The sequence below is a fragment of the Streptomyces sp. DSM 106670 genome (assembly GCF_055792845.1).
In genome coordinates, this window is sequence record NZ_CM147704.1 from 5,456,813 (window position 1) to 5,514,483 (window position 57,671).

Annotated in this window: 36 protein-coding genes and 1 pseudogene (1 of these 37 cut by a window edge); 12 read left to right on the forward strand and 25 right to left on the reverse strand. The window is 71.8% G+C overall.

The window, feature by feature from the left end:
- Positions 1 to 212: 212 nt before the first annotated feature.
- Positions 213 to 2,444, forward strand: coding sequence for a transglycosylase domain-containing protein (locus tag ACSMXR_RS24370; protein WP_364886674.1), 2,232 nt, complete (start codon positions 213 to 215; stop codon positions 2,442 to 2,444).
- 67 nt (positions 2,445 to 2,511) lie between these two features.
- On the opposite strand, the gene ACSMXR_RS24375 is transcribed toward ACSMXR_RS24370, so the two are convergent.
- The 3 genes from ACSMXR_RS24375 to ACSMXR_RS24385 form a co-directional block, all read right to left on the reverse strand.
- Entirely contained in the window at positions 2,512 to 4,419 is a 1,908-nt protein-coding gene (locus ACSMXR_RS24375; protein ID WP_218524917.1) for a SpoIIE family protein phosphatase, read from the reverse strand.
- 387 nt (positions 4,420 to 4,806) lie between these two features.
- The gene (gene fomD / locus ACSMXR_RS24380) at positions 4,807 to 5,493 is read right to left on the reverse strand and encodes a cytidylyl-2-hydroxypropylphosphonate hydrolase (protein WP_137231946.1); all 687 of its coding nucleotides are present in this window, start codon (positions 5,491 to 5,493) and stop codon (positions 4,807 to 4,809) included.
- 79 nt (positions 5,494 to 5,572) lie between these two features.
- Positions 5,573 to 6,988 carry a class II fumarate hydratase gene (locus ACSMXR_RS24385; RefSeq protein WP_381789999.1) on the reverse strand — a complete coding sequence of 472 codons (1,416 nt, stop codon included), beginning with the start codon at positions 6,986 to 6,988 and terminating at the stop codon, positions 5,573 to 5,575.
- Between the two features lie 106 nt (positions 6,989 to 7,094).
- Between ACSMXR_RS24385 and ACSMXR_RS24390 the strand changes: the two genes are divergently transcribed.
- Positions 7,095 to 8,648, forward strand: coding sequence for a ricin-type beta-trefoil lectin domain protein (locus tag ACSMXR_RS24390; protein WP_218524916.1), 1,554 nt, complete (start codon positions 7,095 to 7,097; stop codon positions 8,646 to 8,648).
- 49 nt (positions 8,649 to 8,697) lie between these two features.
- Here ACSMXR_RS24390 and ACSMXR_RS24395 read toward each other — a convergent pair whose 3' ends face one another.
- Genes ACSMXR_RS24395 through ACSMXR_RS24425 form a run of 7 tightly spaced genes read right to left on the reverse strand, consistent with a single transcriptional unit; the run spans position 8,698 to position 24,688 of the window.
- On the reverse strand, positions 8,698 to 11,313 hold the full coding sequence (locus ACSMXR_RS24395; RefSeq protein ID WP_473169910.1) for an amino acid adenylation domain-containing protein: 2,616 nt from the start codon (positions 11,311 to 11,313) through the stop codon (positions 8,698 to 8,700).
- Between the two features lie 37 nt (positions 11,314 to 11,350).
- Entirely contained in the window at positions 11,351 to 12,223 is an 873-nt protein-coding gene (locus ACSMXR_RS24400) for an SDR family oxidoreductase (protein WP_473169911.1), read from the reverse strand.
- A gap of 44 nt (positions 12,224 to 12,267) precedes the next feature.
- Complete coding sequence (locus tag ACSMXR_RS24405; RefSeq protein ID WP_473169912.1) at positions 12,268 to 13,011, reverse strand: thioesterase II family protein; 744 nt, start codon at positions 13,009 to 13,011, stop codon at positions 12,268 to 12,270.
- A gap of 38 nt (positions 13,012 to 13,049) precedes the next feature.
- On the reverse strand, positions 13,050 to 14,351 hold the full coding sequence (locus ACSMXR_RS24410; protein WP_473169913.1) for a M18 family aminopeptidase: 1,302 nt from the start codon (positions 14,349 to 14,351) through the stop codon (positions 13,050 to 13,052).
- A complete protein-coding gene (locus ACSMXR_RS24415) occupies positions 14,348 to 20,029 on the reverse strand; it encodes a MupA/Atu3671 family FMN-dependent luciferase-like monooxygenase (protein ID WP_473169914.1) in 5,682 nt (1,893 codons plus the stop codon). The genes ACSMXR_RS24410 and ACSMXR_RS24415 overlap by 4 nt, the downstream gene beginning before the upstream one ends.
- Positions 20,026 to 23,316 (reverse strand): type I polyketide synthase, encoded by a 3,291-nt coding sequence (locus tag ACSMXR_RS24420; protein ID WP_473169915.1) that lies wholly within the window; start codon positions 23,314 to 23,316, stop codon positions 20,026 to 20,028. The genes ACSMXR_RS24415 and ACSMXR_RS24420 overlap by 4 nt, the downstream gene beginning before the upstream one ends.
- On the reverse strand, positions 23,261 to 24,688 hold the full coding sequence (locus ACSMXR_RS24425; protein WP_473172438.1) for an MFS transporter: 1,428 nt from the start codon (positions 24,686 to 24,688) through the stop codon (positions 23,261 to 23,263). Before ACSMXR_RS24425 ends, ACSMXR_RS24420 begins: the two co-directional genes overlap by 56 nt.
- A gap of 82 nt (positions 24,689 to 24,770) precedes the next feature.
- On the opposite strand from ACSMXR_RS24425, the gene ACSMXR_RS24430 reads away from it, so the two are divergent.
- Positions 24,771 to 25,772 carry a LuxR C-terminal-related transcriptional regulator gene (locus ACSMXR_RS24430; protein WP_218524909.1) on the forward strand — a complete coding sequence of 334 codons (1,002 nt, stop codon included), beginning with the start codon at positions 24,771 to 24,773 and terminating at the stop codon, positions 25,770 to 25,772.
- A gap of 65 nt (positions 25,773 to 25,837) precedes the next feature.
- On the opposite strand, the gene ACSMXR_RS24435 is transcribed toward ACSMXR_RS24430, so the two are convergent.
- A complete protein-coding gene (locus ACSMXR_RS24435; protein WP_137231937.1) occupies positions 25,838 to 27,508 on the reverse strand; it encodes a fumarate hydratase in 1,671 nt (556 codons plus the stop codon).
- Positions 27,509 to 27,702: 194 nt separating this feature from the next.
- Here ACSMXR_RS24435 and ACSMXR_RS24440 point away from each other — a divergent pair, with 194 nt between their 5' ends.
- A complete protein-coding gene (locus tag ACSMXR_RS24440) occupies positions 27,703 to 28,398 on the forward strand; it encodes a DUF1707 SHOCT-like domain-containing protein (protein WP_137231936.1) in 696 nt (231 codons plus the stop codon).
- 185 nt (positions 28,399 to 28,583) lie between these two features.
- The gene (locus ACSMXR_RS24445) at positions 28,584 to 28,955 is read left to right on the forward strand and encodes a WhiB family transcriptional regulator (RefSeq protein WP_096627193.1); all 372 of its coding nucleotides are present in this window, start codon (positions 28,584 to 28,586) and stop codon (positions 28,953 to 28,955) included.
- A 152-nt stretch (positions 28,956 to 29,107) separates the two neighbouring features.
- Here the strand turns inward: ACSMXR_RS24445 and glpX are convergent, their stop codons facing one another.
- A complete protein-coding gene (gene glpX / locus ACSMXR_RS24450; RefSeq protein ID WP_137231935.1) occupies positions 29,108 to 30,139 on the reverse strand; it encodes a class II fructose-bisphosphatase in 1,032 nt (343 codons plus the stop codon).
- A gap of 157 nt (positions 30,140 to 30,296) precedes the next feature.
- Here glpX and ACSMXR_RS24455 point away from each other — a divergent pair, with 157 nt between their 5' ends.
- Positions 30,297 to 30,848 (forward strand): DUF4245 domain-containing protein, encoded by a 552-nt coding sequence (locus ACSMXR_RS24455; RefSeq protein ID WP_137231934.1) that lies wholly within the window; start codon positions 30,297 to 30,299, stop codon positions 30,846 to 30,848.
- A gap of 87 nt (positions 30,849 to 30,935) precedes the next feature.
- Here ACSMXR_RS24455 and ACSMXR_RS24460 read toward each other — a convergent pair whose 3' ends face one another.
- From ACSMXR_RS24460 to ACSMXR_RS24475, 4 genes are all read right to left on the reverse strand, one after another.
- Positions 30,936 to 31,526, reverse strand: coding sequence for a malonic semialdehyde reductase (locus ACSMXR_RS24460; RefSeq protein ID WP_218524908.1), 591 nt, complete (start codon positions 31,524 to 31,526; stop codon positions 30,936 to 30,938).
- A 157-nt stretch (positions 31,527 to 31,683) separates the two neighbouring features.
- Complete coding sequence (locus ACSMXR_RS24465) at positions 31,684 to 31,929, reverse strand: exodeoxyribonuclease VII small subunit (protein WP_137231933.1); 246 nt, start codon at positions 31,927 to 31,929, stop codon at positions 31,684 to 31,686.
- 66 nt (positions 31,930 to 31,995) lie between these two features.
- Positions 31,996 to 33,219 carry an exodeoxyribonuclease VII large subunit gene (gene xseA, locus ACSMXR_RS24470; protein WP_473169916.1) on the reverse strand — a complete coding sequence of 408 codons (1,224 nt, stop codon included), beginning with the start codon at positions 33,217 to 33,219 and terminating at the stop codon, positions 31,996 to 31,998.
- 69 nt (positions 33,220 to 33,288) lie between these two features.
- Positions 33,289 to 34,791 (reverse strand): APC family permease, encoded by a 1,503-nt coding sequence (locus ACSMXR_RS24475; RefSeq protein WP_473169917.1) that lies wholly within the window; start codon positions 34,789 to 34,791, stop codon positions 33,289 to 33,291.
- Between the two features lie 93 nt (positions 34,792 to 34,884).
- Here ACSMXR_RS24475 and ACSMXR_RS24480 point away from each other — a divergent pair, with 93 nt between their 5' ends.
- Together ACSMXR_RS24480 and ppgK are read left to right on the forward strand one after the other, a co-directional pair.
- On the forward strand, positions 34,885 to 35,874 hold the full coding sequence (locus ACSMXR_RS24480; protein WP_218524906.1) for a 4-hydroxy-3-methylbut-2-enyl diphosphate reductase: 990 nt from the start codon (positions 34,885 to 34,887) through the stop codon (positions 35,872 to 35,874).
- Positions 35,875 to 35,912: 38 nt separating this feature from the next.
- A complete protein-coding gene (gene ppgK / locus ACSMXR_RS24485) occupies positions 35,913 to 36,665 on the forward strand; it encodes a polyphosphate--glucose phosphotransferase (protein WP_137231930.1) in 753 nt (250 codons plus the stop codon).
- A 20-nt stretch (positions 36,666 to 36,685) separates the two neighbouring features.
- On the opposite strand, the gene ACSMXR_RS24490 is transcribed toward ppgK, so the two are convergent.
- On the reverse strand, positions 36,686 to 37,279 hold the full coding sequence (locus ACSMXR_RS24490) for a DUF6542 domain-containing protein (protein WP_473172439.1): 594 nt from the start codon (positions 37,277 to 37,279) through the stop codon (positions 36,686 to 36,688).
- Between the two features lie 300 nt (positions 37,280 to 37,579).
- Here ACSMXR_RS24490 and ACSMXR_RS24495 point away from each other — a divergent pair, with 300 nt between their 5' ends.
- A complete protein-coding gene (locus ACSMXR_RS24495) occupies positions 37,580 to 38,503 on the forward strand; it encodes a carbohydrate kinase family protein (protein WP_473169918.1) in 924 nt (307 codons plus the stop codon).
- Positions 38,504 to 38,743: 240 nt separating this feature from the next.
- On the forward strand, positions 38,744 to 39,832 hold the full coding sequence (ychF, locus tag ACSMXR_RS24500) for a redox-regulated ATPase YchF (protein ID WP_364886648.1): 1,089 nt from the start codon (positions 38,744 to 38,746) through the stop codon (positions 39,830 to 39,832).
- A gap of 194 nt (positions 39,833 to 40,026) precedes the next feature.
- On the opposite strand, the gene ACSMXR_RS24505 is transcribed toward ychF, so the two are convergent.
- Genes ACSMXR_RS24505 through ACSMXR_RS24525 form a run of 5 tightly spaced genes read right to left on the reverse strand, consistent with a single transcriptional unit; the run spans position 40,027 to position 50,948 of the window.
- Positions 40,027 to 42,201: a DEAD/DEAH box helicase gene (locus ACSMXR_RS24505; RefSeq protein WP_473169919.1), complete on the reverse strand. Its 2,175-nt coding sequence runs from the start codon at positions 42,199 to 42,201 to the stop codon at positions 40,027 to 40,029.
- Positions 42,198 to 43,565, reverse strand: a complete 1,368-nt coding sequence (gene brxD, locus ACSMXR_RS24510) for a BREX system ATP-binding protein BrxD (protein WP_473169920.1) — start codon at positions 43,563 to 43,565, stop codon at positions 42,198 to 42,200. Before brxD ends, ACSMXR_RS24505 begins: the two co-directional genes overlap by 4 nt.
- Positions 43,562 to 46,348, reverse strand: coding sequence for a BREX-2 system phosphatase PglZ (gene pglZ, locus ACSMXR_RS24515; protein WP_473169921.1), 2,787 nt, complete (start codon positions 46,346 to 46,348; stop codon positions 43,562 to 43,564). Before pglZ ends, brxD begins: the two co-directional genes overlap by 4 nt.
- Entirely contained in the window at positions 46,345 to 50,262 is a 3,918-nt protein-coding gene (locus ACSMXR_RS24520; protein WP_473169922.1) for a BREX-2 system ATPase PglY family protein, read from the reverse strand. The genes pglZ and ACSMXR_RS24520 overlap by 4 nt, the downstream gene beginning before the upstream one ends.
- The gene (locus tag ACSMXR_RS24525) at positions 50,262 to 50,948 is read right to left on the reverse strand and encodes an ATP-binding protein (RefSeq protein ID WP_473169923.1); all 687 of its coding nucleotides are present in this window, start codon (positions 50,946 to 50,948) and stop codon (positions 50,262 to 50,264) included. Before ACSMXR_RS24525 ends, ACSMXR_RS24520 begins: the two co-directional genes overlap by 1 nt.
- On the opposite strand from ACSMXR_RS24525, the pseudogene ACSMXR_RS24530 reads away from it, so the two are divergent.
- Both ACSMXR_RS24530 and ACSMXR_RS24535 read left to right on the forward strand, forming a co-directional pair.
- Positions 50,899 to 51,389 (forward strand): annotated as a pseudogene (locus ACSMXR_RS24530) (DUF5753 domain-containing protein). The gene ACSMXR_RS24525 and the pseudogene ACSMXR_RS24530 sit on opposite strands and share 50 nt — an antisense overlap.
- A gap of 94 nt (positions 51,390 to 51,483) precedes the next feature.
- A complete protein-coding gene (locus ACSMXR_RS24535; RefSeq protein ID WP_473172440.1) occupies positions 51,484 to 51,591 on the forward strand; it encodes a DUF397 domain-containing protein in 108 nt (35 codons plus the stop codon).
- Between the two features lie 63 nt (positions 51,592 to 51,654).
- Here the strand turns inward: ACSMXR_RS24535 and pglX are convergent, their stop codons facing one another.
- From pglX to ACSMXR_RS24550, 3 genes are all read right to left on the reverse strand, one after another.
- Positions 51,655 to 55,431, reverse strand: a complete 3,777-nt coding sequence (gene pglX, locus ACSMXR_RS24540) for a BREX-2 system adenine-specific DNA-methyltransferase PglX (protein ID WP_473172441.1) — start codon at positions 55,429 to 55,431, stop codon at positions 51,655 to 51,657.
- Positions 55,432 to 55,593: 162 nt separating this feature from the next.
- Positions 55,594 to 57,093, reverse strand: a complete 1,500-nt coding sequence (locus ACSMXR_RS24545) for a hypothetical protein (RefSeq protein WP_473169924.1) — start codon at positions 57,091 to 57,093, stop codon at positions 55,594 to 55,596.
- Positions 57,090 to 57,671, reverse strand: the 3' portion of a protein-coding gene (locus ACSMXR_RS24550) for a KGGVGR-motif variant AAA ATPase (protein ID WP_473169925.1). It continues 825 nt past the right edge of the window; only the last 582 of its 1,407 coding nucleotides appear in the window; the start codon falls outside the window, past its right edge — the gene reads right to left on this strand; the stop codon is at positions 57,090 to 57,092. The genes ACSMXR_RS24545 and ACSMXR_RS24550 overlap by 4 nt, the downstream gene beginning before the upstream one ends.

Genomic DNA, 57,671 nt, shown 5'->3' on the forward strand with positions numbered 1-57,671 from the left:
ACCGCGCTAGCAATGTGATTACACATTAATGGTTTTCGCAACCTTGTCCACCCCTGGGGAGTCGGTTCCTAGGGAACGGGTGCTGATTCTCACGTCCGTAAAAGGCCGGATCGCTTGTCTTTTGTCCCTGCCGTCGGTGTTAGCTGGCAGGTCTGAACGGACTGAGGAAACCGAGCGAGCCGGTCGAGCAGAGAAGCGGGAGCAACACACCAATGGGTCGAGCGGATGCGCGACGAGCCCAGGCGCAGGAGTCGCGCCGGGCCGCGAAGAGCGGCGGCATACGCAGACTCTTCACGTGGAAGAAACTGCTGGGCACGTTCTTCGGGATCGTCCTGCTGGGCATGGGCGCCTTCGGCGCGCTCTACCTGTACGTCGACGTCCCCGCCGCCAACGCCATGGCCGAGCGGCAGAGCAACGTCTACAAGTACAGCGACGGCACGGTCCTCGCCCGGACCGGCAAGGGCGTCAACCGCCAGATCGTCGACCTGGCCGAGGTGCCGAAGAACGTTCAGCACGCCTTCGTCGCCGCCGAGAACAAGACCTTCTACAAGGACCAGGGCGTCGACCTCAAGGGCACCACCCGCGGTCTCCTCAACACCCTCAGCGGCAAGGGCAAGCAGGGTGGCTCGACCATCACCCAGCAGTACGTGAAGAACTACTACCTGACGCAGGACCCCACCGTGAGCCGCAAGCTCAAGGAACTGGTGATCTCGCTCAAGGTCGACCAGCAGGAGTCCAAGGAGACGATCCTCGCCGGGTACATCAACACCGCCTACTACGGACGCGGCGCGAGCGGCATCCAGGCGGCGGCCCAGGCGTACTACGGCATCGACGCCAAGGACCTGAACGTCTCCCAGGGCGCCTACCTCGCCTCCCTGCTCCAGGCCCCCAGCCAGTACGACTGGGCCACCGCCAGCGACACCGGCAAGAAGCTGGTCAAGGAGCGCTGGGCCTACACGCTGCGGAACATGGTCGAGATGGGCTGGCTCACGGACGCCGAGCGCACCCAGCAGAAGTTCCCCTACCCGGACAAGCCCAAGGCCGCCCCGGGCATGGAGGGCCAGACCGGCTATCTCGTCGAGGCGGCCAACAAGGAGCTGGAGAAGCAGGGCGTCTCCGCCGCGGACCGTGAGGCCGGCGGCTGGACGTTCACGCTCACCATCGACAAGAAGCGCCAGAAGGCGCTGGAGAAGTCGGTGGACGACCAGCTGGAGTCCAAGCTCGACCGCGAGGGCAACAAGGTCGACGCCACCGTCCAGGCCGGCGCCACCTCCGTCGACCCGAAGACCGGCAAGGTCGTCGCCCTGTACGGCGGCGAGGACTACGTCAAGCACTACATCAGCAACGCCACCCGCCAGGACTACCAGCCCGCCTCCACCTTCAAGCCGCTGGTGCTCGCCTCCGCCCTGGAGAACGAGTCGAAGACCCAGGACGGCCGGCTGATCGGGCTCAACACCGTCTACGACGGCACCAGCAAGCGGCCCGTCGTCGGCAGCGACACCCCGTTCAACCCGCAGAACGAGGACGGCCGGGACTACGGGCCGATCTCCGTCCAGAAGGCCATGAACAGCTCGGTCAACTCCGTGTTCGCGCAGATGATCGTGGACGTGACGCCCGCCAAGGCCAAGGAGACCGCGCTCGCGCTCGGCGTACCGGACAAGGAGTTCCCCGAGCGCCCCGCCGTCTCGCTCGGCACCATGAACGCCTCGACCTGGGACATGGCGGGCGCGTACGCCACGCTCGACAACCACGGCCAGAAGGTCACCCCGCACATCCTCCAGTCCGCCGAGCACCGCGACCGCACGGTGACCCCCGAGAAGCCCAAGCGGGAGCAGGCCATCAGCCGCGCCTCGGCCGACACCGTGACCAAGGCCCTCACCGGGGTCGTCGACGCCGGGTCCGGCAGCGCGGCCAACACCTCCGCCTACGACGCGGCGGGCAAGACCGGCACCTCCGAGGACAACAAGTCGGCCTGGTTCGCCGGGTACACCCCGGAGCTGACCACGGTCGTGGCCCTCTTCGGCGAGGGCGACGGCGGCCGCAAGCAGGTCTCCCTGACCGGTACGGCCAACGCCGGCCGCGCCAACGGCGGCGGCTTCCCGGCCCGGATCTGGGCCGACTACACCCTCGGCGCCCTCGGCGGCGGCTCCGGCAAGACGTTCGACCTCCAGGACGTGGAGCGCGGCGAGGCCCCCGCCCCGCCGACCCCGTCGGACACCCCGTCGGACGACCCCACCCCGTCCGAGGAGCCGACCCCGTCGGACACGCCTTCCGACACGCCGAGCGAGACGCCCAGCGAGACCCCGACCACGCCGGCCCCGCCCACCAGCAGCAGCCCGCCCGTCACCCCGCCCCCCACCAGCCCGGAGATCCCGCCGCTGCCCGGGGACGGCGACGGGCAGCCGGGCGAACGGCCCGGCGGCAACGGACAGGCCGCACAGTGAGGGCCTGAGAGAACGAGCAGAGGGGCGGACCCGAAGACGGGTCCGCCCCTCTGCTCCCGTTCTCCGCCTACTGCGCCCGGGTCGCCATCTCGAACCAGACGACCTTGCCCGTCGACAGACGCGTCGCACCCCACCGCCGGGCCAGCCGGTTGACCAGGAACAGCCCGCGGCCGCCCTCGTCCGTCTCCCGCGCCCGGCGCTGCCTCGGCAGCTGCGGGGAGTCGTCGCCGACCTCGCAGCGCAGGATGTCGGTCCGCAGCAGCCGCAGCGTCACCGGCCGCTCCGCATACCGCACGGCATTGGTGACGACCTCGCTGACCAGCAGCTCCACCTCGTCGGCCAGATCGTCCAGACCCCAGCGGCTCAGCGCCCGCCGGGCCAGCCGGCGGGCCCGGCGCGGGGCCGCGTCCTCCGGTTCCAGATACCAGTACGCCACATCGCTCGGGGCGATCCCGTCGAAGCGGGCGGCCAGCAGCGCGATGTCGTCGTCCCGGTCACCCGGGCCGAGCATGTCCAGCACATCGTCGCAGAGCGCTTCCAGCGGCGGTGAGTGATCGTCACCGGTGAGCTGCGCGGTCGCCGCGAGCCGCTCCCGCAGCTGCTCGATGCCCGTCCACACGTCCCGCAGCCGCGACTCCACCAGACCGTCGGTGTAGAGGAGCAGCGTGGCACCGGCCGGGGCGTCCAGCTCGACCGCCTCGAAGTCGACGCCGCCCACCCCGATCGGGGCGCCCGGCGGCACCCGCAGCACCTCGGCCCGCCCGCCCAGATGCAGCAGCACGGGCGGCGGGTGGCCGGCGTTGGCGATGGTGATCCGGTGCGCGACCGGGTCGTACACCGCGTACAGGCAGGTCGCCATCCGGTCGCTGCCCAGCCGCTGTGCCTGCTCGTCCAGGTGGTGCAGCACCTCCTGCGGCGGCAGATCGAGCTGCGCCAGGGTCTGCGCCGTCGTCCGGAGCTGGCCCATGATCGCCGCCGAGGTCATGGAATGGCCCATCACATCGCCGACGACCAGCGCGACCCGGCTGCCGGGCAGCGGGATCGCGTCGTACCAGTCGCCGCCGACCCGGGCGGTCTCGGCCGCCGGGAGATAGCGCGAGGCGAGCCGGACGCCGGTGGGCTGGGGCAGCGAGTCGGGCAGCATCGTGCGCTGCAGCTCGTCGGCGATATAGGCCTCGCGCCCGTACAGCACGGCCTTGTCGATGCCGAGCGCGGTGTGCGTCGCCAGCTGCGCCGCGACCAGCAGGTCGCTGGCCTCGAACGGGGAGCGCTCGGTGCCGCGTACGAAGACCGCCGCGCCGATCACTCGGCGGCGGCCGCGCAGCGGGGCCAGGATCGCCCGGTGCCCGGTGGGCACCGACCGGCCGGGGCCGAGCAGCTCCGGCAGCGCCGCCCGCGCCGCGGCGGAGTCGCCGAACACCGGCCGCACCCCGCGCAGCACCTCGGCCAGCGCACCGCCCGCCCGCACCTCGCACAGCTCGGCGGCGGGCATCAGATCGGCCTGCGGGTCCAGCACCACCGGACGCAGCCGCTCCGTCTCGGAACCGGCCGCCTCGGCGCCCTCCTCGTCGCTGACGCGCAGCCTGTCGCTGCGCCGCAGCCGCAGGACGAACGGGCTCACCGGCCGCTCGTCGCCCACCGGCAGCGGATCGCGGAGATAGACGAGGATCGCGTCGGAGAACGTCGGCACGCTGGCCCGGCACAGACCGAGGACGATCTCGTCCAGGTCTATGCCCCGGGCGATCCGCCGGGTCGCCGCGCCGACGAAGCGCAGCCGGTCGCCCTCGCGGCGGGTGGCCGCCTGGGCGTCGGCGACGGCGGCCGCTCCTGGACCCGGGTTCGGCGCGGCGGCCGGAGCCGGTACCGCGGCAGCGGTGGCCGCGGCCGCGGCGTCCTGCTGCCGGGGCCGGGTGCGCTCCTGCTGCCGGGCCGCCAGAGGCTGCCGGCCTTCGTGGGAGGTGGGGTGCTCCGTCACGCGTGGGATTCCGTCCGTCCGGGCCGGTTGTATGAGGCAGTCACCTCGTGTTGGGGCGCTACTGTGCCCCGGCAAGCGCGGGAAGAACAACGGCTGTCACCGGATGCCCCCGATGAAGGGGCCGAAACCGAGCGCCGCGGAGATGGCCGACAGGCGATCCCTCCGGCGGCGGACGCGGCGAGCGGGCAGCGGACAGCGTGCACGTCTCCACCCCCTCGTAGTGGCTCCCGCGACCGTGCGGAACGTCCGGGTCCGTGGCCCGTCGCTCCGTACGACCGGTGTGATGACTTGTGGTCAGTTCCGGTGTGGTGCCCGCTGGTTGCGGCGATCAGCCCTCCGTGCGACCGGACCTGCCGACCGGACCGTCCGAAGGGTCTCTCCAGGGTCTCACGACGGCATCCGGGCAGGGGTGCGGTCCCAGTCATCCGGCAGCGGCGGCACCTGCCACCGCGGATCGGGCCGCCAGTGCTCCCAGCCGTCCCGGAACGGCGGCCCCCAGCCGGTGATCACCTCGACCGCGTCCAGACCCGCCCGCCGGACCCGTCGGGCGGTCTCCCGGTCCATCAGGCCGACGTGCTGCGCCTGCGCGAACTCGTCCTCGTCGAGCCATTTCCAGCTCCGGTCGGGGTTCACGGAGATGTCGAGAAAGTGATCCTCGGAATCCACCCCTCCGGACCACCGGGTGAGGGGCTCCTCCAGGTTCACGTACCAGTTGCGGAACATCCAGCCCCGGTCCCAGAACAGCCACACCGACCACGGATCACCCGGCCGGGCCAGCTTCAGCACCCCGGAGCCGAACCACGTCGAGCGGGCGGTGGTGCGCGGCGCGGTGTAGCGGGTGGCCAGCGGCTCGGCGTGCACCTGGGTGCCGTCGGCCAGCACCGGCCGCACGCATTCGGTGCCGGGCGCCATCCAGACGGCGAGCAGCTCGTCGGTGTCCTGGACGACGGTCACCGGACGGCAGATGTGCACGGGCGGGGCGCCGGCCGTCCGGTGGGCCCGGCCGTTGTCGCGGTAGCGCCAGAGGATCCGGTCCCCCGGCGCCCAGCGTGCGTGATCTCCCGTACCTGTCATGGAGAGATCTTACGGAGCGCTCCCACCGGCCCGCTGCGACTCAGGTCACCCGGTTCTCAGCAGGCGCCCCGCCCGGTGCTCACGGACGCGTCATCCGCAGCACGTCCAGCGCCTCGTCCAGCTGCTCCAGCGTCAGATCGCCGCGCTCCACATAGCCCGAGGCCAGGACCGTCTCGCGGATCGTGGTGCCGTCCTTCAGCGACTTCTTGGCGACCTTCGCCGCCTCCTCGTAGCCGATGTACTTGTTCAGCGGGGTCACCACGGACGGCGAGGACTCGGCGTAGGCGCGGGCCCGCTCCACGTCGGCGGTGATGCCGTCGACCGTACGGTCCGCGAGCAGCCGGGAGGCGTTGGCCAGCAGCCGCACGGACTCCAGCAGGTTCTTCGCGATGACCGGGAGCATCACGTTCAGCTCGAAGTTGCCCGCCGCGCCGGCCGTGGCGACGGTCGCGTCATTGCCGGTGACCTGGGCCGCGACCATCAGGACCGCCTCCGGGATCACCGGGTTGACCTTGCCCGGCATGATCGACGAGCCGGGCTGGAGGTCGGGCAGCGCGATCTCGGCGAGACCGGTGCGCGGGCCCGAGGCCATCCACCGCAGATCGTTGGAGATCTTGGTCAGCGAGACGGCGATGGTGCGCAGCTGGCCGGAGGTCTCCACCAGACCGTCCCGTGCGCCCTGCGCCTCGAAGTGGTCGCGGGCCTCGGTCAGCGGCAGCCCGGTGGCCTCCGCGACCTCCGCGATCACGGCCGCGGAGAAGCCGGGCGGGGTGTTGATGCCGGTGCCCACCGCCGTTCCGCCCAGGGGCAGTTCGGCGAGCCGGGGCAGCGAGGCGCGCAGCCGCTCCACGCCGTAGCGGATCTGCGCCGCGTAGCCGCCGAACTCCTGGCCGAGGGTGACCGGGGTGGCGTCCATCAGATGCGTACGGCCGGACTTCACGACGTCCGCGAATTCGGCTGATTTCCGCCCCAGGGAATCGGCCAGGTGATCGAGCGCCGGGATCAGATCGGCGGTCACGGCGGCGGTGGCCGCGATATGGATGGAGGACGGGAAGACGTCGTTGGACGACTGCGAGGCGTTCACATGGTCGTTGGGGTGGACCTCGCGGCCGAGGTGCTCGGTGGCGAGGGTGGCGATCACCTCGTTGGTGTTCATGTTCGACGAGGTGCCCGACCCCGTCTGGAACACGTCGACCGGGAAGTGCTCGTCCCAGCGGCCCGACGCCACCTCGGCGGCGGCCTCCTGGATCGCGGCGGCGATGTCCGGATCCAGCACCTTCAGCTCGGCGTTGACCTTGGCGGCCGCGCCCTTGATCCGGGCCAGCGCCTCGATGTGCGCGCGCTCCAGACGCTGCCCGCTGACGGGGAAGTTCTCCACCGCCCGCTGGGTCTGCGCGCGCCACTTGGCGTGCGCGGGAACCCGCACCTCACCCATCGAGTCGTGCTCGATCCGGAACCCGCTACCGCCCGACGTGGCACCTGATGTGTCGCCCATGGTGTTTAAACCTCCTGAAAAAGATGAGCACGTGTCTTGTTCTACGTATTCCCAAGTCGCCTACCGGCCAGTAAATACCGGGGGTAACCACTTACCGGGAGGCGCAATGAGGCGCACCAGCACCAGACTTCGAGGGCTCCGAAGCCTTCGCCGGCTCCGCTGTACGGTCGCCGTCACCGTCGCTCTCGCGGCAGCCGTCGGCGGAATGGCCGCCGCCGGACCCGCGGGCGCGACGGAGTCGGGTACCAGCTCTATCGCATCCACCCCTCTCCCGCCCGCACTGGAAGCCGTCCGGGCCGCCGAGGCCACCCAGCTGTACGGGAGCCCCGCCGAGCGGCCGATCGGCGACCGCAAGACCGGGCTGATCTCGCTCGGCGACAGCGAGATCTCCGGCGAGGGCGTCGGCACCTACGACCCCGGAACGAACGGGCCGGACAACTGGTGCCACCGCTCACCGGACGCCGCCATCCACCGCACCGGCATCGCGGCGGACGTCACGTACAACGTCTCGTGCTCCGGCGCCTATACCGGGAACATCAAGATCGGCGGAAACAAGCAGTACGCCGATGAGCTCGTGCAGAGCGACAGCCTCGCGATCAAGGCCCGCAACACCCGGATCAAGATGATCGTCCTGGTCGCCGGGGCCAACGACGACCTCCAGTTCGGCCCGGTCATGACGGACTGCGTGGTCCGCTACCTCACGCTCCAGGGCCCCTGCGAGCCGAAGTACGCGGGCGGCTGGCAGGCCCGGGTCGACGCGCTGGTCCCCAAGGTCGAGGCGACGGTCCGCGACCTGCGCACCGTCATGACGGACGCCGGATACGCGAACGACGACTACAAGCTCGTCCTGATGGGCTACCCGAGCCCGATCGGCCCGGACTTCTACGACAACCCGAAGTTCCCGGGCAAGCTGATCTGCGGCGGACTCGGCTACGACTCCGACACCGTCTGGGGCCGCAACACCGCCGTGCCCGCCTTCCAGGTCGGCATGCGCAAGGCCGCCGCCGCCACCGGCGCCACCTACCTCGACAACTCGCGGCTCTTCCACGGCCACGAGGTCTGCACCGAGAGCGCCTGGGCCCGCGGCCTCTACATCGACCTGAGCAAGCCCGGCCTGCCCGACGAGAACTCGGTCCGGCAGTCCTTCCACCCCAACGCGGCCGGCCACCGGGCCTTCGCCTCCTGCCTCACCCAGCTGTACGACTCCGGGCTGCGCGAGGCGAGCTGCGCCGACCCGGCGAGCACGGGGAACCCGGTGCTGACGGGCACGGCCTGGGACGATCTGTTCACCCCGCTGAAGAACGAGGCGACCGGCTCCTGTGTGGACGTGCCCGCCTCGGTCACCCGTAACGGCACGGCCATCGGCGGCTGGGACTGCCACGGCGGGCGCAACCAGAACTGGTGGTACGACGCCGGTACGCAGACCGCCCGCACCGCGCTCAGCCACGACCGCTGCCTGGATGTGTCCGGCGCCAAGTACAACCCGGGCGCCACACTCATCGTGTGGGACTGCTCGGGCGCGGCCAACCAGAAGTTCGTCCGGCAGGCGGGCACCATCCGCCCGGCCGCCGCGACCGGCCTGTGCCTGACGCTGGCGGGGGCCAAGGACCCGCTCAAGCTCCAGACGTGCGACGGCGGCGCCAACCAGCGCTTCGTGTAGGCACGGTGTACGAGGGGGCGGCCGGGCCGACTCCCGGGCCGCCCCCTCGTCAGCTCTCCAGGGCCAGCGCTTCGGACAGCGCCCCCAGCGTCGGGGTCAGATACAGCTGGCGCAGCGGAACCGCGGGCAGCCCGCGCTCGCGGGCGAGCGTGCCGATCCGGATCGCGTACAGCGAATTGCCGCCCAGGTCCCAGAAGTCGTCGTCCGGGCCGACCGCGTCGACGCCGAGCACATCACGCCAGATCGCGGCGAGCGCGGCGGCCGGACCGGCCTCGCGGGACGCCGCGTGCGGCGCCGAAGCCGGGGCGGGGGCGGGAGCCGGCACCGGATCGCGCCGCGTCCCCGGTGCGGGCAGCCGGGCCGGGTCCAGCTTTCCGTTCGCGGTGAGCGGGAGCGCCGGCAGGAAGGTCACCGTCGCGGGCACCATGTGCGCGGGCAGCAGCCGCGCCGCCCGCTCCCGTACGGGGCCGGGGTCCGGGTCCTCACCCGCGCCCGGGGCCGGAACGGCGTACGCGTCGATCCGCACGGCCGCCGCGTCCCCGTCCTCGCCGCCGGTCACGGTGACCGCCGCCGCCGACACCGCCGGGTCCTCCAGCAGGACGTGCCGGATCTCGCCCGGCTCGATCCGGAAGCCCCGCACCTTCACCTGGTCGTCGATCCGGCCCAGGTGTTCCAGCGTTCCGTCGGGCAGCAGCCGCCCCAGATCGCCGCTGCGGTAGAGCCGCCGCCCCGTTGGGTCCAGCACGTCCGGGACGAAGCGTTCGGCGGTCAGGGCGGGCCGGTTCAGATAGCCGAGCGCCACCCCCGCCCCGCCCACATGGATCTCCCCGGGCACCCCCGGCGGCACCGGCCGCCCGTACGCGTCCAGCACCCGGACCGACCAGCCGGGCAGCGCCCGCCCCACCGACCGCGATCCGGCGAGCGCCTCGCGGCGGGTCACCGTGGCCGCCGTGACATGGACGGTGGTCTCGGTGATCCCGTACATGTTGACCAGCCGGCAGCGGTCCTCCGGGTGCCGGTCGAACCAGTCCAGCAGCGGGCGGGCGTCCAGGGGTTCGCCGCCGAGCACCACCAGCCGGAGGTCCACCGCGTCCTGTGCGAGACGGTCGGCCGCCGCGAGCTGCGTGAACGCCGACGGGGTCTGGCTCAGCACGCTCACCCGCTCCCGCACCAGCAGGGCGTGGAAGTCCTCCGGCGAGCGCGTCGTCCAGTGGTCCACGACCACCAGCCGGCCGCCCGTCAGCAGCGCACCCCAGATCTCCCACACCGAGAAGTCGAACGCCGCCGAGTGGAAGCACGTCCAGGTGTCGTCGGGCGACAGCCCGAAGTCGTCCTGGACGGCGTCGACCAGGGCCGTGACATTGGCGTGCGGCACGAGGACCCCTTTGGGGCGGCCGGTCGAGCCCGAGGTGTGGATGACGTAGGCCGGGGCGTCGGCCGCCTTCCGCCGCTGTAGGGCCGGCCGGGGCGGGTGGCCGATGAGGCGGGCCGGGTCCTCGACCGTCAGCCGGACCCCCGCGTCCCGCGCGGTGCGCTCGCGCCGGTCCGCCGGATGCTCCGGATCCAGCGGTACGTGGACCGCGTCGGCCTTCAGCACGGCGAGCATCGCCGCCACCAGGTCGGCCGAGCGGGGCAGGCAGAGGCCGACGAGATCGCCGGGGCGGACCCCATGGGCGTACAGCCCGTCGGCCAACACCTCGGCCCGGGCGTCGAGTTCGGCGTACGAGAGGGCGGCTGCTCCGGCGGTGAGCGCGGGCGCGTCCGGGCGGGCGGCGACCTGCGCGGCGAAGACCTCGTCGATACGGAGCGGGGCCGGGGCCTTCGGCGTCGCCCCCAGGGCCAGTTGCTCCGCCGACTCGGCCTCGGTGAGGGGATCCAGGTGCTGCAGCGGGGTGTTGGGCGGGCTGTCCAGCAACTGCCGCCGTACGTGCTCCACTTGACGTGCCGGTACGGGGAGGGCGTCCGGGCCGGTCGGCAGGGTTGCGGGCCCGGCCCCGGTGCCCGCCGTCAGCTCCAGCGCGGGTGGCTCCTCCTCCTCGGCCGGGGCGACCGGCTCGGTGGCCAGCAGCTCCGCGACCGTACGGCCGGGCGACAGGTCCGCCGCGAACACCGCGTATCCGTCGAGCGCCCCCAGCGCGTACGGCGGCCGGTCCAGGGCCGGTACGGGGGCGGCGACGCGCACCGAGGACGCGCCCGTGTACCGGCCGACGGTGACCGCGAGCGCCGCGGCGAGCCGCCGGGTCTCCTCGTCCAGGCGCAGGTCCGGGGCGAGCGGCTTGTCCAGGGGCGTCACCGCGTCCGCCGCGAGCTCGCCCCGCAGCACCCGGGCGACGAGCCGCAGCGAGCGGGCGTCCAGCGCGGACGCGTCGGCGGTCAGGACGAGGTCGGGATCCGTGCCGGCGGCCTCTTCCCGCCGCCCGTCCGCGTACCGCAGCAGCACCGCGCGCAACCGGTGGCCGGGGGCGACCGGGCGGCGGGCCTCGGCCGCGCGCAGCCGGGCGGCCGCGTCGGACCCGGCCGGGGCGGGCACCCGCTCCGACCACAGCCGGGGGTGGCGGCCCCCGGGCCACCACAGCTCCGCCGCCGTCGCGAGGGCGGCGGCGAGCGCGGTGTCGGTGACGGTCGGCGGCACACTCACCGTCAGGGTGTGCTGGGCAGGCGGCACGTACGCAACTCCTCGTACAGGAAAGGGAAAACGGCTGTCAGCGGGCGGTGAAGCCGCCGTCCACGGTGACCACGCTGCCGGTCACCTGCCGGGAGGCGTCCGAGGCCAGCCAGAGCACCGCCTCCGCCACATCGCCCGGCTCCACCAGCGCGTTCATCGGCTGGTCCCGCAGGAAGGCCGTCTCGTGCTCGGCGACCGGCACCTCCAGCGAGCGGGCGATCTCCGCCAGCATCCGGCCCTCCATCGCCTCGTCGTCCCGCACCGAGCCCGGACACACCGCGTTGACCCGGACCCGGCGCGGCGCGTAGTCCAGGGCCACCGCCTTGGTGAGGCCCACCAGACCGTGCTTGGCCGCGACGTACCCCGCGAAGTGCCGGTAGCCCACCAGACCCGCCGTCGAGGCGATGTTGACGATCGAACCGGACCCCTGAGCGACCATCCGGCCGCCCACCGCACGGATCGCCCGCCACGCACCGCCCAGGTCCACATCGATCATCAGCTGCCACTCGGCCTCGGTGATCTCGTGCGCCGGACGGCCCGAAGGGGCGGCGATCCCCGCGTTGTTGACCAGGACATCGATCCGGCCGAAGCGCTCCTCGGCCGCGTCCGCCGCCGACTCCAGCGCCGCCAGGTCCCGGACGTCGGCCTGCCGGGTCAGCACGGCGGACCCGGCCTCCCGGCAGAGGCGCGCGGTGTGCGCGAGCTGCGAGGCCGAGCCGAGCGGATACGGCACCCCGGGCAGCTCGCCCGCCACATCCAGCAGCACCAGGTCCGCACCCTCACTGGCGAGGGCCAGCGCACAGGCCCGGCCGAGACCGCGCGCAGCCCCCGTGACCAGCGCGGTCCGCCCGACGAGCTTTCCCCCGCCGCCCGCGTTTCCGCCGGTCACCGGATCCGTACCGTCCGCCACGGGGCCCGCGCCTTCGCCCGGCACCGGCCCTGCGCCTCCGCCCGTCACCGGCTTCTCGCCGCGCGGACCTCGGCGGCCACCAGTTCCAGCAGCTCGCCCGGCCGCTCGGTGAGATACATGTGCCCGCCGGCCGGCTCGGCCACCGTCAGCTTCTTCGTCGTCGCCCGGCCCCACTCGGCCGCCCCCGCCGCCCCGACCAGGGTGTCCTCCCGCCCCCGGACCGAGATCACCGGCACGCTCAGCGGCCGGTCCGTGGACGGGGTGTACGACTCGTGGAGCCGGACGTCCGCCCGGAGCGTCGGCAGCAGCAGCTCCCGCATCTCCGGGTCCGCCAGCGCCGGGTGGTCGTACCCGGCGAACGCCCGGACCCGGGCGGCGAACTCCTCGTCCGGCAGCCCGTCCGCCCGGTCCGTGCGCGGCGTCCAGGGGCCGGGCGCGCCGCTGACGACGAGCGCGGCCAGCGGGATCGCCCCGCCGGCCCCGCCCGACTGCTCGATCCGGTGCGCCAGTTCGTACGCGAGCACCGCACCCATGCTGTGCCCGAACAGCACGACCGGGCCGCCGCCCCCGCCCTCCGCACCCAGCGCCGCCGTCACCTGCGCGTACGCGTCGTCGACGGCCGGGGCCGCCGCGGTGTACGCCGGCTCGGGGAACCGCTTCTCGCGGCCCGGCAGGGACACCGGGAGGATCCGCAGACCCTCCGGCGCCACTTTCTGCCAGGGCGTGAAGAAGGAGGGGCCCGCCCCGGCGAAGGGCAGGCAGATGAGGACGGTCTCTTCGTCGGCCACGGTCGTTCCTGTTCTCTTTCTCTGCTACCGGAGTTCGGTCAGTCCCCGACCATGATCGTGGTGAGGACGGCGGCGAGATAGCCCGGGTCGCGCACCCCGCACAGCTCGCGCGCCGAGTGCATGGAAAGCCCCGGCACCCCGACGTCCACCGTGGTGACGCCGAGGCGGGCGGCCGTGAGCGGGCCGATCGACGTACCGCAGGGCATCGCGTTGTTGGAGACGAACGGCTGCCAGGGCGCCCCGGCCCGCTCGGCGGCCGCCGTGAACATCGCGATGCCGGTGGAGTCGGTGGCGTACCGCTGGTTGACGTTGACCTTGACCGTCGGGCCGTCGTTGGGCAGCGGGCGGTGGTCGGGGTCGTGCCGCTCGGAGTAGTTGGGGTGCACCGCGTGCGCCATGTCGGCGGAGACGCAGAACGCGCCCGCCAGCGCCCGCGACCAGTCCTCGTCGCTGCCGCCGCGCGCCGACACCGACCGCGACAGGATCCGCTCCAGCAGCGGGCTCTGCGCACCCGTCTCGGAACCGCTGCCGACCTCCTCGTGGTCGAAGGCGGCCAGCACCGGGACGAAGGACGGCTGCGTGGCCCCTGTCGCCGCGTCCACCAGCGCGGTCACCCCCGCGTGCACGGAGACCTGGTTGTCCAGCCGGGAGGCGACCACGAACTCCCGGTCCACGCCCAGGTATCCGGGCGGCTGGATGTCGTGCAGCATCAGGTCCCAGCCGAGCACATCCGCCGGGTCCTCCCCGGCGGCCGCCGCGACCCGGCGCAGCAGCTCGCCCTCCCGCGGGTCGCCCAGCGCCCAGATCGGGGCGATGTGCCGCTGCCGGTCCAGCGCCACGCCCTCGTTCACCGCACGGTCCAGATGGATCGCCAACTGCGGTACCCGCAGCAGGGGTTCGTCGATCTGGACGAGGCGGCCGCGCGGGGTGCCGCCGGGGCCGCGCAGGGCGAGCCGGCCGGAGATGCCCAGATCGCGGTCGAGCCAGGTGTTCAGCGGAACCCCGCCGTAGATCTCCACCCCGATCTGCCGCCAGCCCGAAGTCCCGGTGTCCGGTGCGGGTTTGATCCGCAGGTTCGGCGAGTCGGTGTGGGTGCCGACGATCCGGAACGGAGTGTGGGCGGGCGCGCCCTCGGGGACGTACCAGGCGATCAGCGCCCCGGCACGGCTGACGAAGCAGCCGCCGGTCGCACCCGTCCAGTCGTCCGTGCCGCGCAGTTCGCGGAACCCGGCCTTCTCCAGACGCTGGGCCGCACTGGCCACCACATGGTAGGGGGAGGGGCTGGCGGCGATGAAGGCGAGCAGGTCGTCGGTGTGGCTGCGGTGGGGGGCCGGAGTCATACGGCGTCCGCCTTTCCGGTGTTCGGCAGTGACTGAGAGGGGGGCTCCGCGAGGAGCTCCCGCACCGGCCGGTCGGGCCGGGCGCAGAACTCCGCGAGCAGATCGGTGTACGACGCGAGAAGGGCGTGGGCGGTCGCGTGGTCCCACAGGTCGGTGGAGAATTCCAGGAACGTTCGATAACCCTTCGCGGCGTCACGTCGCGGCGCAAGCCCGAAGCACAGCTCGCTGCGGGAAAGCGGCGGTGCCAGATCGGCCACCTCCACCCGGAGCCCGGGTATCTCGATGTCCGTGTCGACGGAGTTCTGGAACGCCAGGACGTGCGGCACCCGGTCGGGGACGCTGACAGCGCCCGCGTCCCGCATCGCCTGCATGATGCGGGCGGTGGGCAGCACATGCGCCATGGCGCCGAGCGCACCCGTGCCCGTACGGACCGCAAGCTCCGCACAACTCTCGTCAAGATTGGCTGAATCCAGTCGTACGCGGACCATCACCGCGGTGGACGTCATCGCCACGAGCGACTCCGACGCGGTGCCCTCCCGGTTCGCGTACGGCACGCTCAGCAAGGTGTCCTCCTCACCCGACAGCCGGGTCAGGAACACCCCGAGAGCCGCCGCCGCGACCGCGAACGGAGTGGTGCGCCGCTCGGCCGCCAGCTCCTCCACCGCCTTGCGCACCGCACCCGACGCGACCCCGCGCACCGTGTCCCCGTGCCCGCTCAGCTTCTGCGGACGCGGCCGGTCCGTCGGTACGGGCACGGCGGCCGGCACCCCGTCCAGATAGCGCGCGCAGAACGCGGCCCGCTCCGCCTCGGCCCCGGGATCGTGGTGCTCCCGCTGCCACCGGGCGTATCCGGGCGCCTGCATCGCCGGATCGGGCAGACCGTGCGGGACGCCCGCGGCGGCCGCGGTGTACAGTGCCGCGATCTCCGCGAGCAGTACGGACAGCGACCAGCCGTCGGCGCACACATGGTGCAGGACGAACATCAGCTCCCAGCGGTCCTCCTCGACCCGCAGCAGCCGCAGCCGGGGTCGCAGCGACCGGTCCAGGTCGAAGGGGGCCGCCGCGTCCGCCCGGCACAGGGCGTCCGCCCGGGGGCGCCGCTCGGCGGCCGGCAGCCCGGTCAGGTCCTCCACCGGCAGGGCCACCGGCTCCGCCGCCAGCACCTCCTGCCACCACGGCCCGTCCGGCGCCCCCTCCTGCGTGAACCGGGTCCGCAGCGCGTCGTGCCGGGCGATCACCTCGGAGACGGCGGACCGCAGGGCCGCCGGATCCAGCGCCCCGGTGAACGTGATCCGCGTCGGTACGTTCCACACGGCGGGGTCGGGCATCATGTGGTGCCCGGCGATCATCCGGGCCTGCTGGTCGCTGACGGGGGCGCGGTCGACGACGACGGCCGCTTCCGCCGCCGGGGGATCCTCGCCCGCCAGCTGCTCGGTCATGGCCCGCAAGGTGGCGTCGGCGAAGAAGTCCGCCAGCGGGTAGTCGACGCCGAGCGTGTCCCGGACCCGGTTCACGAGGCGGATCGCGGCGATCGAATTGCCGCCCAGGTCGAAGAAGTTGCCGTCGGCCGGAGCGTCGCGCACATCGAGGACGGACTCCCAGACCTCACGGAGGAGGGCGGCGGTGGTGGCCCCGGCCTGCTGCTCTGTGCCCGGAGCCGCCGCGACCTGCTGCTCCGTGCCCGGGTCCACCGGCACGTCCGCCCGCACGTCCGCCCGCGGGTCCGTCAGCGCGTCCAACTGCTCGTCCAGCTCCGCGAGATACCCCTCCGCCGTCGCCGCGTCGAACAGGTCCGCGTCGTGGCGCAGCCGCAGCCGCAGGCTCCCGTCACGGCGCTGGGTGGCCATCAGCGCCAGCTCCAGCGGCGCCGACTCCGTTCCGGCCGCCACCTCCTCCGTACGCAGCCCGGGCAGTTCGATTCCGGCCAGCGCCGCGCGGTCCAGATCGACCGAAACCGTCACCAGCGGCCGCGGATTCCCCGGGTCCGGACGGACGGCGGCCAGCAGCGCGTCCAGGTCCACCCCGCTGTGCTCGTCCGCCGCGAACAGCGCCCGGCCGGTGTTCCGTACGGCCTCCGCCGGCGAGGTCGCGTCCGTGGCGGCCAGCGGCAACGGCAGCAGCGCCACATGGAAGCCGACCGCGTCAGCCGTCTCCGGCCGCCGCCGCCCGAACGTCGTGCCCAGCAGAAACGCGTCCTGCCCCGACCGCCGCCGCAGCACCAGCTGCCAGGCCGTGCACAGCGTGGCGAACAGGGTCACCCCCTGCTCGCCGCTCCACTCCCGCAGCCTCTCCGTCCGCTCCCGGCCCACCGTCCGGGCCACCGCCCCGCCGCGCCCCGCCACCCGGCGGCCGCGCGGCCGGTCCGTCGGCAGGGCCGGCACCGGCGGGCCCTCGGCCAGCAGCTCGCGCCACCAGGTCAGGTCGGCCGGGTCGTACGCGGGCTCGGGGGCCCCGACGGTCGTCCCGGCGGGCCGCTCGAAGACCGGCGGGCGTCCGGCGCGGGCCGCCGTGTACAGCTCCCGGAGGTCACCGGCGACCAGCGCCGCCGAGTGCGCGTCCGTGATGATGTGGTGCATGCCCAGGACCAGGACATGGTCGTCCTCGGCCAGCCGGAGCAGCCGGGGGGTGAACAGCGGCCCCTCGGCCAGGTCGTAGGCCCGGCCGCTCTCCTCGGAGAGCAGCGCCCCGATCGCCCGCCCGGCGTCCTGCCCGCCGGCGTCGGTGACCGTCAGCGGGATCCGGAGCCCTTCCCGGACGACCTGGACGACGCCTGCCTCCGCCTCGCCCCGGAACACCGTCCGGAGCCCCGCGTGCCGCTCCACCAGCCCGTCGACCGCCGCCCGCAGCGCCGGCACGTCCAGCGGCCCGCGCAGCCGTACGGCCTGGGTCTCGTTGTACGCCGCCGGGTTGGCCATCAACTGCGCGGCCAGCCACAGCCGCCGCTGCGCCGAGGTGGCGGGCGCGACGGTGTCCCGGGCCTCAGGCCCCCGCGCGTCCCGCTCCCGGGCCTCAGGCCCCGGCGCGTCCCGCTCCTGCGTCCGGCGGCGCAGCAGGTCCAGGTGTTCCAGCCCCGACCGCAGCCGCTCGCGGTCCATCCCGAAGTCGACCAGCGCGGCGATCTCGTCCACGCCCGCCCCGTGCAGCGCGTCGACGAACGGCGCGACGCTCTCGGGCGTACCGATCAGGGCCCGCTGGTCGCAGTAGCGGTCGTAGGCCCGGCGGAACAGATAGTCCAGGTCCTCCTCGCTCGCCGCCGCCACGTCCTCGCGCCGCTGCCCCGCCGCCGTGGCCGCCGAACGCATCAGCAGCGAGGACCGCAGATAGCGCACCATCGGCTCCAGCGCCTCGGCCCGCGCGGTGGCGTGGTCGTCGCCGAGATACGTGTGCACCAGCACCGTCACCCGCCCGGCCGCCGGGTCGAGCCCGCACGCCGCCCGCGTACGCCGGTAGTGCGCGATGTTCGCGGCCAGTTCGTCCACGCTCTGGCTCATGAGGTTGGTGACGACGCCGAGGCCGCGCCGGGCCGCGTCCTCGTACGACGCGCGCTGCCCGGAGGTGGCCAGGAAGAACGGCGGCTCCTCCTGCACCGGACGCGGGCGGATCCGGATCTCCGCCTCCGCGCCCTCGCCCGTGCGCCGCCGCACCGCCTCCCCGCGCCACAGCCGGCGCACCTCGTCGAGGTGGTCGAAGGCGATCCGCCGCCGGTCCGCGAACCGGTCCGGGTGCAGGGCGAAGTCCCGGGCGTGCCAGCCGGTGGCGCAGCCGATGCCGACCCGGCCGCCGGAGAGGTTGTCGACCACCGACCACTCCTCGGCGACCCGCACCGGATCGTGCAGCGGGAGGACGACCGAGCCCGCGTTGATCCGGACGCGTCCGGTCTCCCGGGCCACGGCGGCGGCGAGCACGGACGGGTTCGGGAAGATCCCGCCGAAGGAGTCGAAGTGCCGCTCGGGCAGCCAGAGCGAGGAGAAGCCGTGCTCGTCGGCGAAGCGCGCGGTCTCGAAGAGGGTGTCGTACGCCTCCGGGGCGCCGCTCCCGTCGGCCTCGGCGGTCTCCGGGTAGTCACCGAAGAAGTAGAGGCCGAAGTCGGGTGCGGGGCGCGGCACTTCGGGCCGCTGTACGGCCGTGGGGCGGGCGGACCGGGGGAAGAACCCGCCGTCGCGCAGCTCCCGCAGCGAGCCCTCCACCGCCTCCGCGACCCGGTTCACGTCCTCCTCCGTATGGGCGGTGGAGAGATAGAAGCTGCGCCACTCCCATACGTACACACCGCGCAGTTGGAGGTGGTGGTAGAGCAACTCCAGGTCGGCGCGGTGCTTGAAGCGGAACATCGACCCGAAGTGGGTGAGTTCCAGCGGGAATTCCTCGTCGCGGAAGAAGGCGTTGAGCCGGTCCGCGAGAGCCTGCGTGCGGGCGTTCAGTCCGCTCTGGAGCCCGGGCCCCTGCTCGGTGAGGTGGGTGAGGACCGCGCGGGCCGCCGCCATCGACAGTGGATGCTGCATGTACGTGCCGCCGATGAACGTGGTCTCGCGCGAGGGCCCGCCCGGCTCCCCGTACCGCCAGAACCCGCCGTCCACCCCGTCGAGCAGATCCGCCCGCCCCGCCACCGCGCCGATCGGGAAGCCCGAGCCGAGCGCCTTGCCGTACGTGGCGAGGTCCGGCACCACGCCGAAGTGCTCCTGGGCGCCCCGCTGATGGGGGCGGAGCCCGGTCAGCATCTCGTCGAAGAGCAGCACGATGCCCCGGCGGGCGGTGAGTTCACGCAGCGAACGCACGAACTCCACCGGCCGCAGGCCCGGGTTGCGGCACTGCACGGGCTCGACGAGCACGGCGGCGATCGTGTCCCCGAGGGCGTTGATCGTCTCCAGGGCCTCCGCGCTCCCGTACTCCAGCACGATCAGCTCCGCCACCGCGCTGTCCGGGATGCCCCGGGACACGGGCACGGCGTGCTGCCCGGGACCGCCGGGGCGGCCGAGGACGGAGTCGATGTGCCCGTGGTACGAGCCCCGGAACATGACGACCTTGTCGCGCCCGGTCGCGGCCCGCGCCAGCCGGATCGCCGCCGAGTTCGCCTCCGTACCGGACGAGGCGAAGGCGACCCGTTCCATGCCGGTCAGCGAGGCGAGCAGGGCCGCCGCCTCGCCGGTGTCGGGGGACCGGGGGCCGAAGCGCAGCCCGTCGGCGAGATGGCGGCGCACGGCCTCGGTGACGGGCTCCGCCTCATGGCCGAGGAGCAGCGCGCCGAAGCCCATGGTGATGTCGGTGTACGGGTTGCCGTCCACGTCGACCAGTCGGGAGCCGTGCGCGGAGCGGGCCGCGACCGGGTACAGCATCTCCTTGGTGGCGTCCCGGAACCCCACGACGGCCCGGCTGTCGGCCAGCACCGAACGGTGCTTCTGGGCCAGCTCCTTGGAGGTGCGGGTGCGCTCGGTGAACCGGCGGATCAGGGAGGCGGTGTGGGCCCGCTGCGCCGCGTCGGCCCCCGCCCCGGCCATTCCGCCCGCCGCGTCGACGACAAGCCGGGGGCCGTGCGCGGTCTCGGCGGCGACGGCCGGTTCGGGCTCTTCCGCCGGGGCCCGGCCCCGGGCCGCCGCGAGCTGGTCGGTGAGCCTGCGGGACAGCTCCGCCGCTCTGGCCACGGCGTCGGCGGACGCACGCATGGTCGCGCTCGTCGCGCTCATCGTGTCTCCGTCCCGGTGCGGGCGGTCAGCAGCGCGACGGCCTCGGAGAGCTGGGTGAGCATCGCGGCCTGGGTCAGGGCCAGTTGACGTATCTGCTCGGAGAGCGCGGCGACCTCGGCCCGGGTGGCGTACACGGGCTCCTCGGGCGCGGGCTCGGAGGCGGGCGCTTGCACCTGGGTGACAGGCACCGGCACAGGCGCGGGCGTCGGTATGTCTGCGGCAGGCACCGGCTCCGCGGACGCGGATATCGCGGGAGCCCTCCGCCCGGCTATCAGCTCGGCCGTCAGCCGGGGCGTGCCCGCCTCCTCCAGGATCTCCCGCATGCTGATCTCCGTGCCGAACTCGGCCTCCAACTGCCGCACCATCCCGATGAGCTGGAGCGAGTCCGCGCCGAGGCCGACGAAGGTGCGGTCGGCGGCCACCTCGTCGGGCCGGTGCCCGAGATGGCGCGCGGTCAGCTCCAGCACCCTGTCCAGTACGGCCTGTTCGGTCATGCGGTCCTCCGTGTGCGGTGTACGAGGTGTGGTGCGAGGTGTGCGTGGCGCGGCGGGCGCCGGGGGTGTGTACGGGGCCGGGCCCCTCCAGTGGGAGCGGCGTCGGAAGGGGTACGTGGGCAGCCGGACGCGCCGGCCGCCGCAGCCGTCGAGCAGCGCGGCCCAGTCCACCCCGGCCCCGGCGCAGTGCAGTGCGGCCACCGCCCGCTCCCACTGCCGTGTCGGTACGCAGACCGCGTCCGGCAGCGACCGGCGGACCATCCCCGTCAGCACGGCGGACGGGCCCAGCTCCAGCAGCGGCGCGGCTCCAGGCGAGGAGGATCCGTCCGACGGGGGTTCGTCCGACGGCGGTCCGGCCAGCCGGTCCAGGACGGCGGCGAAGTCGGCCGTGCGGCGGGCCTGCGCGACCAGGTACGCGGCATCCGGCCGCCACCCGGCGGGGCGGACCGTGCCGTCGATACCGTCGACGAACTCCGTGTGCAGCGGCCGGAGTTCCGCCTTGTCGGCCAGCACCCGGAACTCCTCCAGCGCCGGGTCGAGCAGCGCCGTGTGGAACGCCCGGTCCACCGCCAGCACCTCGTACGCCTCAGCCCGGGCCGCCAGCAGGACCTTCGCCGCTTCCACCGCTCCCGGAGGGCCGCCCAGCACATGGTGGCCCGCGCCGTTGACCACGGCGAGCTCAAGACCGGGGACGGCGGCCAGCAGCTCCCGCACCCGGCTCCGGGGGACGAAGGCGGAGACCATCGCGCCCGGGGCCGACCGCTCCTGCATCAGCCGCCCGCGCCCGCACACCAGCCGCATCGCGTCCTCGGTGTCCAGCGCCCCGGCCACGCACAGCGCCGCGTACGCGCCGACGCTGTGCCCGGCCACCCGGGCCGCGGTGATCCCGAGCCGTTCCCACATCCGGGCCTGGGCGATCTGGAGGGCGAACAGGGCGGGCTGCGCGAAGGCGGTGTCCCACCGCTCGGGCCCCTGCCCGCCGACGATCCGGTCCAGGAAGTCGTCCCGCCCGGTCTCCTCCGCGTACACCCGGGCGCAGCTCTCCAGCACCTCGGCCACCACCGGGAAACGCGCGGCGAGTTCCGCGCCCATGCCCGGGCGTCCGCCGCCCTGGCCGCTGAACAGGAACACCGGCCGCCGTACGGAACCGGCGACACCCGTCGTGTACGCCTCGCCCGCCGGCGCCCCGGTCAGAAACGCGTCGAGCCCGGCCACCGGGTCCTCGGCCGTGACGACCAGCCGGTGCGGCAGCAGCCGCCGCCCGAGCGCGGCCGTGGTCAGCAGATCGGCGGGGGAGGGGCGGGCCCCGCCCGCCAGGTGGTCCCGCAGGGCGACGGCGTACGCCCGCAGCGCGTCCCCGTCCGCGGCCGAGAGCGGCAGCAGCGCGGGCACGGGCACGGGAGCCGCCGTCGGCGCGGCGGACACGGGCTCGGCCTCCGGCGCCTGTTCCAGGATCACATGGGCGTTCGTACCGCCCATGCCGATGGAGTGCACACCGGCTCGCCGCACTCCCGCCAGCGGCCAGGCCCGCTCCCGTACCGGCAGCAGGAATGGGCTGTCGTCCAGCGCCAGCGCCGGGTTGGGCCGGGAGTGGTTCACCAGCGGCGGGACCACCCCGTGCCGCAGCACCTCCACCGCCTTGATCAGTCCGGCGAGTCCGGCCGCGCTGTCCAGATGGCCGATGGCGGGCTTGGTCGAGCCGAGGGCGCAGAAGCCGGTCCGGTCGGTGTGCGCGCGGAACGCCTCGGTCAGCGCGGCGAACTCGATCGGGTCGCCCTTCAGCGTGCCTGTGCCGTGCGCCTCCACATAGCCGATCGACGCCGCGTCCACGTCCGCCGCGCGCAGCGCCCCGAGCACCGCGTCCCGCTGCCCGGCGACCCCGGGCGCGGCGAACCCCCCTTTGTCCGCGCCGTCGTTGGTGACCGCCGAGCCCAGGATCACCGCGTGCACGGTGTCGCCGTCCGCCAGCGCCCGCTCCAGCGGCTTCAGGAGGACGGCGGCCGCCCCGTTCCCGCCGACCGTGCCGTCCGCGCCCGCGTCGAACGCCCGGACCGTGCCGGTGGGCGAGAGCGTGGAGCCCTTCACCGGGACATGGCCGCTGACCTGCGGCAGATGCAGGGCGGCGGAGCCCACCAGCATCAGGTCCGCGTCCCCGGCGCGCAGCGCCTGGCAGGCCAGGTGGACCGAGACCAGGGCGCTGGAACAGGCCGTCGACACGGTGAGCGCCGGACCCGTCAGACCGAGCCGGAAGGCGGCCCGGGTGGCGGTGAAATCGGGGTAGTTGCCGACCTGGACCTGCTTGGCGGTCATCCAGTCGCCCGAGCCGGCCTCCGCCGCCAGGTTCGCCGCCAGATAACTGTGCAGCGAGTACAGGCGGTAGCCGGAGCTGCCGTACACCCCGATCCGTACGGAGCCGCCGTCCCCGCCGCCCGCGTAACGGTCCCCGCCACCCGCGCGGGCCTTCTCGCCTCCCGCGTAACCCCCGTCCTCCAGGGCGTGGAAGCAGCACTCCAGGAACAGCCGCTGCTGCGGATCGGTGAGCTCCGCCTCGCGCCCGCTCATCCCGAAGAACCCGGCGTCGAAGCCGTCCACCCCGGTCAGCAGCCCGCTCGCCCCGCCGAACCCCGGCCGCTCGTACTCCGCCGCCGGGATGCCGGCCGCGGCGAACTCGGCCCGGGTGAACCGGTGTACGCGCTCGGTCCCCGTCCGGATGTCGCGCCAGTACTCCTCGGGGGTGTCAGCCCCGGGAAACCTCAGCGCCGTCCCGATCACCGCGATCCGGTCGTCCCTCAACGGCTTCTTCCTTTCGCAGCCCCGCCCGCCCCGTACGCTCCGCCCGCCGCCGCAGTCCTGCCACCCTCAGCAGGAACACCACGGCGACGACGATGGCGGCGCCGTGGGACCAGCCCACCACGGCCAGCGGGGAGAACCGGTCGAGGGCCGCCGCCACCAGGATCATGCCGACGCCGAAACCGAGGTTCTCGAAAGTGGCCGAAAGACCGAAGGCGTGACCGCGCAACGTGGCCGGAAGTGTTTGGAGATGCGAGGTGTACGCGACCTCGGTGAGACCGTCCGCGGCCCCCGCGATCAGCGCGATCACCGCCGTGACCGCCAGCGGGAACCCGGCGAACGCCGCGATGAACGCCGCCGACATCACCACCGTGCCGTAGCCGAATCCGAGCGCCCCCACGGAGCGTCCGGTGCGCTGCGCGTACCGCTGGATCACCTGCTGGGCGCCGATGTTGCCGAGCGCCCACACACACCAGAACGCACTGACGAACACCGCAGGATTCGACGCGTCCAGCGAGGTGGAGTAGATCGGCAGCGCCGCGTTGTGGGACGAGGAGCCGAACGCGTCGACCCCGCGCAGGGCGACCATCAGGCCCAGGCCGGGCGCGGCGGCGAGCGCGAGGAAAGCCACGGGCCGCCACCGCGGGCCGCCCTTCTCGCTCTTCTCCGCCTGCTCGCTCTTCCCGGCCTTCCCGGCCTTCCCGGCCTTCTCGGTGCCGGGCGCCCCGACCGCGCTCGCCGACCCCTTGCCGCCCGCGATCGGCAGCAGGGCGACCGTGACCGCGCAGACCACGAACGTCGCCATGTCGAGCAGGAAGGCGGCGGTGTACCCCACGAGCGACACCACCACGCCCGCCGAGGCGAACCCCGCCACCATGGCCAGCGAACGACCGGTGATCGACAGGGAGTTGGCCCAGGCCCTGCGGTCCTCGCCGACCATCTCCGGGATCGAACTGCGCAACGCCACCATGAACAGCGTCCCGCACGCCCCGATCACCACCGAGACGGCCATCAGCGCCCCGGTCACCAGACTCTCCGGCGCCAGGATGAGCACCAGCATCACGGAGCCCTGTCCGACATTCGCCCACAGCATGATGCTTTTCGCGCTGAACCGGGCGAGCAGACCGCCCACGGCCAGACCGGCGACGAATCCGGAGGCGAGCCGCACCGCCATGAACAGCCCCATGGCCAGGGCCCGGCCCGTCGTCTCGTAGACGAAGAGATTGAGCGCCACCATATTCAGGAATGTGCCGTAGGAAGACACCGCGTATCCGGCGACGAGGAATCGAAAACGGCGCTCGGAGACCGCGGTGTCGCGGTCCTTCCCCCCGCCGCCGCCCGCCCCGTTCGCCTTCGGCCCGTCCGCTTCGTCGATTCCTGATGTCACCCGCACATACTCGTCGAGCGCGGGCGCCGGGCGGAGTGCCGCCGATTGCACAAAGGTAATCTGCATCCTTGTGAAGGACGATCATTCCCCCTCACCGGTATGTGATTGCCGTAAATCACCCTCGGACCGGTCGATACCGGAACAACCCTGCGAGGCGGCGCTCGCGGCCTATCGCCGTGCGCTGACGGAGGGCAGCCTCCCGGCCGGAGCCGCGCCCCGCTGCCTGCGCTCCCTGCATCTGATGGTGGCCGACCAGGAGTCGCCCGGCGACCTCATCCCCGTACCGCCGGAGACCGCCTCGTTCGCCGCCCTCGCCCCGATCGAGGAGGCGATCGTCGAGCAGCGCCGCACCCTGCGCTCCGCCCGCGCCACCCTCGCCGCCTTCGAGGGCCTCTACGCCGAGATGCACCGGCAGGAACGTCCCGCCCTCACCCGGCTCTCCGGCCAGGCCGTCATCAGCAAGGCCCTGGACGCCGGGGTCAGCGGCTGCCGCACCGAGGTCCGCACCGCCCACCCCGGCGGCGGCCGCCCGGCCCACATCCTCCAGGAGTCGCTCCCGCGCGACCTGGGCAACCTGCGCCGCGGCATCCGGCAGCGCACCCTCTACCAGCACACCGTCCGCTCGGACCGCACCACGCTCGCGTACATCGAGCAGGTGACCGCCGAGGGCGCCGAGATCAGGACGCTGCCCGAGGTCATGGACCGGTTCATCGTCTTCGACCGGGACCTCGCCTTCATCCCGTTCTCCGACGAACCCCACAGCGCCCTGCGCGTCCAGCACCCGTCCCTGGTCCGCTTCCTGGTCCGCCACTTCGACGAGGCGTGGTCCCGCGCGGTCCCGGTCCGCCCCGAACGCGCCCCGCTGCGCACCCCCGTCGTCACCTCCGACCTCCAGCGCGCCATCCTCCAGGCCGTCGTCAACGGCGAGACGGACGCCTCCATCGCCCGCCGGATCGGCATGAGCCGCCGCAGCGTCGCCGAGCACATGCGCAAGGTCTCCGAGCAGCTGGGCAGCAACAGCCGGGCGCAGCTGGGCTATCTGGTCGCGACTTCGGGCCTGCTGGACGACTGAGAGACGCCGAAGGGGCCTGCCCGGACGGGCAAGCCCCCTCTGCCGCACTGTCGTACGCGTACGGGTCAGGCCAGACCCGGGCCCCGCACCGGAATGCTGGTGAACGTCGGCGCCGGGGCGGGCTCGGTGAAGAAGTCGTTGCCCTTGTCGTCGACGACGATGAACGCGGGGAAGTCCTCGACCTCGATCCGCCAGACCGCCTCCATGCCGAGCTCCTCGTACTCGACGACCTCGACCTTCTTGATGCAGTCCTGCGCGAGCCGGGCCGCCGGGCCGCCGATCGAGCCGAGGTAGAAGCCGCCGTGGGAGCCGCAGGCGTCGGTGACCTGTTTGCTGCGGTTGCCCTTGGCGAGCATCACCTTGGAGCCGCCCGCCGCCTGGAACTGCTCGACGTAGGAGTCCATCCGGCCGGCCGTCGTCGGGCCGAAGGAGCCGGAGGCGTACCCCTCGGGCGTCTTCGCCGGGCCCGCGTAGTACACCGGGTGGTCCTTCAGGTACTGCGGCATCTCCTCGCCCGCGTCCAGCCGCTCCTTGATCTTGGCGTGCGCGATGTCACGGGCCACGACCAGCGGGCCGGTCAGCGACAGCCGGGTCTTGACCGGGTACTTGGTCAGCTCGGCCAGCACCTCGTCCATCGGCCGGTTCAGGTCGATCTCCACGACGTCCCCGCCGGCCTCGTCGAGGTGCTCGTCGGTGGTGTCCGGGAGGAAGCGCGCCGGGTCCTTCTCCAACTGCTCCAGGAAGACGCCCTCGGCGGTGATCTTCGCGGTGGCCTGGCGGTCCGCCGAGCAGGACACGGCGATGGCGACGGGCAGCGAGGCGCCGTGCCGGGGGAGGCGCACCACGCGCACGTCGTGGCAGAAGTACTTGCCGCCGAACTGCGCGCCGATCCCGATCTTCTGCGTCAGCTCGAAGACCTTCTCCTCCAGCTCCTTGTCCCGGAAGCCGTGCCCGGTGGGGGAGCCCTCGGCGGGCAGCTCGTCGAGGTAGTGCGCTGAGGCGTACTTCGCGGTCTTCAGCGCGAACTCCGCCGACGTACCGCCGACCACGATCGCCAGGTGGTACGGCGGGCAGGCCGCGGTCCCCAGCGAGCGGATCTTCTCCTCCAGGAACTTCATCATGGAGGCCTCGTTCAGGACGGCCTTCGTCTCCTGGTAGAGGAACGACTTGTTGGCCGAACCACCGCCCTTCGCCATGAACAGGAACTTGTACGCGCCGCCGTCGGTGGCGTACAGCTCGATCTGGGCCGGGAGGTTGGAGCCGGTGTTCTTCTCGTCCCACATGGTCAGCGGGGCCATCTGCGAGTAGCGCAGGTTGAGCTTGGTGTACGCGTCGTAGATCCCGTGCGACAGGGCCTCCTCGTCACCGCCCTCGGTCAGCACGTTCTGCCCGCGCTTGCCCATGACGATCGCCGTGCCGGTGTCCTGGCACATCGGCAGCACGCCCGCGGCGGCGATGTTCGCGTTCTTCAGGAGGTCCAGCGCCACGAATTTGTCGTTGGAGGACGCCTCCGGGTCGTCGACGATCCGCCGCAGCTGCGCCAGGTGGGCCGGGCGCAGATAGTGCGAGATGTCGTGCATCGCCTCGGCGGCCAGCGTGCGCAGCGCCTCCGGGTCGACCTTGAGGAACGTACGCCCGTCGGCCTCGAAGGTGGAGACGCCCTCGGCGGTCACCAGACGGTACGGCGTGGTGTCCTCTCCCAGGGGGAGCAGATCGGAGTACGCAAACTCTGCCATGACGGCCATTCCTCACTCGGCGACGGCGGCTGACCTCCCTCGGGCAGCGCATCCACCAGGGTAGAGCGCCCCCTTTCGGAGGATCCTGTGAGGTAAGGCTCACCTGGACGTTCCGCCGCGGACGCCGCCGGAGGGCCGGGGCACGCCGGTGGGAGGGGTAGTCGCGATCTATCGCGTTTGGGTACGCTGGGCCGGTGGACCTAGAGAAGCAGCCCCAGCAGCCTGTCGCGCCGGCCGTCCCGCCGCCCGCCGAAGCCCTGGGCGGCGACGGCATCCGCGCCTCCGACGCCGACCGCGACCGGACCGCGGACATCCTGCGGGAAGCGATGGCCGAGGGCCGTCTGACGGCGGACGAGCACGCGGAGCGCATCGACCTGGTCTACCGGGCCAAGACCGTCGGCGAACTCCAGCCGCTGGTCCGGGATCTGCCCGTGTCCTCCGGCTCCACCGCCGAGAACCAGGGCCCGCGCCCGTACAGCTACGGCCCCGAGGCCCCGGAAGGTCCCGCGGACAATCTCGTCGCGGTCTTCAGCAGCTCTGTGCGCAAGGGGCGTTGGCGGGTCGGCGGCCGGACGAACGCCTTCGCGCTCTTCGGCAGCGTGGAGATCGATCTGACGGAAGCGCTTTTCGGCCAACGCTTCACCGTCATCAATGCGACGTCCATCTTCGGCAGCGTCGAGGTCCGCGTACCGGAGAACATCTCCCTGCGCGGCAACGGCACCGGTGTGTTCGGCGGTTTCGAGGTGAAGTCGCTCGAATCGACGGACCCGGAAGCGCCGGTCGTCGTGGTGAACGGGTATGCGGTGTTCGGGAGCGTGGAGGCGAAGCCGAAGCGCGGAAAGTTCGTCGCGGATCTCCAGCGGCGGCTGCGTAAACACCTGGGCCACTGAATCGGCCACGTATATACAGCAGGACTGACGATCTCCGGTAACCGGTAATCGGCCAGAATGCCGCGAGGGCGCATTGCGGTGCGTCGCGCGCCGGTGCCACTCAGCGCATAGGCGTACGCACAGCGGGTAGGGAGTGCTGCATCGTCTCTCGCTCGCGAAGCCGTAGCCGTCGTCAGGAGTAGACCGTGCTGCAACCGCCGCATCAGCCTCTGCAGGTCGCCGCCGTTCCGGCCCAGCGGACCCCCGCTCGGGAGGACGATGCGGGCCCCTGGCATTCCGAGGCGGCCTGCCGCCGTGACGAGGCGGGCCTGTTCTTCGCCCCGTCGAAGGAGCCGACCGCCGCCCGGCTGGCCCGCGAGGAGGCCGCCAAGCGGGTCTGCGCCCGGTGTCCGGTCATGGTGGAGTGCCGGGAGCACGCCCTGATGCAGCCCGAGCCGTACGGGGTGTGGGGCGGGCTCACCGCGGCGGAGCGCCGGGTGGCGCTGGCCCGGCGACGACGGCGGGACATCGAGCTCACGGCCGCGACGACGGCCGAGCACATAGCCGCGGCGGGCTGAAGCAGCTACGCGGAGGGGGTGCTGGGAGCGCCGACGCGCTCCCCGCACCCCCTCGGTGCGTCCTGTCTGCCCGGTGTGCGCCCTGCCGCCGGCTACTTCGCCCTGCCGCCGGCTACTTCGCCCTGCCGTCGGCTGCTTCGCGCGGTCGTCGGCTACTTGGCGCGGTCGAAGTCGATGGCGCTGTAGGCGCGCAGCTTCGACAGCCGGTGGGTCGAGGAGATCGACCGGATCGTGCCGGACTTGGACCGCATCACGATCGACTCGGTGGTCGCCGTCTCCGCGCGGTACCGCACACCGCGCATCAGCTCACCGTCGGTGATCCCCGTCGCCACGAAGAACACGTTGTCGCCGCTGACCAGATCATCGGTCGACAGCACCCGGTCCAGGTCGTGGCCCGCGTCCAGGGCCTTCTGCCGCTCCGCCGCGTCCTTGGGCCAGAGCTTGCCCTGGATGACGCCGCCGAGGCACTTTATGGCGCAGGCCGAGATGATGCCCTCGGGCGTTCCGCCGATGCCCATCAGCAGGTCGACGCCGGTGCCCTCGCGGGCGGCCATGATCGAGCCCGCGACATCGCCGTCCGAGATGAACTTGATCCGCGCGCCGGTCTCCCGGATCTCCTTGACGATGCCCTCGTGCCGGGGGCGGTCGAGGACGACGACGGTGACGTCCTCGGGCGTGCAGCTCTTCGCCCGCGCGACCCGCCGGATGTTCACCGCCACGGGGGCGTTGATGTCGACGAAGTCCGCCGCCTCGGGCCCCGTGACCAGCTTGTCCATGTAGAAGACCGCCGACGGGTCGAACATCGCGCCGCGGTCGGCCGCCGCCAGCACGGCGATGGCGTTCGGCATGCCCTTGGCGTTGAGCGTGGTGCCGTCGATCGGGTCGACGGCGATGTCGACCTCGGCGCCGGTGCCGTCGCCGACCCGCTCGCCGTTGAACAGCATGGGGGCTTCGTCCTTCTCGCCCTCGCCGATGACGACGACGCCGTTCATCGAGACGGTCGAGACGAGGGTCCGCATGGCCTTCACGGCGGCGCCGTCGGCGCCGATCTTGTCGCCGCGGCCCACCCAGCGCCCGGCCGCCATGGCAGCGGCCTCGGTGACCCGGACCAACTCCAGGGCCAGGTTGCGGTCGGGGGCCTCCGGGGAGACCTCCAGTTGGGACGGCAGATGATGCTCGGACATCGGAGCGCACCTTTCTGTACGGCGACGACCGGATATGAGGGTGCTGTGACTCTATCGGTAGGTCGATAAAATGAGCAGAGCGGGTCACGCATGAGCGCCCCGGTGTCCCGGCCGTGACCGGTACCCTGCGGCCGGGCGGGTCAGGCCGCGTGCCACCATGGATGCCGTGGCAAGCAAGCGAGGCAAGCAGACAGTCCGGGACATGTTCCTGTCGACTTTGGTGATCGCCGCCTGCGCGGGGGTCATATACCTCTTCATCCCGAAGGACGAGAACGCCGACCCGATCAAGGCGGTCGACTTCACCGTGGAGCTGGCGACGGTACGCACCGCCGCCCCCTACCCGGTGGCCGCGCCGGAGGGCCTGCCGGAGAAGTGGAAGGCGACCTCCGTCCGGTACGACGAGGTCGAGGGCAAGGCCTGGCACCTGGGCTTCCTCGACGCGGACCGCAAGTACGTCGCGGTCGAGCAGTCCACCGCCGCCGCGCGCACGTATGTCCCCGAGGTCAGCCAGAAGGCCGAGAACACCGGGCGGACGGAGACGGTGGCGGGCCGGGAGTGGCAGGTCTGGGAGGGCGAGAAGTACAACGCCCTCGTGCTGCCCGGGAAGGGCCACACCACGGTGGTGACCGGCTCGGCGCCGAAGGAGAGCCTGGTCGAGATGGCCGCGGCGCTGAAGACGACGCCGCCGCCCGCGACGCCCGCTTCCTGACGCGCGTACGCGAAGGGGCCCCGGAACACGTGGTGTTCCGGGGCCCCTTCGCGTCGGGCGGGAGCCGCGCGGGCTCGGCCGTACGGCTCAGACGGTGGTGACGACCTCGTCGAAGGAGAGGCGCGGGCTGCGCGGGAACCAGGCGTCCTCGCCCGGCTTGCCGATGTTGACGACCATCAGCGGGGTGTGGTCGCCGTCCAGGAACTCCTTCTGGATGCCCGCGGCGTCGTAGCCGGTCATCGGGCCGGCGGCCAGACCGGCGGCGCGGACGCCGATGATGAAGTAGGCGGCCTGCAGCGCGGCGTTGAGGCCGGCGGCGGACTCGCGGGCCGGACGCTCCGAGAAGAACATGTCCTTGGCCTGCGGGAAGTGCGGGAGCAGCGCCGGGAGCTCCTCGTGGAACTCGTTGTCGGCGGCCAGGATCGCGACGAGCGGGGCGGTGGCGGTCTTCGGGCGGTTGCCCTCGGCCATGTGCTGCACCAGGCGCTCGCGACCCTCGGCGGAGCGGACCAGGACGACGCGCAGCGGCGACTGGTTGAAGGCGGTCGGGCCGAACTTCACCAGGTCGTAGATCGCCTGGACCTGCTCGTCGGTCACCGGCTCGTCGGTGAAGGTGTTGGCGGTGCGGGCCTCACGGAAGAGGAGGTCCTGGGCGGCGGGGTCGAGAACGAGGGACATCTGGTGCAAACCTTCCGGACGAACGCGGTGGGGAGAGTCCGAAGGTACGCCAGAGATAGGTTAACTTTCAACTAAACGGGGCGATGAGTGATCCATTCCACATCCATTGCACAGTGCAGCTACTTCGTGCACGCCGTGCGAGAGCCCGGCTCGGGGCTCAGCCCTCGTCGGTCTCCTCCGGGCGGGCCAGAGCCGCGTCCAGCCGGGCGCGGGCGCCCTCCAGCCAGCGCCGGCACACCTTCGCCAGCTCCTCGCCCCGCTCCCACAGGGCCAGCGACTCCTCCAGCGTCGTGCCGCCCGCCTCCAGCCGGCGCACGACCTCGATCAGCTCGTCGCGCGCCTGCTCGTACCCGAGCGTGCCCGTGGCGGCGGCAGTCGCCGCCGTACCGTCGTCGTCCGTCATGTGATCCACCCTAAATGTGAGCTGTTACGTCATCGTCGGCACGGCCCCGGCCGCCGGGCGGCCGGCTCACCCGTCCCCGTCCCGGTCCACCCGCACCGTGAACTCGCCCTCCGCCACCCGCGCCCGCAGCGGCTCGCCGGACGCACCGGCCTCATCGGGGGAGCGCACCACATGTCCGTCGGGCCGCTGGAGCACCGCGTACCCCCGCTCCAGCGTGGCGGCGGGCGACAGCGAGACGACCCGGGCGAGCGTGTGCGACAGCTCGGAGTCGGCCCGGTCCAGCAGATGGCCCAGCACCCGCCGGCCGCGCCCGACCAGCGCCTCCACCTCCGCCTCGCGCTCGTCCACCAGCCGCTGCGGCCGCTCCATCGCCGGGCGGCCCAGCGCGTGCGCGAGCCCCCGCTCCTCCCGGTCCAGCAGCCCCCGTACGGTCCGCAGCGCCCGGTCCCGCAGCTGCTGCACCCGCTCCAGCTCCTCGCCCACGTCCGGGACGACCTTCTTCGCCGCGTCCGTGGGCGTGGAGGCCCGCAGATCGGCGACCAGGTCCAGCAGCGGTGAGTCCGGCTCGTGGCCGATCGCGGAGACCACCGGCGTACGGCAGGCGGCCACGGTCCGGATCAGCTGCGCGTCGGAGAACGGCAGCAGATCCTCGACGCTGCCACCGCCCCGGGCCACCACGATCACATCGACCTCGGCCAGCGCGTCCAGCTCCTCGACCGCCTGCACCACCTGGGCGACCGCGTTCACCCCCTGCACGGCGGTGTTACGCACCTCGAAGCGCACGGCGGGCCAGCGGCGGCGGGCGTTCTCCAGGACATCGCGCTCGGCGGCCGACGCCCGCCCGCAGACCAGCCCGATGAGCTGCGGCAGGAAGGGCAGCGGCTTCTTCCGGTCCAGGGCGAAGAGCCCCTCGGCGGCGAGCGACTTCTTCAGCTGCTCCAGCCGCACCAGCAACTCACCGATCCCGACCGGCCGTATGTCGGTGGCCCGCAGCGACAGCTGCCCCCGGGGCGCGTACCACTCGGGCTTCGCCAGCACGACGACGCGCGCGCCCTCGGTGACCACATCGGCGATCCGGTCGAAGACCTGCCGGAAGCAGGTCACGCTCACCGAGATGTCGTGGGACGGATCGCGCAGCGTCAGAAAGACGACCCCGGCCCCCGGCCGCCGCGACAGCTGGGTGATCTGCCCCTCGACCCAGATCGCGCCGAGCCGGTCGATCCACCCGCCGATGAGCCGGGACACCTCACCGACGGGCAGTGGCGCTTCCGCGGACGTGTTGAGAGCCATACGGGCGAGCGTATCGGCAGCCACCGACAAGGCACCCGCCCCGCGCAGGGCGACAGTGCCCCCGAAGGCTCACCGGCCCGGTCCACCCGGACCCGCCGCCCCGCTCCGGCGGCCCGTCCCCTGCACCGCCAGCACCACGAGCCCCACCCCGAGCCAGCAGAGGCCCACCACCTGGGCGGACGTCGTCGCCTCCACGATGACCGCGATCAGGACGCCCGCGCCGACCACGGGCACGAGGACGTGCCGCCACCACACCGGCGGCCCCGACATCCGGCGTACGACGAACCAGCCGATCACCGACGCGTGCAGCAGCACGAACGCCGTCAGCGCGCCGATGTCCACCACGGAGACCAGATGGTCCAGTCCGTCGTCGCGCCGGGCCGCCCACACGGCGGCCACCAGCGTCACGATCGCCGCGCCCAGGATCGCCACCCGCGGCACCCCCGAGCTCGGGTCGACCTTCGAGAGGAAGTGCGGCAGCCGCCGCTCCCGGGCCATCGCGAAGACCAGCCGCCCGGCCGCCGCCTGCCCCGCCAGCGCGGCGAACGCCGCCCCGATCGCCTTGCTCACCGCCACCAGATCGTGCAGCCAGGTCCCCACCGAGGCGTCCACCGCGTCGTAGAACGCCGACCCCTGCGCCGCCGGGTCCGCCGCCAGCTCCGCCGAACTCACCGGCTCCAGCAGCGCCGCCAGGTACGACTGCGCCACGAACAGGACGCCGGCCAGCACCAGGCAGAACAGCACCGCCCGCGCCACCTTCTGCGAGCCGCCCGTCACCTCCTCGGCGAACGAGGCGATGGCGTCGAAGCCCAGATAGGAGAGCACGGCGATCGACACGGCGCCCAGCACCGCCGCCATGGAGAACCCGGTGTCCCCGGTCAGCGGCGTCAGCCAGCCGCGCTGCGCCCCGTCCCGTACGAGGACGACCACGGCCGAGACCACGAAGACCAGCAGCACCACGATCTCCATGGCCAGCACCGCGAAACCGACCCGGGCGGCCGCCCGTACGCCCCACAGATTGAGCAGCGTGGTGATCAGGACGGCGATCGCGGTCCACACCCACCGCGAGACCTCCGGGACCAGCGCGTTCATCGCGATCCCGGAGAAGAGGTAGGCGACGGCCGGGATCAGGAGGTAGTCGAGCATGGCCATCCACCCGGCGATGAACCCCGGCCCTTCCCCGAGACCCTTGCGGGCATAGGTGAAGACCGAACCGGCGAACGGGGCGACCCGCACCATCTGGGCGTAACTGAAAGCGGTGAAGGCCATCACCACCGTCGCCACCACATAGACCAGCGCGACCGCCCCGTCGGACTTCGCGTCCAGGGTGCCGAACACCCCGACGGGGGCCATCGGGGCGATGAAGAGGAGCCCGTAGACGACCAGATCCCGGAACCCCAGCGTCCGCCGCAGCTTCCCTTCTTCCGCACGGCTCCCCGAACCACCGCCTGGCCCGCCGCCCGTACCACCACCGGGCCCGCGGCCCGTACCACTGCCCGAACCACCACCGGGCCCGCGGCCCGAGCCACTGCCCGTACCGCTGCCCGAACCGCTCTCCGACACCGACGCCATCGCCCCTCCATCACCGTCCGCCACGCTTCACACGCGCACCGCGACCAGTCTCCCGACCCGACGGTCCGCGCGCCCGTTCGGCACGGCCTTACGATGGGACGCATGACTGCAACGCCTGCCCGCCGTGTCCTGCTCGCCGCACCCCGTGGCTACTGCGCGGGCGTGGACCGTGCCGTGATCGCCGTCGAGAAGGCCCTGGAGCAGTACGGGGCCCCGATCTACGTCCGCCACGAGATCGTGCACAACAAGTACGTCGTGCAGACCCTGGAGAAGAAGGGTGCGATCTTCGTGGACGTCACCGCGGAGGTGCCCGAGGGCTCCATCGTGATGTTCTCCGCGCACGGAGTCGCGCCCACCGTCCACGCGGAGGCCGCCGAGCGCAAGCTCGCCACCATCGACGCGACCTGTCCGCTGGTCACCAAGGTCCACAAGGAAGCCGTCCGGTACGCCAAGGAGGACTACGACATCCTCCTGATCGGCCATGAGGGTCACGAGGAGGTCATCGGCACCTCCGGCGAGGCCCCCGACCACATCCAGCTGGTCGACGGCCCCGAGGACGTGGCGAACATCGAGGTCCGCGACGATTCGAAGGTCGTCTGGCTCTCCCAGACCACCCTCTCCGTCGACGAGACGATGGAGACGGTGGGCGCGCTCAAGTCGAAGTTCCCCAACCTCCTCTCGCCGCCCAGCGACGACATCTGCTACGCCACGCAGAACCGCCAGATCGCGGTGAAGAAGCTGGCCGAGGACGCCGAGCTGGTCATCGTGGTCGGCTCCAAGAACTCCTCGAACTCCATCCGCATGGTCGAGGTCGCCCTCGACGCCGGGGCCGACGCCGCGTATCTGGTCGACTTCGCGAGCGAGATCGACGAGGCGTGGCTGGAGGGCGTGTCGACGGTCGGCCTGACCTCCGGCGCCTCGGTCCCCGACGTCCTGGTCGACGGGGTCCTGGAGTGGCTCGCGGAGCGCGGTTACGAGGACGTGGAGACGGTCAAGACGGCCGACGAGTCGATCACCTTCTCGCTCCCCAAGGAGCTCCGCCGCGACCTGCGCGCCGAGGCCGCCGCCCTTTCCGCCGAGTAGCCGCGCAAGGGGCCCGGCCTGCCCGTACCGTGGGTTCCATGGAGATCTTCGGTGTGGATATCGGCGGATCAGGGATCAAGGGTGCTCCCGTGGACCTGGACCGCGGGGACCTGGCGCAGGAGCGCCACAAAGTGCTGACACCGCATCCGGCCACGCCCAAGGGCGTGGCCGACGGCGTTGCCGAGGTCGTGGGCCATTTCGCCTGGTCGGGCCCGGTCGGCATCACCTTCCCCGGGGTCGTCACGGACGGCATCACCCGCACCGCGGCCAATGTCGACAAGGGGTGGGTCGACACGGACGCCCGCACCCTGCTGGGCGAGCGGATCGGTCAGCCCGTCACCATCCTGAACGACGCGGACGCGGCCGGGGTCGCCGAGATGACCTTCGGCGCGGGCAAGGGCCGTACGGGCACGGTCATCCTGCTGACGTTCGGTACGGGCATCGGCAGCGCGGTCTTCACCGACGGCCGGCTCGTCCCCAACACCGAGCTGGGCCACCTGGAGCTGCACGGCCACGACGCGGAGAAGCACGCCTCCACGAAGGCCAAGGAGGACGAGGACCTCAGCTGGCAGCACTGGGCGCACCGGGTCCAGAAGTATCTGCTGCACGTGGAGATGCTGTTCTCGCCGGAGCTGTTCATCATCGGCGGCGGGGTGAGCCGCAAGGCGGAGAAGTTCCTGCCGCTGATCGAGAAGGTCCGGGCCGAGATCGTCCCGGCCCAGCTCCAGAACAACGCGGGCATCGTGGGCGCGGCGATGGCGGCGGCGGGCACGGGGCACGGCAAGGGCTGAGCGGGCCGACCCGACAGGCTTCAGGGCCGCTGGGGACGGCGGACCGCGGCGGTCGTGCCCGCCCCGGCCCGTACGGGCTTCGCGGCCGGGGCCGAGGCTGCGGCCCGGGGCGCGCGCCCCGGACCGGCACCCGGCCCCAGGGACCCCTTGGGCCCCTGAGATCCCTTGGACCCCTGGGCCAGGACGTACCGCCGCCGGGCCCGCATCTGCCGCACCTTGCGTACGGAGGCGATGAGGCCCGCGATCAGCGTTCCGCCGTACAGCCAGCCGGCGTGCACGGCGAGAGCGGTGACGAGCCCCATGGTCTGTCCGCCGAACCCTTCCGACCCCCCGGAGATCGGAAACACTCCGACGGCGAAGGCGATGGGCACGCTGATCGGCGCGGTGACCAGGTCGGCGGGCCGGACCCAGAGCGCGGTCAGCGCGCTGACGGGCAGGAAGAGCAGCCCGTAGACCAGCTCCGAACTGTCGAACAGCAGCCGGTCGACACAGGCCAGCACGAACATCGTGAGCGCGGCGAACAGCCCGGCCCCGATCCCGGTGAGCCGGGGGTTGGGGAACCGCCGCAGCGCGAGGACCACGGGCGGCACGCTGCGCACCCGCACCCGGTACACGGCGGAACTCTCGCCGGGCATGCCACCCGGCGCGGGCGGGGCGGGCGCGGCCTGCGGGGGCTGCCTGCGCTGCGGGGGTCGTGTCCTGTGCTGCTCCACCTGCACAACGTAGGTCGCGGAGGGCGGGGAATCAGGCGTTGGACACGCGCTTTGGCCGACCTTGGGGTTGCGTTCGATGTCACACGGCCGAAAGCCGCACGGTCGAGCTCTGCGCCGCGCGATCTCGAAGCAGGTGTTGACCGCCCACCCGGGCCGAGGTCTGCTGGACCACTTGTGGCACTGGAGACAGGGGAACGGCACATGGAATATGACGTACTGGTTGTGGGCGGTTCCGGGATCGACTCGATCGTGCGCGTGGACGAGCTGACCGTGCCCGAAGGCGACTATCTGTCGGTGCCCCCCATCCGCGACTACGTGGCGCACACCGGCAACGGCGTGGCCCTGGGCTTCCACGCCCTGGGCAGGAAGACGCAGTTCATCGACTACATCGGTGAGGACGTCCTCGGCCGGCAGATCCTGGACAGGTACAAGGACGTCGGCCTGCCCTGTGACCATCTGCCCGCACCCGCGGGAACGCCGCGCAGTGTCAACCTGGTGGACAAGGCCGGGCGCCGGTTCTCCTTCTACGACGGCCGTCATCCGGCGGATCTGCTCATGCCGCTGACCTTCTGCGGTCCGCACTTCGACCGCGCCCGGCACGTCCACCTGTCCTACAGCCACTTCAACCGCGAGCTGTTCGACGCGGCCCGCGCGGGCGGCCGCACCGTCTCCACGGACCTGCACGCCTGGGACGGATCGAACCCGGCCTCCCACCCCTGGGCGTACGGAGCCGACCACGTCTTCTTCAGCGCGGCGGTGCTCAAGGACCGGGTGGCCGACGGGCTCCGCACGATCATCTCGGAGGGGCGGGCCGAAGTGGCCGTCGCCACGGACGGCGACAACGGGTGCTTCGTACTGGAACGGCACGGGGACGGCGTGGTCCGGCACTTCCCCGCGGTGGTGCCGGAGCGGCCGGTGGTGGACAGCAACGGCGCCGGTGACGCCTTCCTCACCGCGTTCCTGCACACCCGGCTCAACGGCGGGGACCTGGCCGCCAGCGTCCTCGCGGGCTCGGTGTCGGGCGCGTTCGCCTGCGGCCATCACGGTACGCACGAGGCCCTGATCACCTCGGAGGAGCTCCGCAGGGCCTCACTGCGGGCCGGAGGCGCCCCAGGTGACCGGTAACACTCCTCGCAGCGGCCTCACGGTGCCGACGGTGCGGGCGGTGCCGGCCGTCCGCGACCAAAGGCCACACCGGCGTGTCGAACTGGGGTTCGGAGGAGACCTACTCGCTCTTGTCCCTGTACCGTGATACGCGCACGTAGGCGATGGCGTGCTCGGCCTGCCCCGGAAACGAGGAGCCGTGAGCGCGCCTGGAGTCGCGGCCGATCCCACCCTTCTTGATCTTGAGCGGATGTTTGTGCCATGAGTACTAGTATCGGAATCGTCGGTCTGCCGAATGTCGGCAAGTCGACCCTGTTCAACGCCCTGACCAAGAACGACGTGCTGGCGGCCAACTACCCGTTCGCCACGATCGAGCCGAACGTCGGCGTGGTCGGCGTCCCGGACCCGCGCCTGAACAAGCTCGCGGAGATCTTCAAGTCCGAGCGGCTCCTCCCGGCGACGGTGGACTTCGTCGACATCGCCGGCATCGTCCGGGGTGCTTCGGAGGGCGAGGGACTGGGCAACAAGTTCCTCGCGAACATCCGCGAGTCCGACGCGATCTGCCAGGTCATCCGGGCCTTCAAGGACGAGAACGTCATCCATGTCGACGGCAAGGTCTCGCCGAAGGACGACATCGAGACGATCAACACCGAGCTGATCCTCGCCGACCTCCAGTCCGTCGAGAAGGCCGTCCCGCGCCTGACGAAGGAGTCCCGCCTCCAGAAGGAGAAGGTCGCGGTCCTCGCCGCGGTCGAGGAGGCGAAGCAGATCCTGGAGACGGGCCAGACCCTGTTCGCCGCGGGCATCACGGCGGGCACCGAAAAGGGCAAGCTCCTCCACGAGCTGCACCTCCTCACCACCAAGCCCTTCCTGTACGTCTTCAACGTCGACGAGGACGAACTGGTCGACGAGGACTTCAAGAACGAGCAGCGCGCCCTGGTCGCCCCCGCCGAGGCCATCTTCCTGAACGCCAAGATCGAGTCCGAGCTGATCGAGCTCGACGACGACGAGGCCCTCGAACTGCTCCAGTCCATGGGCCAGGAAGAGCCCGGCCTCGCCACCCTCGGCCGCGTCGGCTTCGAGACCCTGGGCCTCCAGACCTACCTGACGGCAGGCCCGAAGGAAGCCCGCGCCTGGACCATCAAGAAGGGCGCCACGGCCCCCGAGGCGGCCGGTGTGATCCACACCGACTTCCAGAAGGGCTTCATCAAGGCGGAGATCATCTCCTTCGACGACCTGGTCGAAACCGGCTCGGTCGCCGAGGCCCGCGCCAAGGGCAAGGCCCGCATGGAGGGCAAGGAGTACGTGATGCAGGACGGGGACGTGGTGGAGTTCCGCTTCAACGTTTAGGCGCAATTCCACCACGTCGCGAATATTAAACGCGCAGGTCAGGAGGGGTCCGGGTCTTCATGAACGGGCCCCTGGGCGCTTCCCGTGCTGGGATGGTGCTGGGAATCTGCTCCGGCATCACCTCTGACTGCGGCTGCTCATATCGCCCGTGGCGGGGGCGTTGGCCAGTCCTGAATTGCTCGGACCCAACGCACTCAGGATTTGGCTGGAAGGATGGCGAATCGGACCGACTCTTCGAGGGCGAAGCGGGCACCCGCCTCGTCCACCGTGCGGGCGGCCAGTGTCGCCTCGGCGAGCCTGGGTGGCAGTGCCTCGGCGAACTTCAAGCCCCGCACGGCACGTCCGTCGATTTCAGGCAGGGTCAAGCCTTCCGCCGCCTGTGCCTTGGCCTTCGCCCACTCCTCGCGCGTGAGGTCGTCCCGTAGCCGGATCCAGTGGGCGTGGGAACGTCGGTGTGGTGTCACGGCGGGCAGCATGGTGGCCGCGAGCGTGGCGTTGGCGCGATGGCCGGCCCACGTCCACCAGCGGATGTCCCCGTCGGTGTGGCGGGCGATGACGGTCCCCCCCGGGTGTACCGCGTCCAGGTGGGTCTCCCTGGCCTCGGCGAGGCGCGCCGAGGCCCGCCCGGTGAGGCGTACGGGCGGGTCCTCGCCGAGGAGCACATCGCGAGCGGCACGTGTCAGCTCGAAGGAGAGGACCCGCTCCGCGCCGAAGCCGTTCCACCGCGCCCGCCCGCCGTCGTCGACGGGGGTGACGAAGCAGCGGCGGCGGCTGAAGTCGATGTGGGTGACCTGCCAGCTGCGCCCCGCCAGCAGGAGCCTGCGGGGGCCCTGGACCTGCTCGGTGAGCAGATCGGGGTCGGTGCGGCCGATCTCGTTGCGGCCGTTGAGGACGGTGAACTCGGGCGGGGCGGTGAAGACGGCGGTCAGGTTCATAAAATGCCGGTGCCCGAAGCGGCGTTCCGCCTCCGGCCCGATGAACAGGTGGCCCGAGTCCTGGTCCAGGTATCCCTGTTCGACCAGGTGCCGGACGATGGGTGCGGCTCCCGGGCCGAAGGGGCCGAGGCCGCCCCACCACTCCTGCCACAGGTTGGCGCCGACCTGGTGTTCCTGCAGGCACAGCGCCAGCAGCTGTTGCGCGACGAGATGACGTGGCTCGGGGGGCGGGGTGACGGGTTCCACCCAGTTCCGCGACCACTGGAGCAGCAGAGCCGCAGTAGCGAGCAGCCCTTCGTCGTCCAGCGCGAGGAAGAGGCAGTTGCGGCTGGTCCCGGGGCGGCGCCCGGTGCGGCCCAGCCGCTGGAGGAAGGCGGCCACGGTGCGGGGCGCGTCCAACTGGATGACCCGGTCCAGGTCGCCCACGTCGATGCCGAGTTCCAGGGTGCTGGTCGAGACGATCACGCAGTCCCGCGCCTCGGCGAATGCCGCTTCCGCACGTCTGCGTTCGTCCACGGAGAGGGAGGCATGGGAGAGGAAGGTCGTGACACCGCGCAGGCGCAGTTGCTCGCCCAGCTCCTCGACGGTGCGCCGGCTCTCGCAGAAGACGAGGCGCTTCTCGCCGCGGTGGAGAGCCGCGATGACGATGGCGGCGTTGGCGACGGACCCGACGTAGTCGAGTTCGATCTCCCCGGCCGGCGGGGCGGTGCCCGCCGAAGGCGGTTGCGGACGGGGGGCGGGGGCCACGACGCGGCCGGGACGCGTCCCCCGCCCGGACCCCTGAAGCCAGTCCAGCAGCTCGGCGGGATTGCCGACGGTCGCGGACAGGCCGACGCGCTGCAGTGGGCGGCCCGCGGTGCGCGTCAGGCGCTCGAGTAAGGCCAGCAGGTGCCAGCCGCGGTCGTCCCCGGCGAAGGCGTGGATCTCGTCGATGACGACCGAGTGCAGGCCGCTGAAGAAGGACCGGTGGTCCACATGGGTGCTGACCAGCATCGATTCCAGGGATTCTGGCGTGGTCAGCAGAATGTCGGGGCGCTCGACGAGCAGTCGGCGGCGGCGCGGAGTGTTGACGTCTCCGTGCCACAGCCCCGTGGTGCGGCCCAGCCAGCCTGCATACGCCTCCAGGCGCGGGTGCAGGTTGTTGAGAAGGGCTTTGAGCGGGCAGACGTACAGCACGCTGGTGCCCTTCCAGCCGTGCCGGTTCATCCGGGTCAGCAGGGGGAAGGCCGCCGCTTCGGTCTTGCCGGAGGCGGTGGGAGCCAGGAGTACCGCGTCCTCGCCGGCGAGGAGCGGAGCCACGGTCTCCGCTTGCAGGGGGCGCAGGGCGGGCCACCCGAGGGTGTTGACGATGTGGTGCCCGATGACGGGATCCAGCAGGTCGAAGGCTTCCGGAATGCTCCCCTCACCGGTTCGGCTGGCCGCCTCGCCGCTCACGGCAGGTCCAGGGCGACGTCCGCCGCACTGACCGCAGGCGTAACCGCCGCGGTGCTCGTCACGCCGCCCGCCGCGTTGCGCTCGGTGTCGCTGAGTTCCGCTGTGTGCAGGGTGAGGGCGTAGTGCCTGCGGGGATCGAAGTCCTCGAACTGGTCTATGCGGTCCAGGACATCGGCGACCAGTTTGCGCAGGTACAGGCGCGGTGCGATACCGACCTTGCCGCCGAGCGCTCCGGTGACGGCGCGGGCCAGCTCGTTGAGGTAGGCGTCGTCCGCGCGGCTGGCCAGCCGCTGCGGGTGGCGTGCGTCGGCTGCGTAGATGTCGCGCACTTTGCGTCCCAGCTCGCCGAGTGAGGCGAGGTCGAACCCCGGCAGCCGCAGCTGCACCGCACGGGGCGAGTCGAAGCGCGCGTCGGTCGTGAAGTCGGTGGCCAGGCGCTGGGACAGGGGCGCCAGGCGCTGCACGCCCTGCTGCCCGTCGTAGAAGGCCGGGGTGCCGGTGATCACGAGGAAGAGGCCTGGGAAGCGCCCGGTGTCGATCTCGTCGAGGAGCTGGCGCAGGGCGTTGAGGGACTTCTCCCGGACATCGCCGCGCACCCGCTGCAGGGTTTCCACCTCGTCCAGGACGAGCAGCAGCCCGGGGTGTCCGCAGTCCCGCAGCACGGTGAGCAGGCCCTGCAGGAACCCGAGGGCGCCGAAGTGGTCGAGGTCGCCGCGGATTCCCGCCGCCCGTTTGGCGGCGGCGGCCACCGACTTCTGTCCACCGAGCCAGGCGATCAGCGCTTCGGCGAGGGGCCCGTCACCGGCCGCCACGGCCCGCCGGTAGCCACGCAGCGCTGCCGAGAAGGCGGGGGTGGTGCGGGCGACGGCGGCCAGCCGCTCTTCCAGGAGCCCGTCTACGGCGGCCGCCAGTGCCTCCTCGTCGTCCTCTGCCACGTCGCCGCCGGAGAGGGCTTCCTCCTCAAGGGCGTAGAACCAGGAATCGACGACGGCGCGCAGCGCCGAGGGCTGGTGGGTGGAGGTGGTGAGCCGTTCGGTGAGTCTGCGGTAGACGGTCTCCAGCCGGTGCAGCGGCGTCTCCGTCTCGGAGATCTGCACCTCGCTGACGGCGAGCCCCCGGTGTTTCGCCCGCTCGGCGAGCCACCGGGCGAAGAACGTCTTGCCGGATCCGTACTCGCCGCGCAGGGCGTGGAAGGCGGCCCCGCCCCGGGCTACGGTGGCCAGGTCGTCGTCGAGCGCACCCTCGAAGCGCTCCAGGCCGACGGCGAACAGGCCGAGCCCCGCCTGGGGGACGGTGCCGCGGCGCAGCGCGTTGACGACGTCACGGCGGCGCGCTGCGCTGATGTCGAAGGCGGGGCTGGTCATGCGGTGCCTTCCTGGAACGGGAACTGCTGGCCGAGCAGGGCGCGGTCGAGCTGCACGGTGCGGCCGGACTCGACGAGCCGGAGCACGGGATAGCCGTCGATGTTCACCAGCCGTTCCAGCATGGTGGCGAAGCGCGCCGGGTTGCGCTGCGACTTGCCGGTGGCGGCCTGGGCGGCAGCGGCGACAGCCCCAGGGGACAGCTTCCCGCCCGCGGCATCCAAGGCGTCGAGTGCCGCCTCCACCGCCTTGTCCGGGGGCGCGGCCCGGACGAATTCACGCTGCGCCCGGTACGCGGCACTGCGGGTGGTCCGCTGCCCGAGAGTGAGCGCGCCTCCGCCGCCGACGCCCGCAGGCAGTTCCACCGCGTCCCGGGCAACGGCCTTGGACGAGGACTTCCGGGACGCGGTGGCCGGCGCGGAACCGGTCCGGGCCGCGCCCGCCGAAGTGCTGGCGCCCGGTGCGACCGCGCTGCCGGACTTCTGCCACCACGCCGGCTCGGCGCTCTCCGGAGGCAGCAGCACCCAACCCGACGGCACGGCCCCACCGAGCGGGACCAGGGTGATCACAGGAACGGTGACCTCGGCGAGCGACGCACCGCCGTGGTATCCGGCCTGCCGCGCTGTGTAGCGCAGGTCGTCACGCCACGCGGCAGTGACACGCCGGCCGTCGGTCAGGACCCGCGGCCCGGCGAGGGTGACCTCCCCGTCGCCAGCGTCCCCGGTGCGCCAGCGGGCCCCGCGCACCCCGATGGCGTCGGCGGGCGGGTGGCCGCGATCGGTGCGGTCGATGACGTGGCCGTGGTCAGAGACGAGTACGACAGGACGGCCGTAGTCGCGGGCGGCGTTGAGCAGGTCGGGCAGTTTCCCGATGTCGGACAGGCCCCAGCGGCCGCTGGTCCCCTCCCGGCCGTCGGCCAGCGCGTCGTCGATGGTGTTGACGACGACGGCGACGATCTCGTCCGAGGCCAAGGCGTCGAGGACCTGAGAGTCGAGGCGGTGCCCGAGCGGCCCCTCGTACGCCCCCTTGTGGAAGAGGTGAGCGCCCCGGTGCCGCTTGCGCCAGAACGCGGTGAAGCCGGTGCGTTCCGCTCCCTGGCCGCCCTCGCACGGCCGGCCGCTCAGCAGGGAGGCCCGGCTGACGCGGGTGACCGACGGCAGCATCGACACCGCTGCCTGCCGCTGAGGCCGTGTGCCGGGCACGGCGGGAACGATTTCCGTCCAGGCCCTGCCGCTGAGCTCTCCCGCGACCCGCACGGCGATGTCCGCGCTCATCCCGTCGAGGACGAGGATAAGCGGACGGCCGCCGCCCTGGGCGAGCGGAGAGGCCGCCCTGGCAAGGACATCCTCGATGAGGAGCGCATCCCCGGACGCATGCTGGCAGGCGGTCTCCGTCCAGGAGGCGAGCAGCCCGGCGAAGTGGGCGTCGAGACCGGTACGGCGCTCGCGTGCCGCCCCTATCAGCCGCCGGTACGCCTCGCCGACGGCCGGGTCCCGCGACGCGTCCCCTTCCGCGAGGACCCCGATGGCCAGGTCGGCCCAGCCCGAGGAGGCGAGGTGTTCCTGTACGGCCTGTGCGACGGTCGCGGGCAGCGCCGGCTCGGTGGCGCGCCAGCGCGTCAGGCGGACGGCGGTACGGGCCGTCTCGGTCGACTCGGCGAACAGCGCGGCAAGCTGGTGTGCCTCCAGGTCGCGCAGGGCGGACTCGGCGCATGCGGTCGCGTCCTCGCCGCGGCCGCCGAGGCAGGCGGCCAGCGCCCGCAGCCGCCCCAGGTAGCCAGACGGGAGCAGCCCGTCTCCGCGGACCAGATCCGTCAGGCGCGCGTCGGCGGCGAGCCGGTCGGCGCGTTCGAGGACGCCCAGCACTCGGGAACGGGCCGGGCCGGCGGGTACACCGGCGCCCTCGGCCTGCGCGATCCAGCGGGTGAGGACGCCTGTGGCGGCGTCCGCGAAGGGCCGCAGCGTGTCGAAGGACGCGAGGGCAGGCCCGAACAGGGTGCCCAGCGCAAAACCCGCCGCGTCCGAGGACCTCGAACCGAGGGCGGCCGAGGCGAGCACGCCCAGCGGCAGTGCGTCACTGCCCCGCCCTTCGGCGGCCAGGGCCAGCAGGGTGGGTGCGGCGGGCCCGACGGTCCGGCCCAGCCAGGCCTCCAGGCCGTGCTGCTCCTCCTTGGGCAGCGCGGCGTACAGGGTCGGCCCGGCCGGTGTGCGGGTCCAGGCGAACAATGCGTCGGCGTCCAGGTCGAGGGTTCCGGAGGCCGGGTCGCCGAGTCCGAGACGGGCTCCGAGCAGGGCGCGTACCGCCCGGTCGCGGGTGAGGACGTTTCCGACGCGGGGCCAGCCGTCGAGGGGCTCGGCCTGCAGCAGCGCCTCGAGCAGCCAGTGCTCGCCCAGCATCTGCGGGTCGAGGTCGGCGGCCTCGAAGAGCTGGGCGACGATCTCCGCGCGGTCCACGGGCAGCGGATGCCGCCGCACCGCGTGCGCCCGCAGATCGAGGCCGAGCTGGTCGGCGGGGACCGTGCCGGTGACGACGAGCACGCCGTCGTCGCCGGCACCGCCTGCGAGGTGGCGGTGCCACGCCTCGGTGACGCCGAGCGGCGAGTGCTGGTCGCTGACGAGGACACGGCGTGGCTCGCCGTCGACCGTGACGCTGAACTCGGTGTGCGGTTCGGCGGAATCCCACACTGCATCGACCAGGACGAGCCGGCCGTCGAGGGCGTCCTTCAACTCCGCCTTGAGTAGTACCTCGATGGCGCGCCGGCCGGCGACGGGCCGGGAGATCGTCACGGGTGCTCACCGCTGGGCTCGGCACGCCAGACGATCTCCACCGGGGTGTCCGGGTGCAGAGCCCGGAACGCCTCGATCTCCTCGCGTACGGCAGTCAGGTCGGCGCGGAGCGCCGCCGTCCCGGGCGCGATGACCCGGTGGGCAGCCCGCACCGGGGCGGCGCCGGCAGCCGATCCGGGCTCCTCCGGCTCCCAGGACAGCGGCTCCTGCCTGCCCTGCACAGGGCCCTGGGGAGCGGAAGGCACGGGCGGGGCGCCGTGCTCGGACAGCGGGATCTCCGCGGCGCCGGCCGGCGGGGCCGGCTCGGCGAGGGTGGCGGAGCTCCCGAGCTGCAGGGCGGCATCCAGCAGGGCATGCCCCGTCTCCCCGACTTCTCCGAGTACGGGGATCAGAGACCTCTCACGCTCCGGCGCGCGCACGGCCTCGCCGATGCGCTCCATGAGCCGCTGCGCGCGGTCGCCGATGCTGTCGTCGCGGCCGGCGAGACCGCGCACGCTGGCCAGCAGCTTCCAGTCGGCGCCGTTCAGGGCCGCGAACAGGCCGGCGGCACTGGCCATGGCGTGGGAGAGGTCCCGCGCGGGCGTTTCGTAGGTGTACGCGGCCAGTTCGCGGACCAGGCCGGTCGCGTCCTCGGGGTGCCGCACGAGCCGGGCGAGCAGCGCGGCGGCCTCGCGCAGGATGCGGGTGCGCTCGGCGGTGCCGTCCTCGTCGAGTCCGAGCAGCGCGGCATGGCGGCGCAGGACGGTGCGCACGTCGCCGACGCTCTTCTCGTACTCGACGGCCTTGATCATGACCTCGGCGGCGAGCCGGTTGACGTTGCGGGCGAACAGGCCCGGCTTGGCGGTGACGCCGAACAGCAGGGCGGCGCGGTCGCGGGCGGTGGCGTACTCTTCCTGGCTGGGCAGCAGCTGGGCGCGCAGCTTCCAGCCGACGCTGATTTCGGCCAGAGCCGGAGGGGCGGTGTCGGTGCCGGAGTACAGCACCCAGGACCGGTCGTCCAGCAGGGCGTAGGCGGCGATGAGCAGGCTGGAGACGTTCTTGTCGAGGCCGCGCAGGCCGAGGTCGTCCCTGATCCAGTTGCGGATGTCCTCGACGGCGAGTTCGTCGAGCGAGTCGATTTCGCCGCGCTCCCTGTGCGCGGCGGCCGCCCGGTTGATCTGCGTGCGCAGCTGGTCGCCGCGCACGACGAGCGGGCCGTCGTGGACCGTGCCCAGCTCCAGCGGCTCGAGGATGCGCTTGACGATCCGCAGCTCCTTCGGGTCGACCTCGACCCGGCCGCCCTCGTCCATGGCCCGGGTGAGCCACTTCAGGGCGGTGGACAGCTCGGCCGGGGTGACGGCGCGGGGCGCGGAGCCCGCACCGGGCCCGAAGTCGGGGTGCTTGTCGTAAAGAGCGCTGAACAGCCCGTCGGCGAGCTGCACCACCGTCTGCTCGAACGGCTTGCTGCCCTCGGTCTGCGGCCGCGGGAACTCGGGCTGCAGGGACAGCACATGCCGCCCGTCGGGTACCTCCGCACCCCGCGTGCCCTCCTTGGCCTCGGCGAGCCCGTACACCTCGCGCAGCGAGTCGACGAGGGTACGGGTGAGGTTCTCCCGTGCGTGCTCCAGCTGACGGCGGGCCTTCGCGCGGTCGTCCGGCGGGAAGTTGCGCGTGTAGTCGGACAGGCGGTCGCGCTCCAGCAGGAAGTTGATCCGCATGAGCCGGCCCAGCTGCGCCTTGCGCTGCTCGGAGAAGTGGTCGCACAGCCAGACCAGCACGGGCACGCCCGGATGCGACCTGCGCAGCTCGGCGACGCGCCGGTGCGCGTCGTCGGGGGAGCGGCCCGGCTCCTCGTCGTAGGGGCAGTCCAGGACGATCTTCATGTTGCCCGCGGAACTCGGCTCGAAGGCCTCGTCCGAGACGTTGCGCGGGTCACGGACCAGTCCGAACCCGAACTCCACGGTGCGCTCGGAGCCGCGCCACACGATCTTCTTCTCGTCGACGAGTTGTCCCTGCCGGTGGGTGAGCTTCAGCTCCGCCCACAGCTGCTCGCGCAGCCAGGTACGGCGAACGCCGCCTTTGTCCTCGCCGGCGACGGCGTCGAGGATTGGGTCGATGTCCAGGTCGGACAGGTGCAGGGAGTAGACCGGGTCGTCCGTGCCCTCGGAGCGCAGCTCGCTCGGGAACTCGCCCTGCAGGGCTCGCATCCGCTCGACGACCTTGTCCTGCACGGGCACGGCCCGCGAGCGCAGGGTGCCGTGGTTGAGTGCGGCAAGCCGGCCGGCGGTCAGCCGGCGCAGCGCCGGCACGTCGGGCGCGAGCGCGGCGAGCAGCAGCGTCTTGACGAAGCGCTCGTCGGCGACGAAGTCGGGGTGCTCGGCGTGCCCGTACCGTTGCAGCAGGAACCGGCGGGCCTTGAGGTGGAAGCGGCGGGCGGTCTCCGACTCGTGCTGGAGCCGGGTCGTGAACGCGGTACTGGTGTTGTCGACGAGGACGTCCCACAGGTCGCCCAGCGGGATCAGCCGGCCGATTTCGGCGTCGGCGTTGCGCTCCAGCAACTGCTGGACCAGCTTGAGGCCGGTGCGCTCCCGCTGGAGTGCCCCGGACAGGGCCACCAGCACGTTCAGCAGGGCGGGGGAGAGCGGGTAGACGGACCGGAAGTCCTCCCAGCCCGCGCCGGTGGCCCCGTCCCCGTCGAGGAGGACGTCCTTGACGGCCTGCCCGGCCTTGTCGATCCCGGCGAATGCGGTGTCCAGCACCCGCTCCTGCCCCGGCAGCGGCTTGAGGACGCGCTCCTTGATGATCTCCGGGAGGTTGCGGTCCTCCAGGTTGACGACGGTGACGCGTTCCTTCAGGTACTCGAGGGCGGCCTGGAGGTTCTCCACGTCCGAGCCGAGGATGTCGGAGCCCATGAGCTGCGACAGGTCGCGCTGGCGGGAGATGAACGAGATGATCGGCACCGGCCGGTCGGGGTTGCTGGACTCGATCAGCTTGACGAGCTTCTGGACCTCGTCGTTGATGAAGGTCCGGTCGGACATCCGTGCCTGGAGCCACAGCACCAGCTCGTCCAGGAACAGCACGACACCGTCGTAGCCGAGCATGCGGGCGTGCTTGCTTATCTCGCTCAGACCGTCGTCGAACGCGATGTACGCGCCCGCGTCGCCACTGACCGTCTCGGCGTAGTGCTTGTACGGCCCCTGGAACAGTGCTGCCAGCAGCCGGTCGCGCTGCGGGTCGCCGGCGGGCGCGTTGAACGAGGCTTTGAGGGTCTCCCCCGTCCAGCCGACGGCGGGGACAGCACCGATCGGCTTCAGCTCCTCATCGTCGTCGCCGTCGTCCGTGCCACCCGCCGCGGCAGTCTGCGGTGCGGAGACGGGCGCCGGGAGCAGTTTGATGAACGCCTCGTCGCCGATCTGCTTGAGGAGCTCGCGTGCGTCCGCGAGCAGCGAGTCCGCCCGGAACACCAGTGGGGTGGACGCCTCAGGCCGCTCCCGCCGCACCGTCTGCACGTAGCCGCCGAGCAGGGCCGACTCCAGGCTTGCGGCACCCACCAGGTGGTACGGCACCATCAGGAACTTCCGGCCCGGCAACCAGTCCGCGTTCTCGGCGATCACCTCGCGCAGCCGCGGCTTCTCCTCAACGGCCGGGTCCCCGTTGAGTACGGCATGCAGCACGGTCAGGAAGTGGCTCTTACCGGCACCAAACGAGCCGTGCAGGTACGCGGCCTGCGAGGCGTTCTTGCGCAGGGAGCTGCCGACGAGCTTCAGAGCCTTGCGGAACTCGCCCTGAAGCTGCTCCGTGACCACGTAGTCGTCGATCGACCCGGCCCGCGCGTCCGTGAATCCCTCGGACAGGGCGATCTTGAAGTCCCCGGCGTGGAGATCCTCCTTGATGTCGAGGACATCCCTCAGTACGACCCTGCTGCCTCGCGCCATCAGCCGCTTCCGCTCCCCACAGCCTTCCCAGGCCCGGCTGCCGCTGCCGGGCTCCCGGCGGCCGCTGGCCATCGCCCGCGTCCGCACACACCACGTGCGCCTATCCTGCCAGGGCCGGGGGCACAGGTGGGACTGCCGGGAAGAGCCGGGGAAGGGCGTACGTCACGTGGAGGCCGGCCGACCGCCCTCGCGCAGCACCGCTTACACCGTCTTGTCGGGTGCACCCGGGCGGGGCACCACCCCCCCCAGGTCTCGGCGAGCGTACAGACGATCACCAGGCCGCGGCCCGCCTCCTCGCCGTCCCCGGCTGCCCGGAAGACCGGCGCGCGCCCGCACCGCGTGTCACTAACCTCGATCCGCACCAGCCCGTCACCCCGGACCAGCCGCAGCAGCACATCCCGACCGGGCACCCGGCCATGGGTGACGGCGTTCGCCGCGAGCTCGGTGAGGACGAAGCTCACGCCGCTGTTGGTCTCGGACCCGTACGGGTGCCCCCAGGAGTGGAGGCAGTGCGAGTCGAGCCGGCGGGCCAAGCCGGGCCCCACGCGGGCTGGAGGCGAACGGGAGCTCGAAGTCGCTGTCGGGGACGTCCTGCGCGAGGCGGCAGGCCTCATCCAGGCGGAACTGGGAGCGCGGGTGGGGTACGGGGAGGCGCAGATCGCATCGGTGGAGCAGGGGCGGCGCATCCCGAAGCCGGAGCTGGTGGACGCGGTGGACCGGGCGGTGGGCGGGGGTGGGGTGTTGTCGGCGATGAAGTTCGACAAGCGGCCTGCGCCGCTCATGACCTTTGTCATCGAGGAAGCGGTGCTCCGTCGGCCGTTGGGAGGGCGCCGAGTGATGCGCGGGCAGTTGGAACAGATCTTGGCGTTCGGACACGAGCGGAACATCGAAATCCAGGTGATGCCGACCGACCGGGAGGAACACGCGGCCTGGCCGGGGCGTTCACATTGCTCCAAATCGGAGAACGGCGCAGGATTTCCTACATGGAGGTGCAGGACGAGAGCGCCCTGCACTCGGAACCCAGGAAGGTTGGGATCCTTGGATCGACCTATGGCACCCTGCGGGCGCAGGCACTCACCCCGAGGAAGTCGCTGGCGTTCATCGAGAAGCTGTTGGGAGAGCAATGAACACGCTGGACTCCGCGCCGGAGCTGGTCTGGGTCAAGAGTAGTTACAGCGCGGGTAACGGGGGGACTGCGTCGAGGTCGTCCAGACGCCCGCGCTGGTCCATGTACCGGACTCCAAGCGGATCACGAGGCCGGTCCTCACGGTCGCTCCCACGGAGTGGACCGCGTTCCTCAGGATGGCGGCGGGCGCGACTGAACTGTGAACACGTCTGAGGGGCGAGGACCATGAGTCCTTGCCCCTCAGACGTGTCCGGGGTCGGCCGGGCCTACTTGGCCGCAGCCTTGCCCCGCTTCTTCTCCGGGCGCCACGCGGCGAGGTCGTCCGGGGACAGGTCGCGGCCGTGCAGGCCGGCGGTGAGGGCGGTGTTGAACTCCTCGGCCGGATAGCCCTCCCACTCCGCGTCGTAATCGTCGTGCCACTGCTTCACCCACGGCATGACCTCCGCCAGCCCGGCGAGCAACGGAACGAAGCGGGGGTCCTCCTTGTGCCAGCCGTCCACATTCAGGCGGTCGTTCAGGAGGTTGACCAGAGCCTCCGCCTGGTAGCGGTGGTTCCAGCCGGCCCAGCCGATGAGCAGCGATGGGTCGTTGTCGGGAGAAGCACCGGGATACGAAACGAACCGCTCCTTCGGCACATCCAGCTTGCCCCGGTTCGACCAGTAGCTGTGCTTGAGGAAGTCCGCGGACGTGTACTTCGGCGGGACCTTAATGTCACGCCGCTCGCCTTCCTTGTCCTCCTTGCGCTGCTCGTCCCAGACATGCTCCCACTGGGCGCGCTTGCGCAGCCCGGACTCCTTGTAACGAAGCGTGGCGAGGTAGGGCACGTGCTCGGGCTCGACGACGGCGGTCAGGACGGTGGACAGTGGGACGTCCCGCTTGCCGAGGTGCCGCTCCGCGTAGAGCCTGGCGATGTCTTGGACGGCCTGGTCGTGGCGGAGGACGTCGGCGAGCTGGTAGATCGTGAGCGGGCGGGGCGAGTCGATGCCGTCCCGCTCCTCGAACCACAGCTCTTCACTCTCCATGGCATCCAGTAGCCAGGAGCGCAGGGCGGCGGCCTCTCTGTCCTTCCAGGGCTTGGTGGACCAGCGGCGCTTGTACTCGGGCCGCTCGATCAGGCGGATGTCCTTGTTGCCGGCGATGAGATCGAGCCGCGCTTGAACGATCTGGCGGTAGGACTCGGGCCATTCGGGCGAAGTCGGGATCTCGGTGACCGGTTCGGAGACATGCCGGTCGAACCACGCTGTGTCGGCACCGCTGCGGGCCAGCGCAATCTCGAACGCGCGCTGACCAAGGGCGAGGTCTGGCACGTCGGCGAGGTTGGCCGGGTCGCCGGGCAGCGTGGTGCGCGCCACCTCGGCAGGGGTGAGCAGCCCGTACAGCCCGTACACGGTCCAGTCCAGCTCTTCCTGGAGCAGGATCATCCGGGCCCGGATTCGCTCTTGGGTAGCCTTGGCCGCTTCGAGGGCTTCGAGGGTGGGGGGCGTGGCGGAGGCGCCGGTGAGTGTGGTGGGCTCGTGTTCTGCCAGTTCCTGGGCGAGGGTGTCGAGTTGACGGGCAAGGGGTCGGGGGAGTTCGGCAGGAACCGGGAACTCCTGGAGCTTGGTGCCAGTGAACTCGTAGCGTTCCTCCCAGCCCTCGTCCTGCAGGCCACGCCCCAGGCCGCTTCCCCCCTTGCCCTGGCTGACCTGCTTCAACCAGAAGCAAGCCACTGACGAATTCAGCACCCCAAGCAACTCCAGATGCTGCTCCTCGCTGGCGCCCTCGGGCAGCTTGATCACCGGTGCGGACTGCTTGAACACCTTCCCACCCCGGTCCAGCACGAAGTGGTTGTGCGTGGCGACGAACGCGAAAGTGATGGTCCAGGCATGGGCCCCCTTGTCTCGGGGCAGTTGATGCCATTCGTACCAGGGGCGCCCTTCTGTGAAGTATGTCGCCTTGCTGAAAGTGGCGCGATTGCCCAGTTCGGTTCGGTTAGGCCACAGCCAGCGAAGGCCAGCCGCGAGTTTCGATTCGAGTAGCAGCTCACGTGCAGAGGAGTAGGGGAAGAACACCGATTGTCCCTCCAGTTCACTCCAATCGCGCAGCTCGTCACCGACGATGAGGCGGCGTACTTGAGCGCTGGGAACTCCCTGCTCGTCGAATACTCGCTGGGGAACGACCATGGCGTCATCCGCTCCGGGGATCCCGAACACGCCAAGGCGATGCGCGTGAGGCCCCAGTCGTGAAGTCAGTGCTGACTCAACCCTGCCAAAGAGGGCACCGGCTCCACCGCCACTCAGCGACCAAGGGTGCGCGGCAAACCTCTGCCGCTCCACATCCTCAACGGTCACCCACTCCTCAGGCCCAACCCCCGGCTTGCGCCACTGCGAGACGATAGCCCGCCACACCTTCCCCTGAGCCTCCAGCCCCTTCGGCGGCTGGCCCGGTTCCCCCCGAACCCCCAGCACCGCCCGCACCGGCAACGCCTGCCGAGGTCCCTGGTTCCGCCCCGCCAGAATCACCGTCGGCGTGCCGTGCCCGGGAATGAACGCTCCGGAAGTGTCCAGGACATGCGTCAGTTCGACGCCGGGGAAGTCCCGTCGGCGCCGGGTCTGCGGGTCCTTGTACGGGCCTCCGTTGAAGAACGACTCGATCAGCGTCGCCCCGAACTCCCGCTTCATGAAGGAGTTCGCCGTGATCTGCCCGGTGAAGCCTCCGTTCCGCTGGTCGCCGCCCGCGCGCATCGCCAACTCGAAGATGCGCTGGGCGAACGGAACCGTCAGTGCGTACTTTCCTGAGCACGCCCAGTAGATCTTCCGGTACGTCTCGTTCTCGGCCTTGTCCTTGACCGTGATGTACGGCGGGTTCGCCACGACCACGTTGTACGAGCCACGCCCCAGGAGGTCGACCTCCTTCACGTACTCCGCGACATCCTCCGTGCGGTACGTGAACGCTTCGCCCCGCTCGATGTCGTCGAACGTCGGGTCGGTCTCACGGCCGGCGTCCCGGCCGTGCAGCAGGGAGTCGGCGACGGCGATGCGGATCGGCATGCGCGGAGCCGCGGAGAGCCGGCCGACCTTGCACTCCTTGAGCATCTCGACGAGCAGCCGGAAGCGGGCGATGGAAACGGCGAAGGGGTTCTTGTCAGCGCCGTGGACGGACTCCAGGGCGCGGCGCACCAGCGTCCAGTTCTCCGTGCCCGGCTCGGTTTCACGCCAGGCGGCCAGGACCCGGCGGAACAGGCCGAGGAGGAAGTGCCCCGATCCGCAGGCGGGGTCGATGCAGCGCAGACCGCGGACGACCTTGGTGAGCTTGCCGTTCTCGTCGATCTCCTCGGCCGTCTCGCCCCTCCAGCCCTCGGGGACGTGCTTCCACGCCGGGTCCAGGCCGAACTCCTCCAGGGCCGGGTCCAGGGTGAGGTCGAGGATGAACTCCTCCACGAACCCCGGAGTCTGGAGCAGCGCGTACGTCTTTCGGGCGTGCTCGGACAGGTCCTGGTAGAGATCACCGAGGAAGCGGGTGTTGAGCTCCGGGTCGGTGAAGTCGTGGCGGATGCGGCCGTCGGCGCCGCGCTCGCGCCAGAAGGAGAGCAGGCGGGAGGCGGCGCTGTAGGACGGGTCGAGTTCCCACAGCGGGTTGTGCGCCGGATCGAAAAGACCCTCGGTGATCTCGTGCTCGCGGCCGAGCGCGCGGAAGGTCTCCTTGAGCCAGTCGCGGTCGTTCAGGTCGGGGTGCGCCCGGAAGAACTCGTCGTGGTTGTCCTGCGCCTCGGCCAGCCGCTCACCGGGGCCGGACAGGCGGGCCTCGGCGACCAGGCCGTTGTCCTCGCAGAAGCGGACGAAGACGCAGCCGAGGACCCAGGCGGCGGCGATCTGCACCACCCGCTCCTCCAGCCACGACTGCTCCGGCACCTCGGTGCGGCCTTGGCTGACGGCGCGCTCGTACTCCGCCTTCAGCGCTGCGGCCTGCTCGCTGTCACCGTGCGCGCGCTCGCGCAGGTCCTCCTCCAGGAGCGCGACCTGCTTCTGGAGGTCCTTGAGCAGCACGGCATGGTTCAGCGGCATGGCCTTCGCCGTGTCCTTCGCTTCGTCGGCCGTACGGGCATCCTGGGAGGGCACCGGGGTGTTCCTTCGATTCGGGTTGCGGCGCGTGCTCTCGCACCAGTCGATCCATCCTGCCAGGCCGGAGGCCCGGACGGGCCCACCGGGCGGCCGCAGGCTTTCGTCCTACTTCTTGGTGAGCGGGATCCCGCCGAGGCGGCCCAGGCCGAAGGCGAGGCGGTAGATGTCGGGCAGGTCGAGCAGCGAGTACAGGTCAAGCTTCTCCGTCTTGGTCCGAGGCCTGTGACGCAGGACACCCAGGGCCTTCAGGTCCTGGACCAGGTGCTCCAGGTTGTCAGGGTCGCGCGGCCCGGTGCGGACCAGCTTCGGGCTGTCGGCCTGGGCGTAGCGGGACATCTCCTCTCGGAGAAGCTGCGGAAGGTCTTGGTCCTTCCAGATCCGGATGATCTCCCTCATGGAGATGGGGACCTGGCAGCCCTTGAGCGGGGCTATGGCCAGTTCCACCCACGGGGTGTCCTCGACGATCTGGTCGACGCGGACCTTGGAGGCCTCGCGGACCCCGTCTCTGAGCGCGTCGTAGTGGAGCGCCCGGTCGTGGGAAGGGTGGGTGGCCTGAGTGGTCTCGGCGGCCACGCTGAGGGCTTTGAGGAAGGTACGCGGGCTGATCCGGTTGTTGCTGTCCATCAGGTGGTTCGGCAGCCAGGCGTAGGGGCGGCCCTGGCGCACATTGGTCCCCATGAACTCGCCGGCGATCCGCTCGAACAGCGGTCGCTGCGTTTGTTCCTCGTTGCGCAGGGACGGCGGGGCCATGTACCGCACCTGCGCGGCAGTCTCGGAGCCGTTCCAGCCGCCGGTGAAGTGGCGGAATCGCTCGGCTGCCTCGTCGTCCTCGTTGGCCAGGTGGTGGAAGAGGAGGCCGTACAGGTCGGTGCGGGTCCACTCCAGGTGGGCGGCGTTACCCGACAGCTTCGACGCATCGGGGAAGAGCTGCTTGGCAGCGTCGAGCATGTCGGGGCGCATGAACACCTTCAGGCGGATGTTGTGCGTGCCGAACCGCATCTGCAGAGCCAGGCGGAGCAGCTCGGCGATCAGCCGGTTGCGGGTGTCCCAGTCGGTGTGCAGGTGCTCCAGGCCGTCGAAGACCAGCAGGCGCACGATGTTCTTTGCGGCGGCCTCCGAGTCCGCGCGCCTGATGGTGGCCTCGGCGGACTGGGCGTTGGTGCGTACCCACAGTACGCGGTCGTTCCAGTCCTCGGTCTTCCGCAGCTCGGGCTGCCCGAGGGCGGTGAGCAGGATGGCCTGCCAGATTTCCGCCGGCAGCGCGCCGCCTACAAGGAGCGAGGGCAGGGCGAGCGGCCCCGGGTAGTCGGATACGAGGTCAGTGCCGTAGCCGGCTGAGACCTCCAGTCGGTTCAGCCGGTTGATGCGGTACTCGGCGGCCGCCGCCGCGCGCAGGTGCTTGTCCAGCAGGGACCGTGCCCAGAAGGTCTTGCCGACGCCCCGGTCGCCCTGTACCACCGTGCTGTCGACGTACAGCGCGGTGCGGTGAGCGTCCGGCATGTACAGGGTGTGCGGGGCGGGCGGCCGGGTGTCTGCGTCCACGGTTCCCTCCAGCGCGCGCGACAGCAGGTCGCGGAACTCGCCGGGGGCCAGCGGCTCGGTCATGCGCGGTCGTCCTCGGGCTCGGCCGACTCGGCGTCGGATCCCTCGGCCGACCCCGCCAGGATGAGAGGGACGGCCGTCTTCAGGAAGTCACGGTACGCGGCCTCCACGAAGGCGCGGTCCTGCCAGTCCGGGGAGTCCGGCACGTTCATCCCCACTAGGCCCGGCTCGAACAGGATCGGGATCGGGGAGTGCGGTGCGTCCTCGTCGGTCAGCTCCCAGGCCCCCTGCTCGGGGGCGGAGACCTCGTCCGCTGCGAGCGAGTCGTACAGGAGGCCGAACGTGTTATAGGCGTTCAGCTGGAACGACTCAAGGTGGGTGTCCTTGGAGTAGTGCGCGGAGTCCGGCACCATCGACGCCACCATGCGCAGCTTCCTGCGGATCGCCGGGGCCTGCCCGGAGGCGGCCCACGCCTCGAACAGGTCCCAGTAGCCCGACCAGGTCTGCTCGTTGTCCGCGCCGAACAGCAGCGCGTAGTCGCACAGGTGGGAGATGGTCACGGCCGCCACGTCGTGGATGCCGGCCCGGCTGTCGAGCAGCACCACATCAGGTGGGAACCCGCCTTCGCTCCGCTCCACCGC

Coding starts and splice junctions, on each gene's coding strand:
- pglX (WP_473172441.1), bottom strand. CDS start 55,431: ATGCCGCTGAACCATGCCGTGCTGCTCAAGGACCTCCAGAAGCAGGTC.
- ACSMXR_RS24410 (WP_473169913.1), bottom strand. CDS start 14,351: ATGACTCCGGCCCCCCACCGCAGCCACACCGACGACCTGCTCGCCTTC.
- ACSMXR_RS24475 (WP_473169917.1), bottom strand. CDS start 34,791: ATGGCGTCGGTGTCGGAGAGCGGTTCGGGCAGCGGTACGGGCAGTGGC.
- ACSMXR_RS24455 (WP_137231934.1), top strand. CDS start 30,297: ATGGATGCCGTGGCAAGCAAGCGAGGCAAGCAGACAGTCCGGGACATG.
- ACSMXR_RS24390 (WP_218524916.1), top strand. CDS start 7,095: ATGAGGCGCACCAGCACCAGACTTCGAGGGCTCCGAAGCCTTCGCCGG.
- ACSMXR_RS24495 (WP_473169918.1), top strand. CDS start 37,580: ATGGAATATGACGTACTGGTTGTGGGCGGTTCCGGGATCGACTCGATC.
- ACSMXR_RS24525 (WP_473169923.1), bottom strand. CDS start 50,948: ATGCGCCGCCCCTGCTCCACCGATGCGATCTGCGCCTCCCCGTACCCC.
- ACSMXR_RS24435 (WP_137231937.1), bottom strand. CDS start 27,508: ATGGCAGAGTTTGCGTACTCCGATCTGCTCCCCCTGGGAGAGGACACC.
- ACSMXR_RS24460 (WP_218524908.1), bottom strand. CDS start 31,526: ATGTCCCTCGTTCTCGACCCCGCCGCCCAGGACCTCCTCTTCCGTGAG.
- ACSMXR_RS24415 (WP_473169914.1), bottom strand. CDS start 20,029: ATGAGCGCGACGAGCGCGACCATGCGTGCGTCCGCCGACGCCGTGGCC.
- ACSMXR_RS24545 (WP_473169924.1), bottom strand. CDS start 57,093: ATGACCGAGCCGCTGGCCCCCGGCGAGTTCCGCGACCTGCTGTCGCGC.
- brxD (WP_473169920.1), bottom strand. CDS start 43,565: ATGACCAGCCCCGCCTTCGACATCAGCGCAGCGCGCCGCCGTGACGTC.
- ACSMXR_RS24480 (WP_218524906.1), top strand. CDS start 34,885: ATGGGACGCATGACTGCAACGCCTGCCCGCCGTGTCCTGCTCGCCGCA.
- ACSMXR_RS24385 (WP_381789999.1), bottom strand. CDS start 6,988: ATGGGCGACACATCAGGTGCCACGTCGGGCGGTAGCGGGTTCCGGATC.
- glpX (WP_137231935.1), bottom strand. CDS start 30,139: ATGTCCGAGCATCATCTGCCGTCCCAACTGGAGGTCTCCCCGGAGGCC.
- fomD (WP_137231946.1), bottom strand. CDS start 5,493: ATGACAGGTACGGGAGATCACGCACGCTGGGCGCCGGGGGACCGGATC.
- xseA (WP_473169916.1), bottom strand. CDS start 33,219: ATGGCTCTCAACACGTCCGCGGAAGCGCCACTGCCCGTCGGTGAGGTG.
- ppgK (WP_137231930.1), top strand. CDS start 35,913: ATGGAGATCTTCGGTGTGGATATCGGCGGATCAGGGATCAAGGGTGCT.
- ACSMXR_RS24370 (WP_364886674.1), top strand. CDS start 213: ATGGGTCGAGCGGATGCGCGACGAGCCCAGGCGCAGGAGTCGCGCCGG.
- ACSMXR_RS24465 (WP_137231933.1), bottom strand. CDS start 31,929: ATGACGGACGACGACGGTACGGCGGCGACTGCCGCCGCCACGGGCACG.
- ychF (WP_364886648.1), top strand. CDS start 38,744: ATGAGTACTAGTATCGGAATCGTCGGTCTGCCGAATGTCGGCAAGTCG.
- ACSMXR_RS24520 (WP_473169922.1), bottom strand. CDS start 50,262: ATGGCGCGAGGCAGCAGGGTCGTACTGAGGGATGTCCTCGACATCAAG.